Here is a 44,106-nt window from a genome sequence, read left to right on the forward strand (position 1 = left end):
TATAAAACCAGAATCGGTGGCGCGGCTCCGCCGCGCCACCGATTCTGGCAAATCTGGATTGGTATCTTATTCTCTCGCAAGTCCCTTATACCTAGGTCGATCGCAATTTTTTCTGTAATAAAAATCTCCTTGGTTTTCTAAGCAGCCAATAGTTTAAGTTTCCCTCGCGGTCGTACATTTGATAACCTACGCGATCGTATAGATTGCGAGCGGTTTGGTTATCCTCGAGAACATGCATATACAACTGCGAATATCCCCATTGCTTGACCGTTCCTTCTGCTGCTAGCAAAAGTTGTTTCGCTACTCCCCGTCGCCGCCAATGGGGATGGACGGCTAAGTTAAAAATATAGGGATGTTGCTGCATTTCCCGACCGAGCCAAAAATTTTGATGTCCTTTAGTGGGGACATAGCGCATACAAATCTCAAGGGTAGCGATCGGTAAAGACTTGTTAGCAGGATGGGTGGCAACCAGACAGGCATAGCAGGGCGTTTTTTCCCCAAAGCGACTGCTAAGGTCGAGCATGATGCCATAGCGCAGGAGCGGATAGACCATATCAACAAAGCATCGGTGCAAAAAATGGACTTGGCGATCGACGCTACGATAAAAGCTCTCAGTCAAGATCTCGGATACATAACCAACATCTCTCGGGTTAGCTTGACGAATGGTAAACGAAGGAAATTGGCTTGGCACATTTAGCGCTAACGGCTTAGCGAAAATAAATTAACGATCTCAGTTATTATCGCTAAATAGGGTTAATAACTGAGCTAATCGCTCAGTTACTTATCATAATTATTTTAGCCAGCGATCGCCAATGCCCAACCCCGAAACTCCCATCTATAGCCCCAGTAAGATCCGTCCGCGCAAGCAGTTTGGGCAACATTGGCTGCGCAGCGATGATGTCCTCAACAAAATTTTACGTGCGGGGCAATTGCAACCAAGCGATCGCATTTTAGAAATTGGTCCTGGTACGGGTAATCTCACCCGGTTGCTCCTGCCTTTTGTGGAGTCACTGACCGCCGTGGAAATTGATCGCGATCTTTGTGAAAAGCTGCGTAAAACCATGACACAAAAGAACTTTCAACTAATTGAAGGGAGCATTCTCGACATTCCCCTTCCCGCAGAAACCAACAAAGTCATCGCCAATATTCCCTACAACATTACTGGCGAAATTCTGAAAAAACTATTGGGGACATTGTCCGAACCAGTTCATCAGTTTGAGCAAATTGTGCTGCTCGTGCAAAAGGAAATTGGCGATCGGCTGGCTGCGAAAGCAGGACATAAGGCGTACAATGCCCTCAGCGTTAAGATTCAATACCTTGCGGAATGCCAGTTTATTTGTGATGTTCCTGCGACTGCTTTTTATCCACCCCCAAAAGTTAATTCGGCAGTTGTCCGCATTATTCCGCGTCCCACACCTACCCCAGCCAGCAATCCGAAATTCTTAGATCGATTGCTCACACTGGGTTTTGCCACGAAGCGCAAAATGTTGCGGAATAATCTGATCTCGGAGATTGATCGCGATCTTTTGGTGCTTATTTTGGAAAATATGGGCATTAACGCGCAGGTGAGAGCCGAAGATCTCGATGTCGCTCAGTGGGTAGCTTTGAGTGAAGCTGTAATTAAATCAAAGTCTTTAAATGATTAGGATTTACCCAATAACTCATCATACCAATGCCCAAAATGGCAACGCCATTTTGGGCATCTTAAAACCTTACTGGGTTTAGTTTTTAATTCACAAAAGTGTTGTCACACTTTCGTGAATTGGTATTACTACCGCCAATAAAAACCAAAAGAGAGAGGCGGCGCGAAGCGCCGCCTCTCTCTTTTGGTTTTTAGTTTATTCTTTAGTCAGCCCTAACTATGACCTAACCGATGAAAATAGTCACCCAACTTGCTCTAGTTGCACTGTTATGGATTGGCGTAATCAATACAGGCTCACTTGGAAGTTCAGATACCGATTTTCGATTGCAAATGGCTCATGCTTGGTGGACGGGAACTCCAGAGGTTTCTCCAGATTTTAAACCTATTATTCGTGGAGAAATTGGTGGCGGACTCATGGGAACGGGTGGAAAACGCTATATCAATTATGATTTGGGTCAGTCGATGCTGATGCTTCCTGCGGACTGGATCGGAACGCAACTGCATCGATTTATCCCCAACAGATCCGCCATACCTGAACTATATTTACGGCGTTTAATTGTGAGCTTCTTAATTTTTGTCCCCCTCAATGTGGCAATGGTTATAGCTTGTTTTTATCTATTAAGACTTTTTGAGTTTGAAGAAAAACTTGCAGGTTTAACGAGCATCGTGATGCTCATGGGAACGACAGTTCTAAATTATGCTCAAATCCACCAACAAAATAATCAAATTCTTCTCTTAACCTTGACTAGTTATGCTCTTTCCCTCGCCTATTTACAAAGGGGAAAATATCAGTTTTTGATAGGTAGCGGCTTGTTAATGGGAATTGCTGTTTTAATTCGTAACACCAGTATTATTAATGCTTTTACTTCTTTAATGTTTCTCCTTGGTTGTATTGCTTATCAAAGCCGTAATAGATATAAAATATGGCAATGTGTATGGCTGTGGACTACGGGATTTTTACCGATCGCCTTATTTGACAGAACCCTTGCTTTCTTTCGGTATGGAAACTTCTGGGCTACAGGTTCCAGTGTTTTTATGCAAACGCAGGCTACCGATCCATTTTTCGCGCAGTTACCTGCACTTCCTCCTAACTATCCCCTGATTAATTCACCTGAAGTTGGCATTTTGGGCGTGCTTTTTGCTCCTGCCAAAAGTATCTTTATTTACGATCCATTGTTGATTCCATGCTTAGTGATCGCATTTTTGACTTGGAAGATGCTGCTGCCTTATATGCGGTGGTATTTAATTGTAAATATCTTTAACTTAGTGATGTTTTTGATATTAACAAGCAAGGTCGAGTTTTGGAGCGGTGATGTTGCTTGGGGTGCTAGATACCATGTTACATCCGTACATCTTATAATAGTTCCTCTCCTCGCATTATTAATCCAAAGATGGCAAAATCAGAAAATCAAAAACTGGTTTATTGCTGCTTTGATTGCTATTAGCATAACGATTCAAATTATTTCGGTAGTTATGCCCAATAATTTAGAGGTGGCACAGACCTTAATTAGAGGAGAGAAAACAACAAATACCTTTACGTTGGGACGGAGAACGACAAATATTCTCTGCCTTTTTAATAATAGTTTCTCAGATGAATGTACGGATAAAATTTTGCAAAATTCCATTCTGAGTGAAGCCCAAAAAAATCAATTGCAATATGATAATAGAATGGTTTTTTTACCCTTTAATATGGGGAGTAAACTCAACTCAAAGATCGTAACAACGCTTGTATTATCTATGTGGATTATGGTTTTATTGACGGCTATTTTTGCCATTACAAATTTTTGTTGGCAGCTATCGCGGGCATAACTTATGATTTATAGCTATAGTTATACTAAAGCTCAAAATGGCTACGCCATTTTGAGCTTTGAGAACCCTTACTGGGTTTGGTTTTCAATTCACGAAAGTGTGACAACACTTTCGTGAATTGGTATTACTTAATAAGTCAGGACATCAAACCCAATAGAGAGTTGCGGCGCTTTGCGCCGCAACTCTCTATTGGGTTTTGTCCTAACATTACTGACTATAGCTATATCAGTAGTTCAGTATAATTAAAAACCAAAACCAGAGAGTGTACCGCCCGCATAGTGGGCGGTACACTCTTCTAGGTCTTAGCTACTTATCAATAATTCGCATCATGACTAGTTTCCATAGCTCCTCAATACCGATCGCCATGACGATTGCTGGTTCCGATAGTGGCGGAGGTGCAGGGATACAGGCGGACTTACGTACCTTTTCCTTTCATTGCGTTCATGGGACGAGCGTGCTTACCTGCATCACAGCCCAAAATACTCAGGGAGTTACCAGAGTCGATGCCATGTCACCTGAAGCCGTGACTGCTCAATTTGAAACAGTGATGGTTGATATGCGGGTAGGAGCCATTAAAACGGGAATGCTTCTCAATCAAGAGATTGTTAAAACTGTGGCAAAAAAGTTCGTTGCCTTTGGTTTGGGAAATGTGGTGGTCGATCCTGTGATGGTGTCGCGGACAGGGGCGCAATTGCTAGATGATGCTGCGGTAAAGACAATGAAGGATCTCTTGATTCCATTAGCAGCGATCGCCACTCCCAATCGTTATGAAGCGCAGATTTTAGCGGAAATGGAAATTCACACCTTGGGGGATATGCAAACTGCGGCTCAGCAAATTTATAAATTGGGAGCGCGATCGGTATTGATTAAGGGAGGAGCGATGAGTGGCTCACTCAAGGCGGTGGATGTGTGGTTTGATGGCGATCGCTTTGAGGTTTTACAGACAGAAGCGATCGATACTCAGCATACCCATGGAACTGGTTGCACCCTGTCAGCGGCGATCGCTGCTAACTTAGCGCTGGGTAAGCCCCATTTCCAAGCAGTGCAAGAGGCAAAAAATTACGTGACGGAAGCCCTGAAATATGGACTAGCGATCGGTCGAGGACAGGGACCCGTCGGACATTTCTATCCATTGTTAAAGCTGTAGCCATTTGTCCTAAGACAAATGGCTACAGCTAAGTCGTTCGGCATAATTAAAAACCAAAACCAGAGAGCATACCGCCCGCGCAGCGGGCGGTATGCTCTTCTAGGTTTTAAGTTTACTTATGCCTAGCTACTTATAACAACTTAAGAGATAGCTAGAGCGAATCAAAACCCCAAAGATGAGTGGCGGCGCGAAGCGCCACTCATCTTTGGGGTTTTATATTTGATTGCGCCTAGCGACTTAATCAAAATTTAGACTTTAAACCCGATGACTCATGCTGATATTAAAACTGATGCATAGCCGATCTTCATCGCTGAGATTGACTTCTACGCCGTGATTTAGCCAACTGGGGAAAATGATCATCGTTCCTTCCGTTGCCTTGTAGGTAATCTTTTGGATCGTCCAAGGCGTGAGTTCGGCGATCTTAGGCATAAACATATGGGCGACATCGCGAGGATCGCGAAAGAAAATACCACCGCAATTCTCAGATGCTTTCACATAATAAACACCGCTCAATATGGAATTGGGGTGATTGTGCAAAAAATTAGAAGCAAATTTGGGATTGATAATTGCCCAACAGTTAGCCACAAACATAGTGAATCTTTGGAGGTCAAAGCCCATTTCTTGCCCAGCCTCTAAAGCATTATTGATGGCAATATTGACGATCGCTTGAAATTCTGGCTGTTGATGTAGGTAGTCTTTGCTATGCCATCCTAAAGAATTAGACCAATTTAATCCCTGAGTATCTTTCTGGTGCTCGTTGTAAATCGCGGGGAGCAATTTTTGATTTAGTTCTTGATAGTTTGGTACTTCAAAGTGCCAGATGGGCGTAGGAAACCAGTCATCACGCTTCATTATCGTTATCGTCTCGTTGTCGTCTATATATGCTGCCAGTTTTATCTTATAGCTCCCGTCACCTGTATCAGGACATAAAACCCAAAATAGTATTGCCGCGCTCCGCGCGACAGAACTATTTTGGGTTTTATGTCCTAATCCCTTCCCAGTAAAGAATTAGATGTTGCGGCGCTTTGCGCCGCAACATCTAATTCTTTACTTTAGTTATGGCGCTTAGCTCACCACTTTGCCGAGAACGATCAAGCTTTGGGCGATGCCATCTAGCTCGGCAATTTGTGGTAAATTTCCCCATTCCGTAAAACCAAAGTTCTTAAATAGGCGCAGGCTGGGATGATTGTGGGCAAATATAAAACCGACCAGCTTAGAAATATTTAACTGTGGACATTGCCCGATCGCATGATTGAGCAATTGCTTGCCGATCCCTTGGTTTTGATAGGTAGGCTCGATGTAAATGCTTACTTCGGCGGTTTTGTGATAGGCCGGACGACCATAAAACATTTGCAGACTGAGCCAGCCCACAATTTGTTCGTTGCGATCGCTGTAAATATGGCGATCGCCGACAGACATCACCCAGACAGGATAGCGATCGTCATGGGAGCGAAACCAAGCGCGACGGCTTTCCACCGTAATCGGTTCGAGATCGGCGGTAGCAAGACGGCTAGGAATGGCAGCATTATAAATCTCAATAATGGAGGATAGATCTGCCTCGACTGCCAACCGAATCTGCATAACTGGTTACTCCTAAACTAGAAAATGCTATCAAATTTCCCAAAATATAACGCTTTGTAATAAATATCTAGGCATAAGTAACCCAAAAATAGGGAGCGTACCGCCCGCGTAGCGGGCGGTACGCTCCCTATTTTTGGGTTTAATCTCTGGGTTAATCATTGGGTTTTGGTTTATGATTGCAGTGATACTCATCGCCGTTGTTATGGAATTATTTGCTGGGTTACTTACGACGGTTTTAGGCATAGCTGGCGCACCTGGAATTGCGATCGACAAAATTGCAACGGACTATTTGCGCAGTCAAATCGTGCGAGCCGATGTCCTAGAGGTGCGTGTTGATAATGCTCCTAACTATCAGATTCTTTTAGGTAATGTCGATCGCATTCGTGTTGCGGGGCGAGGGGTTTTCGTTTTAGAGTTTTTACGGATCGATCAGGTCGATTTGGAGACCGATCCGATCAGCATCGATCCCAGTTCTTTGCAGTCTGGCAAAATTGTGTTGCGGCGACCATTACAGGCTGCTGTCCGCTTGGTCTTGCGTTCTGAAGATATCAATACGGCGCTGCGATCGCCCGATGTGCAATCTTCCTTTAAAAATCTGAGCATTGATATTTCGGGAACTAATAAAAACCCTGAAATTTTAGATTTGCTCAATCCTGAAGTAACTTTTTTAGAAGGCGATCGCGTAAGGCTGGCGGCAACATTACAGGCGCAACCGACCCCCGCTAAGCCCAACCCCAAGAAGCTCGATGTCTCATTGAATGCCGAACTAAAAACCATCGGGGGCACAAAACTGCAAATTGTTAACCCACAAATTGAATTGTCAGGAACGCCGATCCCCAATCGGATTGCTACGGCTTTTACCAATGGATTGAATAAAGTCCTAGACTTGCGACAACTGGAAAGTAAAGGCATCACCGCTAGAGTTCTCAAACTAGAACTGACGGCAGGAAAAATGCAAGTTATTGGCTTTGCCAAGATGGATGCTATTCCCAATCAATAGGCGCAATCATGAGTCAATGCCTAAATCCGCAATGCAACTATCAAAACCCTGATCGGATGTTGAGTTTTTGTAGTCATTGTGGCTCTAAACTCAAGATTGGCGATCGCTATCGGGCGATCGGGATTTTGGGGCAAGGCGGTTTTGGCAAAGCTTTTATGGGTATTGACGAAGCGCTGCCATCGCAGCCCAATTGTGTCATCAAACAGTTCTGTCCCGCCGATCTAAACAGTGCCGCCAAAGCTGCCGAGCTATTTCAACAGGAAGCCGTGCGCCTTGATGATCTGGGAAAGCATCCTCAAATCCCCACATTGTTTGCCCATTTAGAACATGATGGTCGGCAATACCTGATTCAAGAATTTATCGATGGACAGGATTTGTTAAAGGAATTGCAAGGACAAGGGACGTTTAGTGAAGCCAAAATTCGGATGTTATTGAGCGACCTATTGCCGATCCTGCAATTTATTCACGATCGCCAAGTTATCCATCGCGATATTAAACCCGAAAATATTATTCGCCGCCGACTTGCCATTGCCTCTGGTGCGGTTACGGCGGGAAGTCATGTGTTAGTTGACTTTGGCGCGGCAAAGTTTGTGACGGCAGGGATGGAGACGGGCACACGCATCGGCAGTGCGGTATATATTGCCCCAGAGCAGGCAAGGGGAAAAGCCATATTTGCTAGCGATATCTATAGTTTAGGCGTGACCTGTATTCACTTGTTGACCAATGTTTCTCCCTTCGATCTGATGGATATGGATGGTACTTGGATCTGGCGAAATTTTTTAGGGAATACGAACCTCAATCCCCAGCTCGGTCGGGTGCTGGATCGAATGATTGCTTCTTCTCCCAGTCAGCGCTATCCTACGGCTCAAGCCGTACTTCAGGATCTTCAAAGTCTCCAAAGTCTCCAAAGTCTATCGGCTCCCTCTCCTATGAGCTATGCACCTCAATTTGGGAGATTGCGCCATCAAAAAGCGATCGCCAAAACGCAGATCGTCCCGATCGCTCCCAGCCCCAAACCACCGCCGATCGCGATTGCTCCTCGATTGTCGCAATTTTCCTTTGAGATGGCGTTAGTGAGTGTCAATCACGGGATTGGCAAATTCATCAACCATCCTTTGCAAATCAAGACAATATCAAAGAACAGACTTGCCTATATTGAGAGCTTAGGTAACTTGCAAGGGATGGCGATCGGCTTAGAAATGGTATTCATCCCCGCAGGCAAATTTGCGATCGGTTCGCCTTCGGATGAAGCCGATCGCCGTGAAGAAGAGAGTCCGCGTCATATTGTGAATCTCGCTCCCTTCTTTATGTCGCGCTTTGCCATTACCCAAAGACAATGGAAAGCATTAATGGATAATAATCCCGCTATGTTTATTGGCAATAGCGATCGCCCCGTGGAAATGGTGTCATGGGACGATGCTCAGTCCTTTTGTCAGAAACTTGCCGAACGTACTGGTCGCCCCTATCGGTTGCCGAGTGAATCGGAATGGGAATATGCTTGTCGGGCGGGGACGGTCACAGCCTTTGGTTTTGGGGAAACGATCGCCGCAAATCTGGCTAATTACAATGGTGCAAGCCCTTACAAATATGCACCTCAAGGCATTAGTAATGCGGCTACGACCGAAGTTGGTTCCTATCCCGCCAATGCCTTTGGCTTGCACGATATGCATGGCAATGTGTGGGAATGGTGTATGGATGTCTGGCATGATGATTACGACCTATTGCCCAAGGATGGGAGCGCTTGGATGACAGGAGGCGATCGCAGTTGTCGCGTCGTACGGGGTGGCTCATGGCGCGATCCTGCCCATTATTGTCGCTCCGCTAAGCGTTATAAAAATGTCACTAATCAAGGCGATCGCTATACGGGTTTTCGGATTGCCGTGACGTTAGCGATTCCTTAGCCGATGCTTTCTCTAGTCAAAGATTGCCGCGCAGAGCGCGGCAATCTTTGGCAAATTCTCAAGTTAAGAAATGGCTACGCCATTTCTTAACTTGAGAATTTGCCAGCTTAACCCGAACTGACGTTATACCAATTCACGAAAGTGTGGCAACACTTTTGTGAATTAAAAACTAAACCCAGTAAGGGTTTTCAAAACACAAAATGGCGTAGCCATTTTGTGTTTTGGTATTAATTTACGATCGCAGATGGGAACTAACCTGTAGGAGAGCCTTTTCTAACTGAGCAAAACTAATGGGCTTGCTGATATAGCTATCCATGCCTGCGGCTAAATATTTGTCGCGATCCTCCTGCGATGCGTTGGCGGTCACAGCAATGATATGGGGACGAGAGCTTTGATTCCATTCTGCGATGATTCTTTTAGTAACCTCGATGCCATCCATTTCAGGCATCTGAATATCCATCAAAATCACATCATAATGCTTCGCTCGTAACTGAGTCAGCACATCTAATCCATTATTGACGGTATCGGGTTCGTATCCGAGTGTTTGCAGGAATTTCTGAATGAGAATTTGATTGAATTGGACATCTTCGGCAATTAAAATGCTCAAGGGTAAGGTGGAGGCTAACTTGACCTTATTGACGGGAACAGGACGCTCCCGTTCAATTTGCACCTCCGAACTCGTGATGTCATCGGTGGCTGGGGCGATCGCGAGCATCGGTGCTGCGGGCGAGATTTGGTATTCAGTCTTCCGTTCCGTTGGCGGTTCCGTTAAATTCAGGGCAAAATTAAAGGTACTTCCGCGATCGGGGGTGCTGCTTACGCGGATTTCTCCGCCCATCTGCTTGACCAGATTTTGGCTAATGGCAAGCCCTAAGCCCGCGCCTTGCTGATTCCTTTTTGATGTACCTACTTGCTCAAAGGGTTGAAAGAGCTTCTCCAGATCGTTGGCGGCAATGCCAATACCCGTATCTGTAACCGTAAATTGAATTAATTCGATGGGGGATTCCGTCAGGCTGGTTTGGACTCTTTGGACTCTATTGATGGTTAAGGTAATTCTGCCATGATTCGTAAATTTGATGGCATTACTGAGGAGATTGAGCAGAATTTGTCTTAGGCGTTTTTCGTCGGTATAAACCGTGGTGGGCAAATCTTCGGCAAACTGGGTTGTCAGGGTGAGATTTTTGGCGATCGCTCGAGCAGACACCATGCCCACGGTTACTTGGAGAAATTCAAGGAGAGCGACAGGATTTAAAGCGATCGCCATTTTTTTGGCTTCAATTTTGGAAATATCTAAAATATCTTCAATTAATGAGAGGAGGTAGTCTGCCGATTGATAAATGATTTCCAGATATTGACGGGACTCGTCATCTAAATTAATGTTCTCGCGCAGGATTTGCGAAAAGCCCATGATCGAATTGAGCGGGGTGCGTAATTCGTGACTCATGCTTCCCATGAATTCGCTTTTAGCCAAATTTGCTGTTTCGGCAAGCATCATTGCCGTTGATAGCTCTTGGTTTTTAATGACTAGCTGCAACTTTTGCTGATTGCGTTCGGTGATATCCTCGATCGCAATTAAGATCATCTGACCGATATTGGGGCGATCGATCTGACAGGCATTGAGTAATACGGTGCGATTGCCCAATTGCGGAAAATTCTGGGTAAGTTCGTAATTCTGCACCGTAATATCTAGCAGCAGAATTTCAGTGAGGAGCGATCGTAGTTTGGGGATATTCCATTCGCCCTGACCAATGGTAAAAATCGATTGATTTTCGGTCTGGCTGGGGCTCATTTGGAAAATTTGATAAAAGGCATGGTTGGCGGTTAATACCTGCATCTCCGCATTAAGTACCACCAGAGGCTGGCGCAAAGTCTCAATGATCGCCGCCGCATAATTGCGGGAAGATTCCAGCTCAAGGGCATTGCGTTTGATCAAGTCGATATCAATCAAGCTGATCACAACCCCATCAATGTGATTGTCGGTGGTGCGATAGGGACGAATTCTTAAGCTATACCAACGCCCCGATAGATCTTTAACTTCCTGCTCGTAGGGAATCAAAGTATCAATGACCGTTGTAATCAAGGTTCTGATATGGGGAATATCGAGATTATTTTGAATATCGCTAAAGGGTCGCCCCACATCGCTGGGAATTAAATTAAAAGATTGCTCCGCCATCGGCGTAAAGCGTCTAATCCGCAGATCGCCCGACAGCATCAAGATCGGGATATTAACGCTGCTGAGCAAATTTTGCATATCATTGTTGAACTGATGGAGCTGCACGTTACGACTGCGGAGTTCGTCATTAATTGTGCTTAATTCTTCATTCGTCGCTTGAATTTCTTCTTTGGCAGTTTCTAGTTCCTCGTTGGCACTTTGCAACTCCTCATTGCTAGAGAGAATTTCCTCGCCTGCCACCTTGAGGTCTTGGTTGTTTGCCTCCTGCGTCTCAATGATCGATCGCAAATATTCTTTGGTTTTCTCTAACTCATGGGTGAGTCGTGCCACCTCTAGTTCTGCACTACGTGATCGATCCGATTGATTTAGCTCTTTGCGAGATCTGCCCAGATTTTGCTGTGGTGATAGCGATCGCTGTGGTCTACTCGTAAATAAAACCAAGAAATAGGGATCGTTATTCATACTTAAGGGAATGACCTCGATTTTGACGATCACCCCCTGTTGCAGTTCAATGCCATCTTTGACGATCGGGATATCTTGATCCTTGGCGCTAAAAATTGCCGATCGCAGTTCTAGTCTCAGGGTGGGACGCGCCATTTTGAGCAAATTGAGGCTAGCTTTGCCGGGAGCTGGTTCCAGATAGGCGCTAGTCTGACCGCGAAACTGTAAAATGTCTAGCTCGCTATTAACAATGACTCCCACAGGTGCATAGCGACTGAGGACGACGCGATCGGCAAGGAGCTCTAAATTATTTTCGGGCGGTTCCTTAAATTTGATCGGAGCAGATGAATCGCTCACACTATCTTTGGTATAGGTGCTTTTGACAAAGTTAAAATTCATCCTTGGAGCCGAGTGTTTACATTTATAAATACGGCTCTTTTTATCGGCGATCGCGAATAAATCCGTGGCGTTACCAATCCCTTCTGAACTTCCCAACATCAAAAAACCGTTAGGATTGAGGGCATAATGGAAAATAGGCATCACCTTTCTTTGGAGGACTGGTTCGAGATAGATCAGCATATTGCGGCAACTGATCAAATCTAGGCGCGAAAACGGGGGATCGTTGGTTAGGTTTTGCCGCGCAAATACGCATAGACTCCTCACGGTTTTGCCAATCTGATAGCCTCCTTCCACGGGGACAAAGAAGCGCCGCAAGCGTTCGGGCGAGATATCGATCAAGGTATTATGGTTGTATATGCCCACTCTGGCTTTTTCGATCGCGATCGTACTGATATCCGTCGCAAAAATTTGAATTGTTTGTTTATTAGGGCGATCATCAAAAAATTCTAAGAGACTAATGGCGATCGAATAGACCTCTTCACCCGTTGCGCAGCCTGCGACCCAGATCCGAATCGGGGCATTTGGCAACTTATCCTGACAAATTTGGGGAAAGACAATATCCTTGAGCGCCTTAAAGGAGTCGGGTTCGCGAAAGAAACTCGTTACATTAATGAGAATATCATGGTAAAGTTTCTCGACCTCAATGGGATGCTCTTGTAAGTAATGGGCATACATCCCCAAGTTTTGTAAATTTAGTAACCCCATCCGCCGCGCGATTCGGCGGCGGATCGTGCCTTGCTTATAGTGCGTAAAGTCTACGCCCATAGCATTGTTCAAAATTTCTAAGACGAGGGGTAGAAATTTCTGGTTCTCTGGACTTTCCGTAAAAATGGATGCTTCGGCTGCTTCAATTTCGTAATTATCATTAGGCATGATATCCGTGGAATCATCTATTTCCATAGCATTCTGGCTGATTTTGCCCAGTTCTCGCGCAATTTCGGCAGGGGGCAAGACAAAATCTACATACCCCGATGCGATCGCAATCATCGGCATGGTCGGAAACTCTGCCGAACCGAGATCCTGCGCGAAGGTGACTCCCCCAGCCCCTTTCACTACTCCTAACCCTACGGTTCCATCTTCGTTATTCCCCGATAAAATGACAGCGATCGCCAGATGTTTGCGATCGGCGGCAAGGGAACTAAAAAAACCATCAATTACCATATATTTCCCCCTCACCCGCTGCCGTGGCTCCAGCCGCAAGACTCCCTGCTCCAGCGTCATCAGAGTATTAGGTGGGATCACATATACCGAATTTGGCACGATGCGCATACCTTCCACTGCTTCATTAACGGGCATCGTGGTGGCATTGCGGAGGATTTCGCTTAACTGACTGTGATGCTGCGGCGATAAATGCTGAATCAGCACGAACCCCATTCCCGTATCAACTTCTAAATTGCTTAAGAGTTGCGTAAAGGCTTCTAGCCCCCCTGCGGAAGCGCCAATGCCAACGATGGGGAAGCTATCTGGCAAACTAGGCTTAGATCCCATTGATAAATCAGAGGAACTAGTGACTACTAAACTTGATTCTGATTTGTCAGTCATTTAGTTTCTCCCTTGATTTGATTTGATTTAGTTTGATTTATTAAGTGGCTGGGCATAATTAAAATCCAGAATCAAGACCTGTAGCCCACGCTGCGCGTGGGCTACAGGTCTTGGAGTTTTATATTTAATTGCGCCTAGCTACTTAGCAATCCTAAATAAGTTTAGAGCGGCTTCAATCTCGCTCAGACAAGATACGTTGGCTGAGCGAAATTGAAGTGCTATTGTTCTCAAAAATGATTTAGGACTGCTATATTTACTAATACTAATACATAAGCCTTAAAAAGTTATTTTTTATAAAAAATATTCAATTGATTGTGAGATTATATTTGCCAAGAATTTGATTTGTCGATGAGTTTAATGGATTTATAAAACTGTAATTTTATGATCTTCTTTTGTGTCTATCGTTTTTGTGATTTGCGTAAAATCTGCTAAAAACAACTGATTTAGATTAAAAAATTGTATATTTTGCCTCTAGTTGCTGTTTTCTAGAATTAAATGCTTGCTACTAGTTTTCTCTTTGTTTGTTTTTGTGATGCATTAGCTTTGTGTTCATAAGTATACTTAATATACTTATAAATATACATATTGATTGGGTGTTCGATATTCTTAGTTAGCACTAATTTTTATGGTTTTCTCTAAATTAGAATTGCTCGCAAATAAAACTTCGTTAATTAATGGGAATCTATAGTAATCCTCAATGAGTTAAGAAACCATTTAAGAATTCACTAGATCCCCCCCAGCCCCCCTTAAAAAGGGGGGAGAATTAAATTCTTCCCCCTTTTTAAGGGGGATTGAGGGGGATCTCTTAGAGTTTTTGACCGCAGAAAGTAATTCTTAAATGGTTTCTAAGTAAGTGGGCTTAATCAAATATAAAAACATAAAACCCTGCGGCGCATCGTGCGCCGCAGGGTTTATATCTGGATTTTAATTATGCTGAGGTACTTAGTAATCCTAAATGAGTCGAAGCTCTATTTTTCTCATTTAGCTGTCGCAATCGGAGGAAGAGAAGGTTAGCGCGAAGCGCTAACCTTCTCTTCCTCCGATTTGAGCTTATACCAATTCCCAAAAGTGTGGCTACACTTTTGGGAATTAAAAACCAAACCCCGTAATGGTTTTAAAATCACAAAATGGCGTAGCCATTTTGTGATTTGGTATTAGAGGAGTCAACAATGATTTGCTTGATGGCTGATTCCTGTGATTCAATGCTTGCAACTAGGCGAAACTGTACTAGCGATCGCCATAGATTATGTTCGGGATGTTGGGCGTGGAAGTAGATATTACCTGCTAAGTAATCGGTAAAAAAGCGCAAACCCAACTCAAAGGTAATCACCCTGATCGCGTCGTAAATATAGGCGTAATCGGATTCCGTCAAAAAGGAATTAGCCTTGGCTAAATATCCCTGCAAGATGCCTTGACATAGTTCTATCTCAAAGGTGACATCTTCCCATTGTTCTGTCTCTTCGCCCCGAAGATTGCAACCCGATCGCAAGCAATCACCAATATCGTAATGGATTAATCCTGATTTGACCGTATCGAGGTCGATTATGCTTACCGCTAGCTGGGTCTGGCGATCGAACAGAATATTATTTACCTTTGGATCGCCATGGATCGTTCGTTCTTGTAGTTTCCCCGCCTTCGCATCTTCTAAAATATGTGCTAATCCCCTGCGATCGCTCACGAACCTCACGCAGTAATCGACTTCAGGGGAAATATGCTGATTTCCCTTTGCCAAGATCTCTTCATATTGCTTGAAATAGCGCGGCGTAATATGAAAGCCTTCTAAGGTATCCGCCAATCTAGTCGGCGCTAAGTCGCTAGTCAGATGATGGAAAGTTCCCAAGGCATAGCCAACTTCTCTAGCCCGTTCGACATCTGCAATTACATCAAAGGACTGGGAGCCTTCAATAAAACTAAGCGATCGCCAAAATTCTCCCTGCTCAGTTTGCCAATAGTCAGCCCCCTCTTCAGTTGGTAATATCTGCGGAATTTCCCACCGTCGATCGAGGGGCGATTTTTGCAAGCGATCGCGCACATGTTCTGCATAAATTCGGATATTCTGCATAACCATCGGTGGTTTTTTAAATACCACCGAATTGATCCGCTGCAAAATAAAATGACTAGAATGTTTGACTGGTAAATTATCTTTGAAATTACCTTTTAAATTACCTTTGAAATTATCTTTTAAAGAAATTAGAAAAGTATCATTGATATTGCCACTGCCAAAACGTTGAATATTCGCAATTGGAGATTGAGGCAAGAATTTTTGAACGATCTCTTCTATGGAGGATTGCTGAGACTGATCGAGGAGATGATTTTGAACCATAATTTTTTGAAACAAGGTCAGGCAATGTTTGCATGAAAGTTGAAACTACAGCAATTCCCGATGTTTTACTGATCGCACCTCAAGTTTTCCACGACGCAAGAGGATTTTTCTATGAGTCCTATAATCAGGTATCTTTTGCAAAAATGACAGGGCTAAATCCGAGGTTTGTGCAGGATAACCATTCGCGATCGCAAAGAAATGTATTGAGAGGATTGCACTATCAAATTGGCAAGCCTCAAGGTAAGTTAGTGAGAGCCTTGGTCGGTGTAATTCAAGATGTTGCCGTAGATTTGCGTCGCAGTTCGCCCACCTTTGGTAAATGGGTAAGTAATATTCTAAGTGCCCAAAACTACCAACAGCTCTGGATTCCCGCAGGATTTGCCCATGGATTTCTAGTCCTGTCTGATTTTGCAGAAATAGCCTATAAGGCTACAGATTACTATGATCCTCAAGAAGAACGTTGCTTGTTATGGAACGATCCCGACCTTGCGATCGCATGGCAACTTGACGAATCCCCGATTTTGTCTGATAAGGATGCCGTTGGCAAATCATTGAAAGAAGCAGAGTTATTTGTATGAATCTAGGATTATCTCCAGCAGCATCGCCAGAAAAATTCTCAAGAGTACTCGTCACAGGTGGGGCAGGATTTATTGGCTCGAACTACGTGCATTATGCCCTTGTCAATCATCCGACATGGGAGATCGTGGTTTTAGATAAGCTTACCTATGCGGGTAATTTAGATAATCTCAAGGATGTTCGCGATCGCCTTACCTTCATTCAAGGCGATATTGCTCATCCTGACGATGTGGAAAAAGCCGTTAATGGTGTGGATGCTATCCTCAACTTTGCCGCCGAAAGCCATGTCGATCGCAGCTTGCGCGATCCGCTTCCCTTTATTCGCACCAATATCGAAGGCACTTTATTACTCTTGGAAGCGGCGCGAAAACATCAAATCAAACGCTTTCTCCATGTTTCGACCGATGAGGTTTATGGTGATCTTGTGGGCAGCGATCGCCATTCATTAGAAACTGACGTTCTATCGCCTCGCAGCCCCTATGCCGCATCCAAAGCTAGCGCAGAGCATCTGGTCTTTTCCTATGGCATTAGCTACGGTTTAGATGTGGTAATCACAAGAGGCTCCAATACCTATGGACTATACCAATATCCTGAAAAAATTATTCCGCTCTTCATCACCAACGCGCTAGAGTCCAAAGCCCTGCCCATCTATGGCGATGGTTCTGCCGTCCGTGATTATCTCTACGTTGAAGATCATTGCTCAGGTATTGACATAGTTTTACACAAAGGTAACAGCGGTAAAGCCTATAACTTGGGAGCAAGAATGGAGGTGAATGGGCTTGAAGTTGCCAAGACTATTTTAGGGTTGCTTGATCGCCCTGAATCCTTAATGCAATCGGTGAGCGATCGTCCAGGACATGACTATCGCTACTCCGTCGATCCTAGTGCGACGGAGGCTCTAGGCTGGCAACGTCAATGGGATTTTCAACGGGGCATGGCTCAAACCGTCGCTTGGTATAAGCAGAACTCAGATTGGTGGCAAGCGGTCAAGGATAAGAAAGTATTTCAAGAACATTACAACCAGTGGTATGCCCGATGAGTAATCCTCTAAAAGTGGCTCTGATCGGTGCAAATGGTCAGTTAGGATCGGATATCGCTAGTCATTTTGCCCAAGGCGATCGCTATCAACTCACCGCATTAACTCGCGCCGATATTGATATTTGTGATGCCAATGCTGTCGATCGAGTTTTGAGCGGGCAAAAATTTGATGTTGTCATCAATAGCGCCGCCTATGTACGGGTCGATGACTGCGAACAGGAGGTCGCAAGAGCTTTTAACGTCAATGCGATCGGTGCATTGAATGTGGCAAGAACAAGCCGCGATATGGACGCTTTGTGTGTATATATCAGCACTGATTATATATTTCGTGGCGATCGCCAAGTTCCTTACTCCGAGTTCGATCTTCCCGATCCGATTAATGTTTATGGGACATCTAAGCTCACGGGTGAATATCTAGTCAAACAAACGACCCTGCGATCGCTAATTTTGCGCATATCTAGCGTATTTGGTAAAGCAGGCGCGAGCGGTAAAGGGGGCAACTTTGTGGAAACGATCATTAAAAAAGCCAAAGCAGGCGAGCCCCTTAAGGTGGTTAATGACATGGTGATGTCTCCCACCTATACCTACGACGTAGCCAGACTCTTAGACTCATTATTACAGGCTGGTACTACGGGAGTTATGCATGGGGCGAATGCAGGTATTTGCTCTTGGCATGAGTTTGCTACCGAAATCCTGCGTCTAGCTAATATCAGTCATCCGATTGAGTCAATTCCGACATCTGCATTTCCCACTAAAGCTAAGCGACCGATGAATTCTGCTCTCGTTAGCGATCGCCTAAATCCGAGTGCAGCTTTTAAAATGCGCTCTTGGCAAGACGCACTTACAGCCTATTTAGCTGAAAAATCATACCTTTAATAAACATGCAAGTGGCTGGGCATAATTAAAACCCAGAATCAAAAGCTGTAGCGCACGCGCAGCGTGCGCTACAGCTTTTGGGGTTTTATATTTAATTGCCCAGCTACTTAATAAACATGAGCTTCACTTCGCGTTGCTAATTTTTAGATATCTGGAAAACATAAAAATATGAAAGATATGAAAGCCTTAATTCTCTCTGGTGGCAAAGGAACAAGACTGCGACCACTCACCTACACAGGGGCAAAACAACTAGTACCCGTCGCCAACAAGCCAATTCTTTGGTACTGCATCGAAAGTATTGTCGCCGCAGGCATTACCGATATCGGCATCGTGATTAGCCCTGAAACGGGGGATGAAGTTAGAAACAAAACGGGTAACGGCGATCGCTTTGGTGCAAATATTACCTATATTCTCCAAGATAAACCCGCAGGGCTAGCCCATGCCGTTAAAACCGCACAGCCCTACTTAGGCGATGATTCCTTCATCATGTTTCTCGGTGATAACCTGATTGAATCCCAACTGGATACCTTCTTGAATGATTTTGCACAAAAGCAATTAGATGCTCTAATTTTATTGCGCCAAGTACCAGACCCCAGTGCCTTTGGGGTCGTGACTGTAGATGCAACAGGCAAAGTGCTAAGACTGGTTGAAAAGCCCAAAAACCCTGAATCTAATCTGGCGCTAGTTGGGGTGTATTTTTTTAAACCAATAATTCATGATGCCATCGCCCAAATATCTCCATCTTTTAGAGGTGAGCTGGAAATCACCGATGCTATCCAAAAGTTAATTGATACTAATCAAAAGGTTGAAGCCTCCGAACTTGAGGGGTGGTGGCTCGATACTGGTAAAAAAGACGATATTCTGGTTGCTAATCAAATTTTGCTGGATACGCGGCTTAAATCCCAAAATCTCGGTGAAGTCGATTCCGCTAGTAATATCAGCGGAAGGGTTCAGATAGGTCAAGGCTCTCAAATTATTAACTGTAAAATCCGTGGGCCTGTAATCATCGGTAATGATTGTCATCTTGAACATGCTTACATTGGTCCCTATACCAGCATCAGCGATCGCGTCACTATTGTTGATACAGATATCGAACATAGTGTGATTCTCAACGACACCACAATTACAGAAATTCATCAACGCATCGTCGATAGTGTCATTGGTCAACGGGTATTGATGCAGGTCTCTCCCAAGCGTCCTCAAGCCCTACGTTTTCTGGTTGGGGATGACTCCCAGCTAGAGATTATGTAATTATGGCAGTGAACCCAAGAAGAGAATAGCGGCGCTCTGCGCCGCTATTCTCTTCTTGGGTTTTGATTTTGCCTTACATACAAGCGGCGACGGCTATATTACAGACCGAAAAAATTTGGTAAAATTGTATTTTGACAATGTTACTCAAGGCTAGTCACGCTATGTATCAGCCAATTCATCCGCGATCGCCCCTAGAGACAATGCCAACGATGTACGATTTGCCAAGTGAGTTGGTGGGAGAGTCTGGTTTGCCTGACGAATTTCATTGCATACAGGCGGATTTACTCAGTGAGACCTGCCAACCCGTTGGCTATTCGCCAGAAGAGATCCTGCTCGCAAGCGATCTCAATCTCTATTACGACCCCAGACATACTCAATGGTACAAGCGTCCTGATTGGTATATGGTTTTGGGCGTACCGAGAGCTATTCAACAGCAGGAATTGCGGCTGAGTTACTTAATCTGGCAAGAGGGCGTAACGCCTTTTTTGGTTGTGGAGTTGCTATCTCCAGGAACTGAAGAAGATGACCTAGGACAAAGGCTGAGAGAGGTCAACCAGCCACCGACTAAGTGGGAGGTCTACGAGCGGATTTTGCGCGTTCCTTACTATGTGATCTACGATCGCTACGAAAATAATCTGCGTGCCTTTGAGATTTCAGTTAACGGATATAAGGCAATCTCATTAACCGATCGACGCTTCTGGATTGAAAGTTTAGGGATGGGATTGGGACTCTGGCAAGGGGTTTATCAAGGAACCGAAGGGCTTTGGCTGCGGTGGTATAACCAAACTAGTTGGCTGCCCACCCTAGCCGAGAAAGCTGAGGCAGCTAGCCAACGAGCTGATAAATTGGCTGCTTACCTGCGATCGCAAGGTATAGATCCTGATAATTTATAACTTGAAAAAATCAAGAGCTGTAGCGTACGTGCAGCCTGCGCTACAGCTCTTGATTCTGGGCTTTAATTATGCCCAGCCACTTGGGATTTAAACAAAGTGTTGCCAAGATGATTTTTTTACAGGGATATAGCAGTAGCCAGTTATGTTAGGACAAAAACAAAACCCAGAAGAGTGTTGCGGCGCTTTGCGCCGCAACACTCTTCTGGGTTTATAGCTATATAAGTACTTTTGCAAAATAAATTACGGAAACCTTTAAAGTTGCGCCCCTGCTAGGCGCAACTTTAAAGGTTTGGATCTGTAATTAATTATGCCTAGCTACTTAACGAGTTTAGGTTTGATGCCATAAATCATCTAATATATTCTCTACACTCAAACTAAAGCTCTTCTATACGAGGTTTTGACTCCTGATGAGTCTGTCATTAAGCAGTAAATACATCAGTGCCGATGTTCAGCATTACCTAGAGCTATTGCAGGTTCTAGTGAGCCGTAACCTTAAGGTACGTTACCGAGGGTCGTTTTTAGGAATATATTGGTCATTGCTAAATCCTTTGATCATGACTGGCTTGTATACTGCTATTTTTGGGGCAACCTTTGCTAAGTACTATGACAACTCTCTCCTCAACTATGTTTTGGCAGCTTTGACAGGCTTGATTGTCATTAACTTTTTCTCAGCCTCCACCTCCCAAGCCTTAAGTAGTGTGGTTGGAAATGGCGCATTACTTAACAAAATTCGGCTACCTGTAAGCGTTTTTCCCGTTTCCATGATTACTGCTAATATATTTCAGTTTGTGATGGGGACTTATCCCTTACTAGCGATCGTCGCGCTGATAAAGTCTCATAGCTTAGTTAATGTATTTGCGATACTTTTGCCTTTTATTGCTTTGGTCATGTTTTGTGTGGGGATCGGTTTTTTTGTCAGCTCCCTCTATGTTTTCTTTCGGGATTTACCTTATTTTTATGAGCTTGTGGTATTCATGCTCTGGATTAGCAGCCCTGTATTTTATCCAGCTGCGATCGTACCCAATTCGGTCAAGCCTTTTTTAAGTATTAATCCGCTATCCCCTATTATCGAGAGCCTACGGCAAATTACTCTTTCTGGAAATTTGCCAGACTTTATGATGATTGCTAGTGCTTTGTTGAGTGGTACGATTTTCGCGATTTTGGGCTGGGCATATTTTCACCAATCGCGATCGCAGTTTATGGATTTACTATAGATGACTGAAGAAGCAATTAGATTAGAGCAAATATCTCTGTGGCGTAGGACTCAAGAGGAATTTTCCTATGACTTAAAGAAAACGGTTTTATCTTTTTTTGAGGGAAAATATCGCCAACCAGCGAAGAAGCTAGTGTTGGATAAAATTGACTTGGTGGTGGAAAAGGGCGAGAAGATTGGCATCGTTGGTAGCAATGGTGCTGGTAAATCCACACTTTTAAAGGTGATTTCAGGAATATTACAACCCACCACTGGTAAGGTGCGAGTCCGAGGAAAGATTGCCCCTTTGATTGAGTTGGGCGCAGGTTTTGACGCGGAAATTTCGGTTATCGACAATATTTTGTTGTACGGGGTGTTGCTAGGCTTTTCTAGAGCAGAAATGAAGGAACGAAGCGATTCGATTCTTGACTTTGCCGAGCTAGAAGATTATCGGTATGTGCCTGTTAAGGGATTATCTTCGGGGATGGTGGCTCGCTTAGGCTTTGCGATCGCTACAGATGTAAAACCAGATATTTTGATCCTAGATGAAGTTTTGTCCGTAGGAGACGAGAGTTTTAGGAATAAATGTCAAAAACGTATGGATAGATTTTGGGATTCTCACGTTACCATAATAGTCGTTTCTCATTCAATGGAATTTATTAAGCAGTCTTGTGACAAAACAATTTGGCTAAATAAAGGCAGAATAGAGCTAATCGGAGAATCAGAAAAAGTAGCCAACTCTTATATTCAACGCGTTACTTAAATTGGATAGTAACGTATCAAAACCCCAAAGATGTCGGCGCGAAGCGCCGCCATCTTTGGGGTTTGGTATAACTTGGTATAAAAGCTAAGTGGATTGGCTGATTAATTTTTTGATCACATCATCAATTTGCGTGACAGCTTGCATTACATCTGTTGAACGTCGAGCTAATTCTATGGCTTTGTGCGATTTCTCTTGATAAAAGCTTGAATCGTTAGCTAACTTGATTGCCCTAGCTAAATATTCATCAGGATCTTTAGCTAGCAGATCTGGATCTCTTTCATCAAGTAGTAACCTACCAAAATCATCCGCATAAAGGGCCACAATTGGCTTCCCATGAATAGCGACCTCACGACAGGCATTACCACCAATGAAAGGGAATGTATCTAGAAAAACATCAATGACTCTTCCATAGATATTTAAATCAACATTGTAGTGAAGGAAAGTTACTCTTCCCTGTAAGTTCTTATCATTTAAAAACTCGTAAATTAGTGTAGGATCTCCAGTTCCCACAATTAATAAATGAGCATTAGGGACTGCTTCTAAAAGATTACGAGCGATATCTAGATAGGATGGAGTGATTTTAATTAGTCTAGTAAAAACAGCAAAAAGAAAACTATTTTCTGGGAATAAATTTCGAGCTTCATCAAGAGCTGTTTGGGAACATCCTTTTGTTAATGTAATTTCTTCCTGCATTGGCATTAAATAACTACATTTATCCTGCGGAACTCCAAAACCATGTTGATAATCTTTAGCACATAAAAACACCCAATCCAACTCAGGAATACTCCAATAGGGATAGCCTAATTCTAACCAGAACTGCAAAGGTGCAGCACGATGTAAAAAGAGATAGGTCGCAATACTAGAGGAAACATCGGTAATTAAGACATCAATTTGATCGTCTTTAAGTTGATTGATAATCAGATCCAAGGATGGATAATTATCTTGTTGCGGTAAGGATCGGATCGTAATACCTGTATTCTCAAAAGATTTAATAAATTCACCCGAAATCCACTGCACGCAATAAATAAAAATCTTTCGCTCAGGTAAGTGAGAATGCCCCTTAGTTAAAGACATGATTATGGGGGCAATGGCATTACCGCGATCGAAATGAGCGTAATGGCATATATAAGCAATATTTAAAGGTATATCGATCTGTGGCTTTCGGTAATTTGATTGGATAAGAGGAGAGGTAATATTTTTCCTAATATATTGGGAAAAGGGGCGAACACCAACCATATCAAATAGTTTCATGTCTTCAAGACATGTTGCGCTACACCAATAAAGTCCATACAAAGCTTCATAGATTTTAAATGCCATTTCAGGCTGTACATCTTGATGATTGAGAATTCTATAGAAATGCGTAGCAAGAAGAGCGGCGATTAATTCGGCTTGACGGTGTTGTAATGTAATTAAAGTAATAAATATTTTTTGAATAATCTCAGCTTGAGTTGATAGCTCCATTTCAAGTAGAGAATGGTTTGATAAAATCAAAAATGATGTTCTTAACGCATTGTTGTAGAGAATTTGTAAAGATTTTGGAGATAAAGAGCTGTTTAAACCAAAGCTTTCTAGCTGTTGTCGATTGTAATCAAGGTTTTCTTTGGTATCAAGCCACTGAGAAGATCTCACAAGATTCTGGAAAGCCAATATTTGATCGTTTAAGTTTTTAATTTCATTCTCTAAAAATATAAATGAAGAATATCTAATGACCTTAAGATTCAGTTTTGATAAAATTTTATTAGCCGAGATTCCAATATGATTAATAATGGTATTTAACATAATAATCCAACAGAAATTATAAGTAAGGTTAACAAAACAACTAGTTGTCTTAATGTTATTGTCTTGATGTAATATTTAAGTTGTGGTAGCTTTGACAGCAATAATATTCGGACTCTGGCTGGTCAAAAAAAGTTTTGCTTCTTTTCCTGCATTTGCAATTAAATCTAGGATCGAAACATTACCGATGAAATCACCCCAAAGTTGCGGATATGGAAGATAATCATAAGCCTTATATTCTAAACCTATTCCATTTTCGCGAAATAAATTCTCATCTAAATAATCCTTTGCAATTTGACCTGACAAATATGATGTTGCATTAACTTTTTTAAGTAATTGGAGTATTCTCTCTGTTTTATTTGCTGTGGCAGAATAATCACGCGCCATCACGATTGGAGTTGTAATATTGAGATAGGAGCAAATAGATTTGATCAACCGTACATTTAAGTCACTTAATTTAATATCATCTACTGATATTGCACTTTCCCACAAACAAACAACATCATGAAAAAAATCTGCTGCTTTAAGCGATCTTTCAATTAAAATACGATGTTTGGTTTGCCATGATTGATTCGGAGAACTAATTAATACCTGATCGATATCAAGTTGATAGGGCTTTGACTGGACAGGAACAGTCAACCAATGAAGTCCAGAGTCAGTTTTTAATTGATTTCGATTTCGCCAACTTCTCCCCATTGGATATTGAATATCATCAAAAACAATAAATAGATCTACGCTGTCAATAAAATCAAAATATCCTCGCCAAGGAATATAGTTAGACTGTATTATTCCTACCTTCACATCAAAAGACCTTTTATTTAGCTAATTATTTTCTTGCGAGCCACAAAAAATTTTCTAGTCATTTGTTGACCTAATTCGTAATTTGGGTTATTTATGACTAAATCAACAATTGCTTGATCAACACCATCATAGTAAGAAAAAGCATCATCAAAACATATCCATCCACCTTCAACTAAAAATTTTTCTGTGTTTTCAATATCTTTACAAACTGCCTGATAACTATGATCTCCATCAATAAAGATTAGTTTACATTTAAAATCTTGATATTCATGACGAATGGATTCAAGAAAATCTGTTGAATCTCCTCGATAAGTTTTGACAGTATCTTCCAAATGGCATTGGGCAATAGTTTCATTAAAGTAATCTAAAATACTACTGTGTTTTTCGTATAGAGGGGCAATATCTTTTTCAAAGGGAGCTTTCCAGACGGTTTGCTCTTGATAAGCTCCGTAGGATTTATTTGCCAAGTTTACTTTGAATGAATAGCTCCCATCCTCATTCTCATGCCAATCACTTTTATTGGGGAAGAGATCGATACAAAAAACTTTGGTATTCCCAATCAACTTAGCTGCCATTCCTAAAACCGAACTAGATCGTCCACACCAAGAGCCAATTTCAACAATATCCCCCTCTAAACCAGCTGTTAAATATACCAAATTAAAAAGTGTGTATAGTTGATCGATAGGAGACCATCCAGGGATGTTAGCTACTACTTGCTCGATTTGAGTGATGATTGGAGTTGTGATTAGAGTTGTGATGTTAGTCATTATTAATTACTATTCTAAATCTTTAAATTCCTCAATCATATCAGCATAACTACGACCTTCATGGGGCCATCGCGTGCTCTTCCAATCAGGACATTGACCGCAGAAAGAGTGCTGAGAATAATTATTACTTAAATGGGCAGCCCGAAGCTTCTGATAGAACTCTCCTTGCCAAGTTTCATAAATGCTGGTAGTACGGTAGTCAGCTATATAGGAGCCATGAACCCAATCAGAAGGGCAAAAGGATAAATCTCCTCTTGCATTGAGAACAATTCTTTCCCAAGGATATAGGCAAGGTCTGCGTAATTCTTTATCATTTTCTGCTGTTCGGACATTTGCTAATTCGGTTTTAGCTCCAGAACAAGAATGAAGTCTACGAATCACAACATAATCTGCTCCTCGATCTTGCCAAAATTGATGAAAATCTTGAGTTTCATGGCTATTTAAAGGTTGCTCAACGTAGGAGACTACAACTTTTGTTGAAGCGTTTGCTTGATTAGAGAGTTCTATTAGCTTGATAACGTTACTACGGGTAATATTCAGGTTGCCGTTAACCCGTATTTGGGAGTATGTCTCAGGGCTAAAGGCATCAATACTAATATCAATGACATCAACTCCAATTTCTAACAATCTTTCAATCCGTCTTTCCGTCATTAAAGTTCCATTGGTGGTTAACGTCACCATGACACCTGAATTTTGCTTAGCATAATCAAGCATTTCATAGATATCTGGATGGGTTAGCGGTTCTCCATTACTAGCATAACGAATGTATTGAGTAACATTTTGACCATGTTCTCGCACCTCATCCACAAGTTTGGCATTTAGGTCAAGCGTTAAAGATCGACCATCATAATGATGAGATTTCTTGAAATCGGGGTGAGGGCAATGGATGCAAGCGAGATTACAAACTTCTGTTGCATCGACAAGTAACTGAGAAGGAAAATTTGCGCTCAAACGATCATAAAAACCATATTGAGGTTGATGAATAGATAGAGTAGAAGTGGAATTTGTCATTGCTTATCACTATCAATTTTTGCTGGTTTGGTTTTCTAGTAGATTTCAAGCATTAATCAAGTATTAATACTGTTGAACTATTGTTCTTTATAGTTGCGTAGACCCGAAATACTGTTGTAAACATAACCTATTTGTTCTGATATTGGGATGACTCACTCAGTACTTAAAATAACTTTTGTATATAGTAGTTTATCAAGATGACTTATCTGTACTTTAGACCTCTCCTTTACTTAATAAATCCTGAAGTTGCTCAACCACATAAGATGCGTCAGCTATATTCATTTTAGCGCTAATCGGTAGGGTCAGGATATGAGAACAGATAGTTTCTGTAAAAGGTAGTGAATCCTTGTTGGTTTTCGCATATAGGGGCATTTTATGAAGGGGTGGATAATGGATACTAGCTCCAATATTTCGCTCTCTTAATTCTAATAAGATATTGTCCCGTGAAAGAAAGCTTGGTAATTGAATGAGGAATAAGTGTCTTGCATGAAAGGGGTTAAGAACATGCTGCTGAAATATTAATTGGGGATGGGAAATTTTAAGATGTTCGTAATAATACTGGGCAATCTCCAAACGTGTTTGGGCAAATTCAGATTGTCTTTTTAGTTGGACTCGACCAATACAAGCTTGGAGGTCAGTATAGTTCATTTTATAGCCTAGTTCAGTCAATTCGGCTTGGATCATTACCTTAGGATGTGTAAACCTTTTCCAAGCATTAATAGGCATCCCATGTTGCCGAAGAGATTTTAGTCGATCTGTAAGTTCCTCATCAAATAAAGCGATCGCTCCACCTTCACCAGTCGAAAGATTTTTGTTTGCATAAAAACTAAAACAAGTTAAGTTTCCAGATGAACCGACAGGTTTTCCATTGGGGTAATTGGATCCAAGGGCATGAGCTGCATCTTCAACAACGGATACTCCCTCTGGTATGATGGCATGGATTTTTTCCATGTCTTGCGCTAGTCCCCCCAGATGTACAACTATTACAGCCTTTGTTTTGGGCGTTAATTTTTGTTGGATCGATTCTGGGGTTACACAGTAGGTTTCTGGATCTACATCACAAAATACTGGAGTAGCTCCTAAATACAGCGCTACATTAGCTGTACTACACCAAGTTAAACTAGGACAGATTACCTCGTCTCCAGCCTGAACCCCCAGTACCAACAGAGACAAAAATAAAGCCGCAGTGCAAGAGCTAACTGTAACTACATGGTTCGCTGCTAAACACTCAGCTAACTCTTCTTCAAAAGCGTTGGTTTGTGCCCCCATACCGATCCATCCAGAATTTAATACTTCAGAGATAGCTGCTATTTCCTGCTCTGAGAAGTTAGGCTTGCCAAAAGGTAGATAATCTTTACGAAACATAGGTTAGGCGATTAATTCAAAATTAAATTTAACTGAAATTGCATTGGGTTCGCAAAAAAAATTACGCAAACTGTAGCTTACAGAAACTGAATAGCGTTGACTCTAAAGCATAGTTGTAAATATGGCTAACTTGATATTTGGTCAAGTTATTCCATATATATCAGGTTTAACAGGAGTTTAAACACCTTTCATGGTATCGTAAATACTAGCAGAATTAGTTCAGTAATTCTCATGATAAAATTTAATTGCTGTCATAATATCTTGCATAGAAGAAATCACGATTACTCTCAAACATAAAATCATTTAGGTTCTATATAAGTAGTTGTTTGATGAGAATGATGATAATTTTTTAAGAACTTTGGGGAATAAAAAATAGTATTTAAAGGTAGTGTTGAATAGAAGAATAGTCTGAAATATAATCCTATTTTTCTATGTCTTTAGATGTCTAAGTTAAACAGACCTAGATATTATGTAGATCTAACGTGAGTTCAGGATAATTTGAAACGGGCTTTGAGAACTTGCTAGCTTAAACCGAACTCACGTTAGTTCTAGTAGATGATATATCATTAAAACTGTATTTTGGAAAAACTTAGAAAGCTACAGGCTACAAATGCTTTAATATCTGTATGCAAATAATTAGTATCATTAGGAAAGACATATTTGATGCTCAAGTCTCAAAAAGAAATTGTTGTAATTGGTGGTGGAATTGTTGGCTTAGCTACTGCATATAAGTTATGTCAATCTCAACACTATAACAAAGTTACTGTGTTAGAAAAGGAGGATGTACTTGGGAGTCATCAAACAGGTAACAACAGTGGTGTACTTCATGCAGGGCTATATTACAAGCCAGGCTCGTCAAAGGCGAAATTAGCTGTGAGGGGCATTCAGCAAATGATTGGATTTTGTGAGGACAATGAAATTCCTCATGAAATTTGTGGAAAATTGGTAATTGCTTGTGACGATCGAGAGCTAGCAAGGCTTCATAATTTATTTGAGCGAGGTCAGCAAAATGGGCTTTTAGGTTTGAAGCAACTAAATCAAGAGCAGTTGAGAGAAATTGAGCCTCATGCTGCTGGTATTGCCGCAATTCATGTGCCACAAGAAGGTATAGTTGATTACAGAAAAGTTGTTGATACTATTTCTTCAAAGTTGCAGAATAACGGTGGAAATGTTGTTACATCAGCGAAAGTAACCAAGCTCAGACAGTTAAATAATAAATGGATTATAAGTACTCTTAACGGGGTGTTTGAAGCAGATATTATAATTAATTGTGCGGGATTATACTGCGATCGCATTAGTGAATTAGCTGGGGAAAAACGAGAAACAAGGATTATTCCATTTCGAGGTGAGTACTATAAGATTAAAACCGATCGCCAATTTCTTGTAAAAAACTTGATTTATCCCGTTCCCGATCCACAGTTTCCCTTTTTAGGCGTTCACTTTACCCGTCTAATCCATGGTGGGATTGAAGCTGGTCCTAATGCAGTATTGGCATTAGCTCGTGAGGGTTATCGGAAATCACAAATTAATTTGGGTGAACTGTATGATATATTCTCCTACGATGGTTTCTGGCGTTTTTTACAAAAGCACTGGTCAATGAGTTTAGAAGAATTGTTTAGATCGTTCAGTAAAAAGTTATTCTGCCAATCGCTACAAAAACTAGTTCCTGAAATCCAAGAGGGAGACTTAGAAGTTGGTGGCGCAGGTGTAAGAGCACAGGCAATTTTCTCCAATGGAGATCTAGTTCAAGATTTCAATCTAGTATATGGTAATAATGCTTTGCATGTCCTGAATGCACCTAGCCCCGCAGCAACAGCTTCATTAGCAATTGGAGAAGAAATAGCCGCTTACGTGACTAAATATTTCTAAATAATATTTCTAAATAATATTTCTAAATATTTCATTTCTAAATATTTTATTTCTAAATATTTCTAAAAAGCAACTCAAGTCCAGATTTAAATTAAGTAAAGAGATTTAAATGAAAATATTGATCACTGGAGGAGCGGGTTATATAGGCTCGATCCTAACCCCTACTCTATTAGCTAAAGGGTACGAAGTTACTGTATTAGACAATTTCATGTTCCACCAAAGCAGTCTAGCTGACTGCTGTCAATACGACGGATTTCAAGTGGTTCGTGGTGATTGTCGTGATGAAAGAATTATTAAAGACCTTCTAAAAGATAGTGACATTATTATCCCTCTAGCAGCCCTTGTAGGAGCACCGCTTTGTAAAAATGATGCGATCGGGACTCAGACCACCAATCTTGATGCTGTAAAAACGATTTGTCAAATAGCTAGCAAAGATCAAAGAATCCTTATGCCAGTAACCAATAGTGGCTATGGAATTGGTGAGCCTGGAAAGTTATGTACAGAAGAAACCCCACTACGACCAATTTCACTTTACGGAGTTACTAAGGTAGAAGCCGAAAAAGTTGTCCTAGAGCGAGAAAATAGTCTTACTTTTAGATTGGCAACGGTTTTTGGGATGTCACCACGGATGAGGACTGACTTACTCGTAAATGATTTTGTCTATCGGGCTGTCCATGATAGGGCTGTACTAGTCTTTGAAGGTCACTTTAAACGCAACTATATTCATATTCGTGATGTAGCTAATGTGTTTTTGCATGGCATTGAAAATTTTGAACAAATGCGTGGTAAGCCCTATAACGTGGGTTTAGATGATGCTAATTTATCAAAGTTAGAACTGTGCGCCGAGATTAATAAACACTTACCTTCTTTTGTCTATTTAGAAGCTCCAATTGGAGAAGATCCTGATAAGAGAGACTATATTGTTTCTAACGCGCGAATTTTGAGTACAGGATTCAAAACAGAATGGTCTCTAAGTCGAGGAATTAAGGAACTGATTAAAGGCTATACAATCTTGCGTGATAGCTTGTATTCTAATGTCTAATAGTTTAAGGAAATCATTGTCGGTTCTCTCGAATTTTGACTAGACTTAGTTGATTTCCTTGTATTATAGCAATCCTAAATGTTTTGTGGAAGCGCACCCAAAGGGGGTGCGCCTCCACAAACCCAAAAATCTACAAATGATTTAGGATTGCTAAGGTTTCTATCTATTTCCTTGAATCAGAAATAAATATACTCGACTTAAAAAACAAGCAGGCTAGTAAATCTATGCTGATATCTCGCGCTCCTGTCCGAATTAGTTTTTTTGGTGGAGGTACTGACTATCCTGAATATTTTCTTCAACATGGAGGAGCTGTATTAGCAACAACAATTGATAAATTTTCTTATGTTACTGTAAGTCCGTTTTTAAGTCATTTGTTTGACTACTCTACGCGGATTTCATACCGTAAGGTCGAATTAGTTAATAACATCAATGATATTGAACACAATGTTTATCGTGAATGTTTAAAATTTTGTGGTCTTGAAAAAGATATAGAGATACACCATGTAGCTGACTTACCTGCATTTACGGGCTTAGGATCATCCTCATCTTTCACTGTGTCACTATTACATGCGCTACATAGCTTTAAAGGTGAATTCATCCGCCCAATTGATTTAGCCTATGAAGCAATTTATATAGAGCGTCACTTGCTTAATGACAAGGTAGGCTGTCAAGATCAGGTAATGGCGGCCTTAGGAGGATTTAATCTGGTTGAGTTTAGAACTGAAGAGGATATCCAAGTAAGTCGCCTACCAATATCACCAGAACGTTTAGCAGAGTTTGAAAAACACTTATTTATTGTATTTACAGGCATTAGGCGCAAAGCATCTGATGTTGTCGCGCAGCAATTACAAAAGGTTTCAAGCAATACACAAATACTAAAATCAATGCGATGTATGGTCGATGAAGGTTGGGATATTCTTACTTCAAATCGATCTCTTTCAGAATTTGGTGAGCTTTTACATCAGGCATGGCTTGCTAAGAGAAGTCTCGATGGATGTATATCAAATGCTGAGATTGATAGGGTCTATCAAATTGGCAGAGATGCTGGCGCTTGGGGTGGTAAGCTTTTAGGGGCTGGCGCAGGAGGTTTTATGCTATTTTTTGCCCCATTAGAAAAACATGAAAGTCTGAAAAAGATATTTGCTAACTATCAAGTGCTAGAAGTAAAGAGTAATTCTCTAGGTTCACAAATAATTTTTTCTTAATTACTAAATATTGATTCTTGATTGTTAAACATTAAATATTAAATCATTAAATGTTAGTATTACCACAAAAACAAATGAAAGTTCTGATTGTAGATTTTGACTTATTTAGTAAGATTGGTGGTGGACAAACATTCTATAGAAACTTGATTTCAAAAAATCCCAATATTGACTTTTATTATTTTAGGATTTCCGAGCAAACTTCTGACTGTCAATTAGCTAACGCACATACTATTGATTTTCAGGAGAATTATCACATTTCTGACTATTTAGGTTTTCAGGATTTAACACCGCCACAGTGGATCTATGAAGCATTTATAAAAGCTAACAATATTGCCTCTTCAGTGTCTGGGAGAAAGTTTGATGTTGTGGATATTCCAGACTACGAGCAAATGGGGACAATGCTTAGACCTGCTTTCAAACATCATAATGTAGATATTGAAAGAATTGTACTATCAATGCATGGAAACATATCTACATCACTCCGTTTGGATTGGTTCAATGGAGGTAGCACAAATCAAGCCCTAGTTTCACAAGAAAAACTTCAATATGGTGTGGTTGATATTCGCTATGGCATTAGCAAAACCTATCTGGAAGAATGGAAGCATTCATCGGATTTATTATCCCACTATTTAAATCCCCTATCTGTTATATCACTTCCTAAGCCTCAATGTGCTAAGCCTTCTGCAAACAAGCCCAACCTGAATTTTGTCGGGCGGACAGAAAAACGTAAAGGACCAGATACCTTTATTGACATTGCTTGGTGGCTGCCTCGTGCTGCGTATAATCAAGCTAATATTATTGGTTCAGACAGCTTTAATGCTGATGGAGATGCTAGTTCTAGATTCTTTCTAGATAAAATGATCAGTAACAGAATGAAGAGTGAAATCTCATTGCTATCGTCTATGAGTTACGAAGAACTAGAACAAAAAGTATTCTCCACTAGATCCTTAACCATTTTACCATCAAAATATGACACTTTGAACTTAACTGCGATTGAGTCTCTGTTCTCTGGATGTCCGACAGCTATTGGCTCTGGTGCAGGAGTGGTTAGGTTCTTGAAAGAAAATTTTGCCAATGTTCCATTTGTTACAATTGACGTAAATAACATTTATTCAAGCATTCCACATATATATTCAGTTTTAAAAGATTATGATGATTATCGTTATCAACTTTTAGAGTCTTTGTCTAGGATTCCTTTAGAATCAATAGAATCCACACTCGCTGAAATATACTCCAGCGAACCGAGTTATGAAGATTCAGTAAGAGTAAAAATGGAACGTTGGTATTCTTTATTGATGAGAAAAAAAGAAAATAGTGTTTCTACCATTTCTTATCTGAAAAAATCTCCAATATTGAAACGAGCTTTTAAGAGTATAAAACCCCTTATTAAAAATCCAAAGAAGTTTATAAAAAATAAACTTCTTTCGACGTTAAGCAAAAATAAATATGAGGAATTCAAGATCCTCGATCAAGGATTGAAATCACTATCATTATTCGATAAGTACAGAAATGTATTTCTTTTGAATGAGGGAAGCAGTGATGAGTTGACGCAAAAACTCAAGTTGTGCTGGGAGATTTCTACTGAATGTCGATTTGACCGAGTTCGTATCTGGAGGGAGATTGCTAGATTAGAGGGAATACGAGGGAATGATGTTGTTTCTGCTACTTACTACATAAGAGCAATGCGTTTATTGGGGAGCGATCGCTTTGGAGATTTGGCAGAAGTTCTCCCTACGCTCAACAATAACGGCTTTGCTAGAGAGGCTCTTGTGGCTGAAGCTATGTATGGAAAACCCTCGGTAAGTAATGAGATGGCTAAGTCTATTTTAGATAAAGCGTTATCCGAAAATAAAACCAACTCAAAATGGGAGTATGAATTTATTGACGATCGCCGACAGGCATCCTTTTATAAGGTTTCAATAATTGTATCTCTATACAATGCTGCAAAGAAACTGCCACTATTTTTGCAAACTATCAAATATCAAACTTTGATTCAAATTGGTGTGGTTGAAGTGATTCTCATTGATAGTGGCTCCCCTTCTGACGAATATGGAGCTTTCGTCAAGGCTGTGGAAGGCTTGGATATACCAGTAGTTTTTGCGCGAAGTGCTAATCGTGAAACAATCCAAAGTGCTTGGAACCGAGGTATAGCGCTGTCTCGCTCCTCATATTTGACTTTCTTGGGAGTAGACGAAACTATTGTTCCAGAATGTTTGGAAATTCTGGCTGCAGAGTTAGACAAAGATAAAACGCTGGATTGGGTACAGGCAAATAGTCTTGTAACAAATGTTGATACCCAAGGGCGATGGGTAAGTGACATTATGCTCTATGACAGGAGAGATTATAAGCAGGATTTTGTCTACTTAGAAACTTGCTATTTGTCTTGGGTCGGGGCACTCTATCGTCGTTCTATTCACGATCGCTTTGGCTATTATGATGCATCTTTTAATGCCGCTGGAGATACCGAATTTAAGGGACGTGTATTACCATTTATAAAGACTAAGGTAATACCAAAGACTCTGGGACTTTTCTTGAATTATCCAGACGAGCGTACTACACAGCATCCTAGAGCTGAGATTGAAGATTTACGTGCTTGGTACTTGCATAGAACCTTATCTGGGATTGAGTATGCATTTGTCAATCGGGATCATCGTGAAGCTGAGCAATTGTTTTATGATTGTCTACGTTATCGAAAGTCATTTTGCGGGCATTGGAGCACAGATATTGAGTATGCCTACAACCTAGGTTGTTTTATCCAAAAACATAACCCCGAATCAGCCATCATAAAGTACTTGCCACTGATCAACGAGCTTTTGAGTTCATACCGATCCTTAGACTTGATTTCAAAGCCATCAAAGACATCAACTGTCGCTCAGATTTTTTCGGCAAAGCAATCAATCAAGTCAATAGAAGAGATTTACAAAACCCAAATCAATGCAACTGTTGAACCAGTTTTCCAAATCTTTAATGATAATCGATATGAGCAGCACTCATTTCTATGGTTTACTGATACATAGAAAATTTATAAATCATTAGGTTCCACATTTTAGAGCGCTCTTCAATTAAGTATAACAATCAGCATAATATTATGAAATCTCTTAAGAATTGGCTGAAGAATAAACTTCGCAAAGCATTAGCTATAGCAGGACTAGAAGAATCGATAGCAGGACTAGAAGAATCGATTCAAAAACTTCGTGATACTCGGTCTGATGATTCAAAGAATATTTTTGGAATTTCTTTCTGGTATGAGGGAAACCTCTGGGAGCCTCCTGTTCAAATAGCTCTAAGAGATCTTTGTAAACCTGGAGATGTTGTATTTGATGTTGGGGCAAACTTCGGTGGTCTGACAACAGTAATGTCTCGCATGGTAGGTTCGCGAGGCATTGTATGTTCTTTTGAAGCAAGTCCAAGAATTATTGGGATTTGTCAAAAGAATATAGTTATGAGTGGCTGTAGTAATGTTCAACTTTATAATGTTGCGGTCTACAGCAAGTCAAATGAAACCGTTCCAATCTATTTGGGAGGTCATCTAAATGACAGTATTTACTCTAATAGTGATCAAGAGGTAGCTGCGTTTAATATAGATACGCTATCACTTGATGACTTTGTAGACTTTACCAGCTTAGTTCCAAATTTAATTAAAATGGATATTGAGGGAGCTGAGTTTGATGCGATTATCGGTGCATTAAATACGATCGCGACTGCTCGACCTCATTTAATTTTAGAAACCCAACCCTCAGACACTAGATGCCTTGACTTATTAAGGGATAAGGGATACGTGGCAATTGATTTAAATTCTTATCAGGAAATCAAGACTCCAACAGACTATCCTCAGGGTGTGGGAATTCGCAATAATCTCTATATTCATCAAGACAGGTTGTCAGAAACACCTTATTCCATACCATTTACATTTGTTGAAGTGAAGACCTTAACTGAAGATGATTTTATAAATACATCAGGTAGTATGCTTGCTTTAAAGAATCCTCTTAAGCTTGATAAGGGTAGATACATAATTGATTTGGACTTTGTTGCGCAAGGTACGGACAATGAAATGATGTGTGGTGTTAAAGTTCAAGATAAAATCATCTTTAGATACCATGCTTATACCAAGTTGATTGCAGACAGTTATAAAGATTGGGTGATCGATCTATCCAAAACTTGTGAAGCCAATATTTACTTTGAGTTTTTAAATGGCACTTCTGACAAGACTTTTGCGATTAAAAGTGCAAGGGTAATTCGGATTTCTCAGTTTGATAATTTCAAATCAGCACCCTATATATAAACATAAGTAGCTGAGCATAATTAAAATCCAGAATTAAAACCTGTAGGGCACGCACAGCGTGCCCTACGGATTTTTGGGTTTTATATTTAATTAAGCCCACTTACTTATTGGTATTCCTATGGCTGAAATATCTTTTAGAGCCATAGAGCAGCTAGCTATACGTATAGGAGAATTTATGATAAATAAATACAACATTGGCAAAAAACTAAATTAAACTATAATCTGTTAGTTACAGGGACTTTCTAATATTCTAATAATATTTAGGTATCTCATAGTTTATTCATATTGCTTCATTGGTTGCTAAGGGTAAAACCATTTATGAACTGTCGTGTCTGCGATTCAACTAACTTAGAACTGGCTGTAGATCTTGGTTCTCAGCCTTGGTGCAACCATTTCCTGAAATCAGAGGAAATTGGGAAAGAACCATTCTATCCACTGAGGTTACTCTACTGCCAAGACTGCGAAACAGTTCAGCTAGATTACACCGTAAAAAAAGAAATTATGTTTGGGAATCACACCTATCTATCAGGTGTAACCAAATCTTTGAGCGAACACTTTAAAACAGTTGCTCAAGAAGTAGATAAGCGTTTTTTTGAGGATCTTAAATCTAAATGTGTTTTAGACATCGGTTCTAATGATGGTACTCAACTGCAACATTTTAAGGCTCTAGGCTATGATGTTCTCGGTGTTGAATCTTCAAAAACCACTGCGAAAATTGCTAATGATTCGGGAATTACAACTTTAAATGAGTTTTTCAATCTTGAGCTAGTGCAGCGACTTAACCGTAAGTTTCATATCATCAATGCGGCAGGCGTATTTTTCCATCTTGAGGAGCTTCACTCTGTAAGTGAAGGAATCCGCGAAGCACTTCGAGATGATGGTGTATTTGTCGTACAGTTTCTTTACATGAAGCGCATTGTTGAAAATTTAGCTTTTGATCAGATCTATCACGAACATTTACTTTATTACAACCTCAAAAATATTGAAGTATTGCTCAATCGACATGGTTTAGCTATGTTTGATGCCTATCTTTCCCCGATTCATGGTGGATCGATTGTTGGTTTTGTGACGCATAAAGGTAAGCGTGAAATTAGCGATCGCCTACAAACTCTCCGTCAGGCAGAGACAGATGCGCGAAGCAATGAATTGGCAACCTATCTGGAATTTGGCGATCGCATTAAACAGATGAAGTTGCAGAACTTGTCATATCTTGAAGCGGCTAAAAAAGAAGGCAAAAAGATTTTTGGCTTTGGAGCCCCAGTCAAAGGAAATACGATGTTAAATTACTTTGGTGTAGGCACTCAATATCTAGATTGTTTAGTCGAAAAAAATGAATTACGCCGTAATTTATACTCTCCTGGAATGCATATACCGATTGTTATAGAAAAAGAAGTTTGTGATTTGCCCGATATATACTATGTCCTTGCTTGGAATTTCAAGAAAGAAATTCTTGCTAATAATCAACATCTGATTGATAAAGGTATAGAATTCTATTTTCCTGTTAACCCTAAAGAGGTTTAGTTCCATGGAAATATTAGTTACTGGTGCTACTGGATTTTTAGGAACAGCATTATGCGCTCATTTGGAATTGATAGGGCATAAAGTTCATCGGTTAAACTCTAAAAACTGTGACTTAGAAAGATCGGATTCACTACTGCAATTTAATCAAATTGCCTACGATCAAATTTATCACCTAGCAGCATGGACTCAGGCCGGGGACTTTTGCCTATACCATCCTGGAGAACAATGGATTATTAATCAACGCATAAATACCAATGTTCTTTCTTGGTGGCAGCAATATCAACCACAGGCAAAACTAATAAGTATGGGAACTAGTTGTGCCTACTCCCCAGAATTGCCATTAATAGAAGAAAACTATCTAACGGGAATGCCTATAGATAGCTTGTTTACCTATGCAATGACCAAGCGAATGTTGTATGCAGGGCATCTAGCATTACATAAACAATATGGTTTGAACTATCTTTGTCTAGTTCCTTCGACTCTCTATGGTCCCAGCTACCATACTGATGGACGGCAAATGCACTTTATTTTCGATCTAATTCGGAAAATTATTCGTGCTAAGCTTTACGGTGAAACAGTTACCCTCTGGGGAGATGGCAATCAGCGTAGAGAAATTGTTTACATCGATGATTTTGTCAATATTGCAATACAGTTAGCAAATGGCACTAACAATCAAATTATTAATATTGGTGCGGGAGAAGAGTTTTCAATTAGACATTTTGCCAAGCTAATTTGTGAAAATATTGGCTACGACTTTAATTTAGTGCAGTTTGATACTGATCGCTATGTTGGAGCTAAGTCTAAATGCTTGGAAGTACAAAAACTAAGACACTATATCCCAAATTTAAACCTGACTCCCCTAGAGTTAGGGCTAGAGAAAACAATTGAATGGTTTTGGGAACAAAGAACACAACTTGTGCCAGAGCATAATTGAGGAGATAATTTTGAATTACTGGATCGAAGATAAACTCAGCAGAATTACGGAAGCATTTACTAACGATTACTGCCAATCAATTGAAGTAGTTGCAGATGTGATTACTAAATGTTTTCAGAATGGTAATACATTGTTTATCTGTGGTAATGGTGGCTCAGCATCTGATGCGCAGCATATTGCGGCTGAGTTTATTGGTCGCTTTTTATTTGATCGCAAAGGTTTGCCAGCGATCGCGTTAGTATCAAATCCTGCGGTACTTACAGCATGGTCTAACGATCACGAGTTTGAAACGGTCTTTTCCCGTCAGTTAGAAGCATTGGGTAAACCTGGGGATATTTTATGGGTCATTTCTACCTCTGGTAAATCCAAAAATGTAGTTCTAGCTTTAGAAACCGCTAAAAAGATAGGAATACAAACCGTAGGAATGACAGGAAATAATGGAGGTATTTTACAATCCCTAACTGATTACAGTCTATTCGTTGAGGCAAATCATACTCCATTGGTTCAAGAGATTCACGTTATTACTTATCATCGTATTTGCGAACAAGTGGAGTTTAATTTATTTCCCAAAACATGAATTCCAAACCCAAAAAATCATCTATCCAATCAGAAAAAGCATTATTTCTAGATAGAGATGGTGTCATAGTTGATTATGTTCCTTACCTAAGTCAGCCTAGTCAAGTCCAAATACCTCAAAAAGCTGGGGAAGCACTAAAAAAATGGCAAGATGCAGGCTATTTACTAATTGTCATCACTAACCAGTCTGGTGTTGGGCGTGGTTATTTCTCTATGGATATGGTTGACTTGATTCATAAACATATTCGTGAAGAATATAGTGCATTTGGGGTGCGATTTGAAGAATTCTTCGTTTGTCCACACCTTCCCTCAATTCAATGTCAATGTCGAAAGCCTTCTCCTAATATGCTTTTTCAAGCATCTCAAAAATACAATATTGATATTGAGCAGTCTTTTTTTGTGGGGGATGCATCTAGTGATATCGAATGTGCTATTAGCGCTGGATGTAATCCCGTACTTTTGCTTACTGGTAGAGGCGCATCTACATCAAAAATGTTATGTGATAATGACAGAAAAATAGTCTCTATATTTAATAGCCTATCAGAAACAATTGAACTTATTAAAAATTAAACTAATTATCAAAATATGAATAAAAATAATGAGAATAATTTAACACCTATTCTAATTTCAGTTGTTCCTGATTTAGTTGGTGGTCAAGGGCATGTTATTGATTATCATCAAGCAGTTGGTAAAGCCGCTAAATTAATTGGTTATAAACATTTAGTGGCAACTGCTCCCGATGAAATGATTAGCCATTTACCAGATAACTGGAATGCTTGTCTTGATAGCGACAAACTTGAATGGGAAACCTCCACAATATTTAAGATTTTTAAAATAAAAAGTATTTATGACTGGGCAATCCGATTGGCGAAATACTTGCGTCATGAGGCTATGCCAAATTCAGAATATGGAGTGATTTTTTTGGAAAGATTTGTTATTTCCCATCTGTTAGCAGTCATATTAACTTTATTTCTTGTACCTAGAAATAATTTGTCGGTTTTATTACTTTACCGACGAGATATCCATAATCAGAAAAATCGCTTTGCCTATAAATTTTTAAATAATCTGATTAGATCCATTTTACCTGCAAAGAATTTTCGATTAGTTACTGATAGTGAACTTTTAAGTAAGTCCCTATCTAACTATTTCGATATGCCAGTCGATATAGTGCCGATACCTCATACCGAGATTGCATGTGAGGAAGATGTTTTTACGAAGCAAAGCAAGGAAATACTATGCTGGTGGGTGGGTTCCCCTAGAGAGGAAAAAGGGCTAGATATTATTAAATCTTTTGCCTCATCTGCTTGTGAAAATGCCGATCAAATATGCTTGTTAGTTGCCGAAAGTTCGCAAATATCAACAGTTTTGGGTGGTGTAAATGTAAAAACACTTCAAGATTGCCTTACGAGGACAGAATATTTAAAATGGCTAGTAGCTTGTGATGTTTGTCTGATGCCGTATAATTCCTTTGACTATCGAGAAAGAACATCTGGAATATTTGCTGAATGTGTAATTGCAGGGAAGATACCCGTAGTCTCAAGCAATACTTGGATGGCATTTGAACTAGCTAAATATCAACTGGAAGAATTGATAATAGAATGGAGTAATCCTAATGCTACTATGGAGCAAATCATAGGATTTACAAAGGACATAGGTATTAAAGAAAAGCTAAATGATATGCAAAAAAAATACAAAGAATTTCATAGTTTGCAAGGATATGCAAATCAAATAAATAGGATACTTAAAAGTTAATCTATGATATCAATGAATTATTTATAAGTTATGCGAATTGAATGTTTGATTAGATATAGCAATCCTAAATGGTTTGTGGAAGCGCTCCCCAAAAGGGCAGTGCTTCCGCAAACCCAAAAATCTACAAATGATTTAGGACTGCTATAGATGCTAAAAATTGCAATAGATGGCACATCACTGACCAGTCAGCCTAGTGGCATTGGTCTATACGCTAAAAACTTGATTTATGCTTTGTATAATTTACAAGATCAAGATGATTTTCTGATGAGTGTCGTCTATCAGCCAAGATTAAAAGAATGGTTGAGATTTAAAGCTAAGGCACCAAAATTTTTAAATTTAGATACTAAAATATATAAGCTTCCCATTCCTGTTACTATTTCCAGTTTCCTTTCTAGATTTCCTAATCCGATTATTCCTTACCTTGAAAGTGCTTTTGGTTTCCCTGATATTTTGCATGGATTAGATCATGTAGTTTACCCTTGTTCTAAAAGTTTAAAAGTAATGACTATTCATGACTTAGCTTTTATCAAGTACCCAGATTTTGTGAGTTCAATTACTAAAAACTATTCTGAACGTGTTAAGCATTGTATTGGTTGGACGGATTTAATAATCACAGTTTCTGAAAGTTCTAAACGAGATATTATTAAATATTTAGATGTAAAGCCCGAAAAAATATACGTTACGCCGTTAGCTAGTCGTTATCATAATAATTATGTAAAGGATGAAGTTCTTGATATATTAAAAGAAAATATAGGCTATGACTTCACTAAGCCTTACATACTATTTGTCGGTACATTTGAGCCTAGAAAAAATATTAATAATATTATTTATGCCTTTAACTTGCTTAAAAAAAATTATAAAATTGACCACCAGTTAGTATTAATTGGCAAAAAAGGTTGGAAGTATGAATCAATATTAAAAGATATTCAAAGCTCATCTTATACAAATGAAATATTTCATCTTGACTACTTAGCTGACGAATTAGTAGCGATTTTTTACTCAAGGGCAGATGTTTTTGTATATCCTTCTCATTATGAGGGGTTTGGTTTGCCTATATTAGAAGCGATGACTCTTGGTGCTCCAGTTATAACTTCGGATAATTCTTCAATACCAGAAGTTTCTGGAAATGCGGCTATCCTTATTGATCCGAATGATTTTATGCAAATTGCTGAAGCCATACTAAAGGTAATTAGCGATCGCCACCTAAAGGAAAGTTTAATTAGTAGAGGTAAAGCCCAAGCCAATTTATTCTCTTGGGACAATACCGCAAAAGAAACGTTAAAAGCCTATAAAAGTATTATCTGATTCATGATTAGTAAAGAGAATATTTCTTGCGATAGATTGATAGTTAACTTGTCAAATGTTCTATTTAAATCAACAGGGATAAGTAACTATACCAAAAATGTTTTTCCCTATCTAAAATCTATTGCACCTGTTCTACTAAGTTCTGAAATTTACTCTGGATTTGAATCTTATTTAATCCCTGACAACTTAACTTCTGAGAAAGGGACAAAAGGGCATTTGAATAGGTTGATTTGGACACAATTTCAGTTGCCAAGAATTTATAGGAAATTAAAGTCTAAACTTTTATTTTCACCCATTCCCGAAGCTCCGTTATTTTCTAATTGTTCTAGTGTGGTGATGGTGCATGATTTCATTCCCCTACGTTTCCCCAAAAGATTTTCACCTCTCACTCCCTACCATCGATATTATGTACCACAAGTTCTAACTCAATCAGAACATATTATTTGTAATTCTCAATCCACTGCTGAGGATATTGTTAAATTTTGTCATATTCCATCTAATAAGATTACTCCTATTCTTTTAGCTTATGATGCAAATCACTTTCTTCCTGTAATTGCTGATGGATTTAATACTCGATTTCCATACTTTTTATATATTGGTAGACATGATCCTTATAAAAACCTGAATCGTCTCATTTCTGCATTTGCTAATGTGCCATCTAATCTTGAATGTCAACTTTGGTTGGCTGGCCCTCCGGATAATCGCTATACTCCCAGATTAAAAGAACAAATCCAAGCATTAGGTATTACCAATCAGGTGAAATTTCTCGACTATGTTCCTTATGAAGATTTACCTAAAATTATTAGTGGTGCGATCGCTTTAGTATTTCCATCATTGTGGGAGGGATTTGGGTTACCCGTTATTGAAGCAATGGCTTGCGGTACACCAGTGATTACTTCTAATCTGTCATCTTTGCCCGAAGTTGCAGGAGATGCGGCGATTTTGATCGATCCCTATAACGTGGCAGAAATTACCGATGCGATGCAGGCGATCGCTAATAATGCGGGACTGCGATCGCATCTTTCCCAACTGGGATTACAAAGGGCTACTCAATTTAGTTGGGAAAAGACGGGAAAAGCAACCGTAGAAGTACTAAAAAGGTTTTTGTAAGTAGCTAGGTATAAGTAAACTTAAAACTTAGAAGAGCATACCGCGGCACTGGTCAGTTAAATCGTGAGGGAGTGAAAGCCCCGTAGTGAAAGCAACTCCAGCATGGAAAGCGGTCGAGAGAGTGTAGAGTATTTTGTGTAAAGTCTGGGATATATACAGAGAGACAATCTAGACACACAACTACTAACACCAAAACAGATGAATATACGCAAAGAACTGCTCGATGAATTGTTGCAAGAATGT

General features: G+C 40.3%; 34 protein-coding genes. 24 read left to right on the forward strand and 10 right to left on the reverse strand.

What is annotated here, in order from left to right:
• Nucleotides 1–91: 91 nt before the first annotated feature.
• Complete coding sequence (locus PseudUWO310_RS15270) at nucleotides 92–691, reverse strand: GNAT family N-acetyltransferase (RefSeq protein ID WP_142602728.1); 600 nt, start codon at nucleotides 689–691, stop codon at nucleotides 92–94.
• A 121-nt stretch (nucleotides 692–812) separates the two neighbouring features.
• Between PseudUWO310_RS15270 and rsmA the strand changes: the two genes are divergently transcribed.
• The 3 genes from rsmA (at nucleotide 813) to thiD (ending at nucleotide 4,598) form a co-directional block, all read left to right on the forward strand.
• Nucleotides 813–1,646, forward strand: a complete 834-nt coding sequence (gene rsmA / locus PseudUWO310_RS15275; protein WP_142602730.1) for a 16S rRNA (adenine(1518)-N(6)/adenine(1519)-N(6))-dimethyltransferase RsmA — start codon at nucleotides 813–815, stop codon at nucleotides 1,644–1,646.
• Nucleotides 1,647–1,873: 227 nt separating this feature from the next.
• Nucleotides 1,874–3,451 (forward strand): hypothetical protein, encoded by a 1,578-nt coding sequence (locus tag PseudUWO310_RS15280; RefSeq protein WP_142602732.1) that lies wholly within the window; start codon nucleotides 1,874–1,876, stop codon nucleotides 3,449–3,451.
• A 328-nt stretch (nucleotides 3,452–3,779) separates the two neighbouring features.
• Complete coding sequence (gene thiD, locus PseudUWO310_RS15285; RefSeq protein ID WP_223805685.1) at nucleotides 3,780–4,598, forward strand: bifunctional hydroxymethylpyrimidine kinase/phosphomethylpyrimidine kinase; 819 nt, start codon at nucleotides 3,780–3,782, stop codon at nucleotides 4,596–4,598.
• A gap of 255 nt (nucleotides 4,599–4,853) precedes the next feature.
• Here thiD and PseudUWO310_RS15290 read toward each other — a convergent pair whose 3' ends face one another.
• On the reverse strand, nucleotides 4,854–5,450 hold the full coding sequence (locus tag PseudUWO310_RS15290; protein ID WP_142602734.1) for a TIGR02466 family protein: 597 nt from the start codon (nucleotides 5,448–5,450) through the stop codon (nucleotides 4,854–4,856).
• A gap of 213 nt (nucleotides 5,451–5,663) precedes the next feature.
• Nucleotides 5,664–6,179, reverse strand: a complete 516-nt coding sequence (locus PseudUWO310_RS15295) for a GNAT family N-acetyltransferase (RefSeq protein WP_142602736.1) — start codon at nucleotides 6,177–6,179, stop codon at nucleotides 5,664–5,666.
• A gap of 172 nt (nucleotides 6,180–6,351) precedes the next feature.
• Here PseudUWO310_RS15295 and PseudUWO310_RS15300 point away from each other — a divergent pair, with 172 nt between their 5' ends.
• Together PseudUWO310_RS15300 and PseudUWO310_RS15305 are read left to right on the forward strand one after the other, a co-directional pair.
• Nucleotides 6,352–7,179 carry a DUF2993 domain-containing protein gene (locus PseudUWO310_RS15300; RefSeq protein WP_142602738.1) on the forward strand — a complete coding sequence of 276 codons (828 nt, stop codon included), beginning with the start codon at nucleotides 6,352–6,354 and terminating at the stop codon, nucleotides 7,177–7,179.
• 8 nt (nucleotides 7,180–7,187) lie between these two features.
• Nucleotides 7,188–9,080, forward strand: coding sequence for a bifunctional serine/threonine-protein kinase/formylglycine-generating enzyme family protein (locus tag PseudUWO310_RS15305; protein ID WP_142602740.1), 1,893 nt, complete (start codon nucleotides 7,188–7,190; stop codon nucleotides 9,078–9,080).
• Between the two features lie 232 nt (nucleotides 9,081–9,312).
• Here PseudUWO310_RS15305 and PseudUWO310_RS15310 read toward each other — a convergent pair whose 3' ends face one another.
• On the reverse strand, nucleotides 9,313–13,635 hold the full coding sequence (locus PseudUWO310_RS15310; RefSeq protein WP_142602742.1) for a CheR family methyltransferase: 4,323 nt from the start codon (nucleotides 13,633–13,635) through the stop codon (nucleotides 9,313–9,315).
• A 1,120-nt stretch (nucleotides 13,636–14,755) separates the two neighbouring features.
• A complete protein-coding gene (locus PseudUWO310_RS15315) occupies nucleotides 14,756–15,958 on the reverse strand; it encodes a phosphotransferase enzyme family protein (protein ID WP_142602744.1) in 1,203 nt (400 codons plus the stop codon).
• A gap of 32 nt (nucleotides 15,959–15,990) precedes the next feature.
• Between PseudUWO310_RS15315 and rfbC the strand changes: the two genes are divergently transcribed.
• The 7 genes from rfbC to PseudUWO310_RS15350 all read left to right on the forward strand — a co-directional run bounded on the left by rfbC (nucleotide 15,991) and on the right by PseudUWO310_RS15350 (nucleotide 22,547).
• Nucleotides 15,991–16,536 carry a dTDP-4-dehydrorhamnose 3,5-epimerase gene (rfbC, locus tag PseudUWO310_RS15320; protein WP_142602746.1) on the forward strand — a complete coding sequence of 182 codons (546 nt, stop codon included), beginning with the start codon at nucleotides 15,991–15,993 and terminating at the stop codon, nucleotides 16,534–16,536.
• Nucleotides 16,533–17,573, forward strand: a complete 1,041-nt coding sequence (gene rfbB / locus PseudUWO310_RS15325; RefSeq protein ID WP_142602748.1) for a dTDP-glucose 4,6-dehydratase — start codon at nucleotides 16,533–16,535, stop codon at nucleotides 17,571–17,573. Before rfbC ends, rfbB begins: the two co-directional genes overlap by 4 nt.
• Nucleotides 17,570–18,448 (forward strand): dTDP-4-dehydrorhamnose reductase, encoded by an 879-nt coding sequence (gene rfbD / locus PseudUWO310_RS15330; protein WP_142602750.1) that lies wholly within the window; start codon nucleotides 17,570–17,572, stop codon nucleotides 18,446–18,448. Before rfbB ends, rfbD begins: the two co-directional genes overlap by 4 nt.
• A gap of 177 nt (nucleotides 18,449–18,625) precedes the next feature.
• On the forward strand, nucleotides 18,626–19,699 hold the full coding sequence (locus PseudUWO310_RS15335) for a glucose-1-phosphate thymidylyltransferase (protein WP_142602792.1): 1,074 nt from the start codon (nucleotides 18,626–18,628) through the stop codon (nucleotides 19,697–19,699).
• Between the two features lie 161 nt (nucleotides 19,700–19,860).
• The gene (locus PseudUWO310_RS15340) at nucleotides 19,861–20,592 is read left to right on the forward strand and encodes a Uma2 family endonuclease (protein ID WP_142602794.1); all 732 of its coding nucleotides are present in this window, start codon (nucleotides 19,861–19,863) and stop codon (nucleotides 20,590–20,592) included.
• A 407-nt stretch (nucleotides 20,593–20,999) separates the two neighbouring features.
• Nucleotides 21,000–21,806 (forward strand): ABC transporter permease, encoded by an 807-nt coding sequence (locus PseudUWO310_RS15345; RefSeq protein WP_142602752.1) that lies wholly within the window; start codon nucleotides 21,000–21,002, stop codon nucleotides 21,804–21,806.
• On the forward strand, nucleotides 21,807–22,547 hold the full coding sequence (locus PseudUWO310_RS15350) for an ABC transporter ATP-binding protein (protein ID WP_142602754.1): 741 nt from the start codon (nucleotides 21,807–21,809) through the stop codon (nucleotides 22,545–22,547). It begins immediately after the preceding gene.
• Between the two features lie 84 nt (nucleotides 22,548–22,631).
• On the opposite strand, the gene PseudUWO310_RS15355 is transcribed toward PseudUWO310_RS15350, so the two are convergent.
• The 5 genes from PseudUWO310_RS15355 to PseudUWO310_RS15375 form a co-directional block, all read right to left on the reverse strand.
• On the reverse strand, nucleotides 22,632–24,326 hold the full coding sequence (locus tag PseudUWO310_RS15355) for a hypothetical protein (RefSeq protein WP_142602756.1): 1,695 nt from the start codon (nucleotides 24,324–24,326) through the stop codon (nucleotides 22,632–22,634).
• A gap of 75 nt (nucleotides 24,327–24,401) precedes the next feature.
• Nucleotides 24,402–25,124, reverse strand: coding sequence for a WbqC family protein (locus tag PseudUWO310_RS15360; protein WP_142602758.1), 723 nt, complete (start codon nucleotides 25,122–25,124; stop codon nucleotides 24,402–24,404).
• A gap of 17 nt (nucleotides 25,125–25,141) precedes the next feature.
• Nucleotides 25,142–25,891, reverse strand: coding sequence for a class I SAM-dependent methyltransferase (locus PseudUWO310_RS15365; protein ID WP_142602760.1), 750 nt, complete (start codon nucleotides 25,889–25,891; stop codon nucleotides 25,142–25,144).
• Nucleotides 25,892–25,900: 9 nt separating this feature from the next.
• A complete protein-coding gene (locus PseudUWO310_RS15370; protein WP_142602762.1) occupies nucleotides 25,901–26,902 on the reverse strand; it encodes a radical SAM/SPASM domain-containing protein in 1,002 nt (333 codons plus the stop codon).
• A 213-nt stretch (nucleotides 26,903–27,115) separates the two neighbouring features.
• The gene (locus PseudUWO310_RS15375) at nucleotides 27,116–28,267 is read right to left on the reverse strand and encodes a DegT/DnrJ/EryC1/StrS family aminotransferase (RefSeq protein ID WP_142602765.1); all 1,152 of its coding nucleotides are present in this window, start codon (nucleotides 28,265–28,267) and stop codon (nucleotides 27,116–27,118) included.
• A gap of 663 nt (nucleotides 28,268–28,930) precedes the next feature.
• Here PseudUWO310_RS15375 and lhgO point away from each other — a divergent pair.
• The 12 genes from lhgO (at nucleotide 28,931) to PseudUWO310_RS15435 (ending at nucleotide 43,863) form a co-directional block, all read left to right on the forward strand.
• On the forward strand, nucleotides 28,931–30,136 hold the full coding sequence (gene lhgO / locus PseudUWO310_RS15380) for an L-2-hydroxyglutarate oxidase (RefSeq protein ID WP_142602767.1): 1,206 nt from the start codon (nucleotides 28,931–28,933) through the stop codon (nucleotides 30,134–30,136).
• A gap of 109 nt (nucleotides 30,137–30,245) precedes the next feature.
• On the forward strand, nucleotides 30,246–31,178 hold the full coding sequence (locus PseudUWO310_RS15385) for an NAD-dependent epimerase/dehydratase family protein (RefSeq protein ID WP_142602769.1): 933 nt from the start codon (nucleotides 30,246–30,248) through the stop codon (nucleotides 31,176–31,178).
• A 224-nt stretch (nucleotides 31,179–31,402) separates the two neighbouring features.
• Nucleotides 31,403–32,383, forward strand: coding sequence for a GHMP kinase (locus tag PseudUWO310_RS15390; RefSeq protein ID WP_142602771.1), 981 nt, complete (start codon nucleotides 31,403–31,405; stop codon nucleotides 32,381–32,383).
• Nucleotides 32,384–32,457: 74 nt separating this feature from the next.
• A complete protein-coding gene (locus tag PseudUWO310_RS15395; protein ID WP_142602796.1) occupies nucleotides 32,458–35,400 on the forward strand; it encodes a glycosyltransferase in 2,943 nt (980 codons plus the stop codon).
• Between the two features lie 71 nt (nucleotides 35,401–35,471).
• Nucleotides 35,472–36,665 (forward strand): FkbM family methyltransferase, encoded by a 1,194-nt coding sequence (locus tag PseudUWO310_RS15400; protein ID WP_142602773.1) that lies wholly within the window; start codon nucleotides 35,472–35,474, stop codon nucleotides 36,663–36,665.
• A gap of 318 nt (nucleotides 36,666–36,983) precedes the next feature.
• Nucleotides 36,984–38,186, forward strand: coding sequence for a class I SAM-dependent methyltransferase (locus PseudUWO310_RS15405; protein WP_142602775.1), 1,203 nt, complete (start codon nucleotides 36,984–36,986; stop codon nucleotides 38,184–38,186).
• Nucleotides 38,187–38,190: 4 nt separating this feature from the next.
• Nucleotides 38,191–39,120, forward strand: coding sequence for an NAD-dependent epimerase/dehydratase family protein (locus PseudUWO310_RS15410; protein WP_142602777.1), 930 nt, complete (start codon nucleotides 38,191–38,193; stop codon nucleotides 39,118–39,120).
• 10 nt (nucleotides 39,121–39,130) lie between these two features.
• Nucleotides 39,131–39,697 (forward strand): SIS domain-containing protein, encoded by a 567-nt coding sequence (locus PseudUWO310_RS15415; protein ID WP_142602779.1) that lies wholly within the window; start codon nucleotides 39,131–39,133, stop codon nucleotides 39,695–39,697.
• Nucleotides 39,694–40,266: a D-glycero-alpha-D-manno-heptose-1,7-bisphosphate 7-phosphatase gene (locus PseudUWO310_RS15420; protein WP_142602781.1), complete on the forward strand. Its 573-nt coding sequence runs from the start codon at nucleotides 39,694–39,696 to the stop codon at nucleotides 40,264–40,266. The genes PseudUWO310_RS15415 and PseudUWO310_RS15420 overlap by 4 nt, the downstream gene beginning before the upstream one ends.
• Nucleotides 40,267–40,281: 15 nt before the next feature.
• Nucleotides 40,282–41,448 carry a glycosyltransferase gene (locus PseudUWO310_RS15425; RefSeq protein ID WP_142602783.1) on the forward strand — a complete coding sequence of 389 codons (1,167 nt, stop codon included), beginning with the start codon at nucleotides 40,282–40,284 and terminating at the stop codon, nucleotides 41,446–41,448.
• Between the two features lie 147 nt (nucleotides 41,449–41,595).
• On the forward strand, nucleotides 41,596–42,753 hold the full coding sequence (locus tag PseudUWO310_RS15430) for a glycosyltransferase family 4 protein (RefSeq protein WP_142602785.1): 1,158 nt from the start codon (nucleotides 41,596–41,598) through the stop codon (nucleotides 42,751–42,753).
• Nucleotides 42,754–42,756: 3 nt separating this feature from the next.
• Nucleotides 42,757–43,863 (forward strand): glycosyltransferase family 4 protein, encoded by a 1,107-nt coding sequence (locus PseudUWO310_RS15435; RefSeq protein ID WP_142602787.1) that lies wholly within the window; start codon nucleotides 42,757–42,759, stop codon nucleotides 43,861–43,863.
• Nucleotides 43,864–44,106: the final 243 nt, after the last annotated feature.

This window comes from Pseudanabaena sp. UWO310 (genome assembly GCF_006861605.1).
Classification (GTDB): domain Bacteria; phylum Cyanobacteriota; class Cyanobacteriia; order Pseudanabaenales; family Pseudanabaenaceae; genus Pseudanabaena.

Bases quoted from the DNA above. Each gene is read 5' to 3' on its own strand.
- rsmA (WP_142602730.1), top strand. From the start codon at position 813: ATGCCCAACCCCGAAACTCCCATCTATAGCCCCAGTAAGATCCGTCCG.
- PseudUWO310_RS15280 (WP_142602732.1), top strand. From the start codon at position 1,874: ATGAAAATAGTCACCCAACTTGCTCTAGTTGCACTGTTATGGATTGGC.
- thiD (WP_223805685.1), top strand. From the start codon at position 3,780: ATGACTAGTTTCCATAGCTCCTCAATACCGATCGCCATGACGATTGCT.
- PseudUWO310_RS15290 (WP_142602734.1), bottom strand. From the start codon at position 5,450: ATGAAGCGTGATGACTGGTTTCCTACGCCCATCTGGCACTTTGAAGTA.
- PseudUWO310_RS15295 (WP_142602736.1), bottom strand. From the start codon at position 6,179: ATGCAGATTCGGTTGGCAGTCGAGGCAGATCTATCCTCCATTATTGAG.
- PseudUWO310_RS15300 (WP_142602738.1), top strand. From the start codon at position 6,352: ATGATTGCAGTGATACTCATCGCCGTTGTTATGGAATTATTTGCTGGG.
- PseudUWO310_RS15305 (WP_142602740.1), top strand. From the start codon at position 7,188: ATGAGTCAATGCCTAAATCCGCAATGCAACTATCAAAACCCTGATCGG.
- PseudUWO310_RS15310 (WP_142602742.1), bottom strand. From the start codon at position 13,635: ATGACTGACAAATCAGAATCAAGTTTAGTAGTCACTAGTTCCTCTGAT.
- PseudUWO310_RS15315 (WP_142602744.1), bottom strand. From the start codon at position 15,958: ATGGTTCAAAATCATCTCCTCGATCAGTCTCAGCAATCCTCCATAGAA.
- rfbC (WP_142602746.1), top strand. From the start codon at position 15,991: ATGAAAGTTGAAACTACAGCAATTCCCGATGTTTTACTGATCGCACCT.
- rfbB (WP_142602748.1), top strand. From the start codon at position 16,533: ATGAATCTAGGATTATCTCCAGCAGCATCGCCAGAAAAATTCTCAAGA.
- rfbD (WP_142602750.1), top strand. From the start codon at position 17,570: ATGAGTAATCCTCTAAAAGTGGCTCTGATCGGTGCAAATGGTCAGTTA.
- PseudUWO310_RS15335 (WP_142602792.1), top strand. From the start codon at position 18,626: ATGAAAGCCTTAATTCTCTCTGGTGGCAAAGGAACAAGACTGCGACCA.
- PseudUWO310_RS15340 (WP_142602794.1), top strand. From the start codon at position 19,861: ATGTATCAGCCAATTCATCCGCGATCGCCCCTAGAGACAATGCCAACG.
- PseudUWO310_RS15345 (WP_142602752.1), top strand. From the start codon at position 21,000: ATGAGTCTGTCATTAAGCAGTAAATACATCAGTGCCGATGTTCAGCAT.
- PseudUWO310_RS15350 (WP_142602754.1), top strand. From the start codon at position 21,807: ATGACTGAAGAAGCAATTAGATTAGAGCAAATATCTCTGTGGCGTAGG.
- PseudUWO310_RS15355 (WP_142602756.1), bottom strand. From the start codon at position 24,326: ATGTTAAATACCATTATTAATCATATTGGAATCTCGGCTAATAAAATT.
- PseudUWO310_RS15365 (WP_142602760.1), bottom strand. From the start codon at position 25,891: ATGACTAACATCACAACTCTAATCACAACTCCAATCATCACTCAAATC.
- PseudUWO310_RS15370 (WP_142602762.1), bottom strand. From the start codon at position 26,902: ATGACAAATTCCACTTCTACTCTATCTATTCATCAACCTCAATATGGT.
- PseudUWO310_RS15375 (WP_142602765.1), bottom strand. From the start codon at position 28,267: ATGTTTCGTAAAGATTATCTACCTTTTGGCAAGCCTAACTTCTCAGAG.
- lhgO (WP_142602767.1), top strand. From the start codon at position 28,931: ATGCTCAAGTCTCAAAAAGAAATTGTTGTAATTGGTGGTGGAATTGTT.
- PseudUWO310_RS15385 (WP_142602769.1), top strand. From the start codon at position 30,246: ATGAAAATATTGATCACTGGAGGAGCGGGTTATATAGGCTCGATCCTA.
- PseudUWO310_RS15390 (WP_142602771.1), top strand. From the start codon at position 31,403: ATGCTGATATCTCGCGCTCCTGTCCGAATTAGTTTTTTTGGTGGAGGT.
- PseudUWO310_RS15395 (WP_142602796.1), top strand. From the start codon at position 32,458: ATGAAAGTTCTGATTGTAGATTTTGACTTATTTAGTAAGATTGGTGGT.
- PseudUWO310_RS15400 (WP_142602773.1), top strand. From the start codon at position 35,472: ATGAAATCTCTTAAGAATTGGCTGAAGAATAAACTTCGCAAAGCATTA.
- PseudUWO310_RS15405 (WP_142602775.1), top strand. From the start codon at position 36,984: ATGAACTGTCGTGTCTGCGATTCAACTAACTTAGAACTGGCTGTAGAT.
- PseudUWO310_RS15410 (WP_142602777.1), top strand. From the start codon at position 38,191: ATGGAAATATTAGTTACTGGTGCTACTGGATTTTTAGGAACAGCATTA.
- PseudUWO310_RS15420 (WP_142602781.1), top strand. From the start codon at position 39,694: ATGAATTCCAAACCCAAAAAATCATCTATCCAATCAGAAAAAGCATTA.
- PseudUWO310_RS15425 (WP_142602783.1), top strand. From the start codon at position 40,282: ATGAATAAAAATAATGAGAATAATTTAACACCTATTCTAATTTCAGTT.
- PseudUWO310_RS15430 (WP_142602785.1), top strand. From the start codon at position 41,596: ATGCTAAAAATTGCAATAGATGGCACATCACTGACCAGTCAGCCTAGT.
- PseudUWO310_RS15435 (WP_142602787.1), top strand. From the start codon at position 42,757: ATGATTAGTAAAGAGAATATTTCTTGCGATAGATTGATAGTTAACTTG.